Here is a 57,184-nt window from a genome sequence, read left to right on the forward strand (position 1 = left end):
GAAGGTGTTCCTGCTGTCTCCTGCTAACGTCGATGTCACGGCGGAGGACAAGGCCCGCATCGCAGAGGGTGGGTTCTTCAACCAGAGCTGAGACGCAACACCGGGCAATCCGGACAACGGCCGGTCAGGCCGAGTACGAGCAAGGGGAGAGGGAAGCGCGAGATGGGCATCGCACAGCAGGTGATCTACATCGCGCTGTACTGCTTCCTGATCGTGCTGATCTTCCGACTGGTGATGGATTACGTCTTCCAGTTCGCCCGCTCATGGCAACCCGGTAAGGCGATGGTGGTCCTCCTGGAGGCCACCTACACTGTCACCGATCCGCCACTCAAGCTTCTGCGGCGGGTCATCCCGCCGCTGCGTCTCGGGGGCGTAGCGCTCGACCTGTCCTTCTTCGTACTGATGATCATCGTCTACATCCTGATCACCGTCGTGAGCCGGCTGTGAACGCGGCTGTGAACGATACGGTCTTGCCGATTGCCGACGACTACGTTGAGGTGAAGAAGAGATGCCGCTGAGCCCCGAGGACGTGCGGAACAAGCAGTTCACGACCGTCCGCCTCCGAGAAGGCTATGACGAGGACGAGGTCGATGCCTTCCTCGACGAGGTCGAGGCCGAACTGACCCGCCTGCTCCGGGAGAACGAGGACCTGCGCGCCAAGCTGGCCGCCGCCACGCGTGCCGCCGCGCAGAACCAGCAGCAGGCCATGCGCAAGCCCGAGCCGCAGGACCAGCGACCCGGCGCTCCGGTGCCCGCCGCCATATCGGGCCCGCAGCCGGTGCCGCCGAACCAGCAGCAGATGGGCGGCCCGCCGCAGCTTCCGGGCGGTGCCCCGCAGCTGCCGGCCGGCCCCGGCGGCCACGGCCACGGTCCCCAGGGCCCCCACGGACCCGGCCCGATGGGACAGAACGGTCCGATGGGCGGCCCCATGGGCGGACCTATGGGACAGAACGGACCCATGGGGCAGAACCCCATGCAGCAGAACGGTCCGATGGGGCAGAACCCCATGCAGCAGAACGGCCCCATGGGCGGCGCCCCGCAGCTGCCGCAGCCGGGCCAGGGCGGTCCGGGCGGCGACAGTGCGGCCCGTGTCCTCTCGCTCGCGCAGCAGACGGCCGACCAGGCGATCGCGGAGGCCCGTTCCGAGGCCAACAAGATCGTCGGCGAGGCTCGCAGCCGCGCCGAGGGCCTGGAGCGGGACGCCCGTGCCAAGGCGGACGCCCTGGAGCGGGACGCGCAGGAGAAGCACCGCGTCGCGATGGGCTCCCTGGAGTCCGCCCGCGCCACGCTGGAGCGCAAGGTCGAGGACCTGCGCGGCTTCGAGCGCGAGTACCGCACGCGCCTGAAGTCCTACCTGGAGAGCCAGCTGCGTCAGCTGGAGAACCAGGCGGACGACTCGCTGGCCCCGCCGCGCACCCCCGCGGCGGCGTCGCTGCCGCCGGCCCCCTCCATGAGCGGGTCGATGGCCTCGGCCGGTGCGGGCATGGGCGGCCACTCCATGGGTGGCAACCAGACCATGGGCGGTCACGGCGGTCCGTCGACGGGTGCCCCGTCGTACGGCGGCCAGCAGCAGATGTCGCCGGCGATGACCCAGCCGATGGCACCCGTGCGACCGCAGGGTCCGCAGCCGATGCAGGCACCGTCGCCGATGCGCGGCTTCCTGATCGACGAGGACGACAACTGACGGCCGCGTAGTCGTCGGCATCAATGGGCCGGGCCCCTGGGTGATCCCAGGGGCCCGGCCCATTTGTGCGCCCATGTCCCGGATGCACGGAACCCGCGAGGCATCCCCGTGCAGGGGAAAGCCCCCCGGCGCCTCGGCGCCGGGGGGCTTCACCCGTCTGCTTACGCCTTACGGAGGCGGAACGTCAGTCCGAGGCCCTCGTCGGCGAACGGCTCACCGTAGGAGTCGTCCGCGTCGCCGGACGCGAAGTCCGTGGCGAGGACCTCGTCCGAGATGAGGCCGGTGTGCTCGGTCAGAGCGGTCACCGTCTCCTCGTCGGCGGAGCTCCACCGCAGGGCGATCCGGTCGGCCACGTCCAGGCCGCTGTTCTTGCGGGCCTCCTGGATCAGGCGGATCGCGTCACGGGCCAGGCCCGCGCGCCGCAGCTCCGGGGTGATCTCCAGGTCGAGCGCCACGGTGGCACCCGAGTCGGAGGCCACCGACCAGCCCTCGCGCGGCGTCTCGGTGATGATCACCTCGTCCGGGGCGAGGGCGACCGTCTCGCCGTCGACCTCGACGGAGGCGTTCCCCTCGCGCAGCGCCAGCGACAGCGCGGCCGCGTCGGCCGCGGCGACGGCCTTGGCCACCGCCTGGACGCCCTTGCCGAACCGCTTGCCCAGGGCACGGAAGTTCGCCTTGGCCGTGGTGTCGACCAGCGAGCCGCCGCCCGCTGCACCAGCGGAGGAATCAGCGAGGGAGGCGAGCGAGGAGACGTTCAGCTCCTCGGCGATCTGCGCGCGCAGCTCCTCGCCGAGCGCCTCGAAGCCGGCCGCCGCGACCAGCGCGCGGGAGAGCGGCTGGCGCGTCTTGACGCCGGACTCGGCGCGCGTGGCGCGGCCCAGCTCGACCAGGCGGCGGACCAGCAGCATCTGCTGGGACAGCGTGGGGTCGATCAGCGCGGTGTCGGCCTTCGGCCAGGTGGAGAGGTGGACCGACTCCGGGGCCTGCGGGTCGACCGGGACGATCAGGTCCTGCCACACCCGCTCGGTGATGAACGGCACCAGCGGCGCCATCAGCCGCGTGACGGTCTCGACGACCTCGTGCAGCGTCCGCAGCGCGGCCGCGTCGCCCTGCCAGAACCGGCGGCGCGAGCGGCGCACGTACCAGTTGGACAGGTCGTCCACGAAGGCCGACAGCAGCTTGCCCGCGCGCTGGGTGTCGTAGGCCTCCATGGCCTGGGTGACCTGGTCGGTCAGCGCGTTCAGCTCGCTGAGCAGCCAGCGGTCGATCAGCGGCCGGTCGGCCGGCGCCGGGTCGGACGCGGACGGCGCCCAGCCGGACGTACGGGCGTACAGGGCCTGGAAGGCGACCGTGTTCCAGTAGGTGAGGAGCGTCTTGCGGACGACCTCCTGGATCGTGCCGTGACCGACGCGGCGCGCGGCCCAGGGGGAGCCGCCGGCGGCCATGAACCAGCGGACGGCGTCGGCGCCGTGCTGGTCCATCAGGGGGATCGGCTGGAGGATGTTGCCCAGGTGCTTGGACATCTTCCGGCCGTCCTCGGCGAGGATGTGGCCCAGGCAGACGACGTTCTCGTACGACGACTTGTCGAAGACGAGCGTGCCGACGGCCATCAGGGTGTAGAACCAGCCACGGGTCTGGTCGATGGCCTCGGAGATGAACTGCGCGGGGTAGCGCTGCTCGAAGAGCTCCTTGTTCTTGTACGGGTAGCCCCACTGGGCGAACGGCATCGAGCCCGAGTCGTACCAGGCGTCGATGACCTCCGGCACCCGGACGGCCGTGTGCGAGCAGCCCTCGGTGGTGCAGGTGAAGGTGACGTCGTCGATGTACGGGCGGTGCGGGTCGAGGCCGCTCTGGTCGGTGCCGGTCAGCTCGGTGAGCTCGGCCAGCGAGCCGACGCAGGTGAGGTGGTTCTCCTCGCAGCGCCAGATGGGCAGCGGGGTGCCCCAGTAGCGGTTGCGGGAGAGCGCCCAGTCGATGTTGTTGTTCAGCCAGTCGCCGAAGCGGCCGTGCTTGACCGACTCGGGGAACCAGTTGGTCTTCTCGTTCTCCTCGAGCAGCCGGTCCTTGACCGCGGTGGTGCGGATGTACCAGGACGGCTGGGCGTAGTAGAGGAGCGCGGTGTGGCAGCGCCAGCAGTGGGGGTAGCTGTGCTCGTAGGCCACGTGCTTGAAGAGCAGGCCGCGCTCGGAGAGGTCGGCGACGAGCTTCTCGTCGGCCTTCTTGAAGAACTGGCCGCCGACCAGACCGACACCCTCCTCGAAGGTGCCGTCCGGGCGGACCGGGTTGATCACGGGCAGGCCGTAGGCGCGGCAGGTCTTGAGGTCGTCCTCACCGAAGGCCGGGGCCTGGTGGACCAGACCGGTGCCGTCCTCGGTGGTGACGTACTCGGCGTTGACGACGTAGTTGGCGTTCTCCAGCTCGACCAGGTCGAACGGGCGGCGGTAGGCCCAGCGCTCCATCTCGCGGCCGGTGAAGGACCGGCCGGTGGCGGTCCAGCCCTCGCCGAGCGCCTTCTCCAGCAGCGGCTCGGCGACGACCAGCTTCTCGGTGCCGTCGGTGGCCACGACGTAGGTGACGTCGGGGTGCGCGGCGGCGGCCACGTTGGAGACCAGCGTCCACGGGGTGGTCGTCCACACCAGCAGCGAGGCCTCGCCGGCCAGCGGGCCGGAGGTCAGCGGGAAGCGGACGAAGACGGACGGGTCGACGACCGTCTCGTAGCCCTGCGCCAGCTCGTGGTCGGAGAGGCCGGTGCCGCAGCGGGGGCACCAGGGGGCCACGCGGTGGTCCTGGACCAGCAGGCCCTTGTTGAAGATCTCCTTCAGCGACCACCAGACGGACTGGACGTACTCCGGATCCATGGTCCGGTAGGCGTCGTCCAGGTCGACCCAATAGCCCATGCGGGTGGTGAGCTCGGCGAACGCGTCCGTGTGGCGGGTGACGGACTCGCGGCACTTCGCGTTGAACTCGGCGATGCCGTACTTCTCGATGTCCTGCTTGCCGGAGAAGCCGAGCTCCTTCTCGACGGCCAGCTCGACCGGCAGACCGTGGCAGTCCCAGCCGGCCTTCCGGCCCACGTGGTAGCCCTGCATGGTGCGGAAGCGGGGGAAGACGTCCTTGAAGACGCGGGCCTCGATGTGGTGGGCGCCCGGCATGCCGTTGGCGGTCGGCGGGCCCTCGTAGAACACCCACTCGGGGCGGCCCTCGGACTGGTCGAGGGTGCGGGCGAAGGTCTTGCTCTCGCGCCAGAACTCGAGCACGGCGTGCTCGAGGGCGGGCAGGTCGACCTGTGCGGGTACCTGGCGGTACTGCGTCATCGGCTTCCTCCGGCGGAACGTCATTGCGCTGTCCGTCGGAGGGACGAGAGCGCGCCGTGCCGGGCGCTTCCCGCGGTACCACCCTCCTTGGCCGTAGACGCCGCTCGCGCCTCCGGCCCCCTCATTAGGGCCGCGATGCCGGTTCTACTGACCCCTGTCCGGGGTGTTCTTCCGGCGGCTCCGGGCTGATCTTCGCTGCCGCGCACGCCACCGGGCTCGCACCGTCCCCGGATCGCTCATGGCTGCGTGCGGCGCTACTGGTCCCATCCACGCCTCTCGCTCCGCCCAGTGTAAGGGGCCCGACGACGCACGGCAGACCGATTTTGAGGGCCGGAGGCGGGGCACACGGCGGGAGACCGGCGAGCCCCGTTGCCGCGTGCGCTCGGCCGATTTATCGTTCCCGCACGATTCGCGCGCAAGATCATAAAATGTGAAGGGATCGCGGCGATGGCGCAGAAGCCGAATTCCGCTGGCGCGGGGAAAGCCGGGAAGACGGCCTCGGCCAAGGGGACTGCGTCCGGCAGGACCGCGAAGACGTCGTCCGCCAAGAAGACGTCGTCCGCCAAGAAGGCCGCGCCGGCGAAGAAGGCAGCCGCCTCGGCGAAGAAGGCCACCGCCTCGGCGAACAAGGCCGTGGCCGAGGAGACGTCCTCCGCCAGGAAGCCCGCGTCCGCCAAGAAGGCCACCGCGCCGGCCACCAAGGCCGCCGTGGCCAAGGAGGCGTCGTCCGCGAAGAAGGCATCGTCGGCGAAGAAGGCCACCGCCTCGGCCGCGTCGGCGGCCGGGAAGGCGGCATCCGCCGGCACGGCGGCGTCGGCGAAGAAGGCCGGGGCCAAGAAGACGCAGGTGGCGGGCGGCTCCGCGCCCGCCCGGGCGGCGTCGGCGAAGAAGCCGGCAGCCGCCGGCGCGGCGGCGGTGGACGCCGCCGCGCCGCCCGGGAAGGGCGCATCCGCCGGCAAGGCGAAAGGCGCGTCGGCCAAAAAGTCCGTACCGGCGAAAAAGACCGCCGCGGCGGGGAAGACTGCCACGGTGACGAAGCCCGCGGCCGCCGGTAAGGGGGCCATGGCGAAGCGGAAGCATGCGCCCGCCAGTGGGGTCGCTCCGGCCGGTGCGGAGGAATCCGCGCCGGGGAAGAAGGCCGTGGCCCGAGGGGCCGCGGCGTCGCACACGGCCGTCACGGCCGAGGGGTCCGCACCGGCCGCGACGGCGGTGCCCGCTGAGGAGACGGGAGCCAGCACGGTGGCTGCGAAGAAGACCATGGGTCAGGCGCGGGGCGCGAAGAAGGTTCCGGGGGCCCGTACGGCCGCCGCCGGGGCCGGTGAGCTCGCCGTACGGCCGGGGGAGGAGCCCTGGTCGCCGGCCGAGGTGAGCGAGGCGCGCGACGAGCTGCAGAGCGACGTGCTGCGGCTGCGCGGCGAGATCGCCCACTCCGAGGAGGCGATCAGCGGCCTGATGCGCGACTCGGGGGACGGCGCCGGGGACGACCAGGCGGACACCGGCACCAAGAACATCACCCGCGAGCACGAGCTGGCGCTCGCCGCGAACGCCCGGGAGATGCTGCTGCAGGCCGAGCGGGCGCTGGAGCGGCTGGACGCCGGTACGTACGGCCTCTGCGAGAACTGCGGCAAAGCGATCGGCAAGGCCCGTATGCAGGCATTTCCCCGGGCCACGCTGTGCGTGGAGTGCAAGCAGCGGCAGGAACGGCGCTGACCCGCCCGCCATCGCGTGCCGTACCCTCGTCCTCAGTCAGCAGGGACGACATCAGGGACTCACGTGACTGAGGCGGAACAGGCCGGACGGCCCACCGGAACGACCGGGACCACCGGCCCGGCCGGGGCGAACGGGGCGACGGCGGTGGGCGAGAAGAACGAGCCCAGGGGCAGGCGACGCATCGCGGTGCTGCTCGCGGTGGCCGCCTTCGCCTACCTCCTCGACCTCGGCAGCAAGCTGTTCGTCGTGGCCCAGCTGGAGCACCACGACCCGGTCCAGGTGATCGGCACGTTGCTGCAGCTCGACGTGATCCGCAACCGTGGTGCCGCCTTCGGTATCGGCGAGGCGATGACGATCGTCTTCACGGTGATCGCCAGCGCGGTCATCGTGGTGATCGCCCGGATCGCCCGCAAGCTCTACAGCCTGCCCTGGGCGATCGCCCTGGGTCTGCTGCTGGGCGGGGCGCTCGGCAACCTCACCGACCGGCTCTTCCGCTCGCCCGGCGGCCTCGAGGGCGGGGTCGTGGACTTCATCGCCACCCCGCACTTCGCGGTCTTCAATCTGGCCGACTCCGCGATCGTCTGCGGCGGCTTCCTGATCGTGATCCTCTCCTTCCGGGGCCTGGACCCGGACGGCACCGTCCACAAGGACTGAAGGCCCGGCCGGACGGCTGCGGCGGGCCCGCGCGTACGGGCCCGTCGCGGCCGTCCGTCATACTCGACGGGTGAGCACCATTCCCGAGATCCGCGCCCTTCCCGTTCCCGACGGCCTGGAGGGCGAGCGCGTCGACGCCGCGATCGCCCGTATGTTCGGTTTTTCCCGCACCAAGGCCGCCGAGCTCGCGGCCTCGGGCAAGGTCCAGCTCGACGGGGCCGAGGCCGGGAAGTCCGACCGGGTCACCGGCGGGGCCTGGCTCGAGGTCGAGCTCCCCGCGCCGCCCGCGCCGGTGCAGATCGTCGCCGAGCCCGTCGAGGGCATGGAGATCGTCCATGACGACGACGACATCGTCGTGATCGTCAAGCCCGTCGGCGTGGCCGCCCACCCCAGCCCCGGCTGGACGGGCCCCACCGTGATCGGCGGGCTCGCCGCCGCGGGCTACCGCATCTCCACCTCGGGCGCCGCCGAGCGTCAGGGCATCGTGCACCGCCTGGACGTCGGCACCTCCGGCCTGATGGTCGTCGCCAAGTCCGAGCGCGCCTACACCCTGCTCAAGCAGCAGTTCCGCGAGCGCACGGTCGACAAGCGCTACCACGCGCTGGTCCAGGGCCACCCGGACCCGATGAGCGGCACGATCGACGCCCCCATCGGCCGCCACCCCAACCACGACTACAAGTGGGCGGTCGTCGCCGAGGGCAAGCCGTCGGTGACCCACTACGACCTCATCGAGGCGTTCCGGGCCGCGAGCCTGCTGGACATCAAGCTGGAGACCGGCCGCACGCACCAGATCCGCGTGCACATGTCCGCCCACCGTCACCCGTGCGTCGGCGACCTCACCTACGGCGCCGACCCCACGCTCGCCAAGCGGCTGAAGCTCACCCGCCAGTGGCTGCACGCGATGCGGCTCGGCTTCGAGCACCCCGAGGACGGGCGCTGGGTGGAGTTCGAGAGCGCCTACCCCGAGGACCTGCAGCACGCCCTGGACACGGTGCGCGCCGAGAGCTCGTAAGGCGGCCTCCGGGCCGGTGCGGCAGGCTTGAAAGCCAGTTCCACCGCACCGACCCGGCCCGGGGGTAATCCGTGGACCAGCTCGCCCTGCTGTTCGTCCTGCTGCTGGGGGCGCTGGTCACGGTTCCGCTGGGGGACCGGCTGGGGGTGCCCTCCCCGGTCCTGATGACGATCGGCGGGATCGTCCTCGCCCTGCTGCCGTTCGTGCCCAACGTGGACATCCCGCCGGAGTTCATCCTCCCGCTGGTGCTGCCGCCCCTGCTCTACGCCACCGCCCAGCGCACCTCGTGGCGGCAGTTCGCGGCCAACAAGCGGCCGATCTTCCTGCTGGCGGTCGCGCTCGTCTTCGTCACCACCGCCGCCGTCGCGGCCGTCGCCGACGCGATCGTGCCCGGGCTCTCGCTGCCCGCCGCCGTGGCGCTGGGCGCGCTCGTGGCCCCGCCGGACCCGGTCGCCGCCACCGCCGTCGCGGGCTCCCTCGGACTGCCGCGCCGCCTGGTCTCCATCCTGGAGGGCGAGGGGCTCTTCAACGACGTCACGGCCATCGTGCTCTACCACGTGGCCATCGCGGCCGCCGTCAGCGGCCACTTCTCGCTGCCGAGCGCGCTCGCCGAGCTGGTGCTGTCCGCCGTGGTGGCCGTCGCCGTCGGCCTCGGGCTCGGCTGGCTGGCCAAACGGCTGATGGACGTCCTCGGGGACGCCACCCTCCAGATCGGCCTCACCCTGCTGGTGCCGTTCGTCTCCTACGTCCTGGCCGAGGAGCTCAAGGGCTCCGGCGTCCTCGCGGTCCTCACCACCGCCCTCTTCCTGGCCGAGTACGCCCACGACCCCGACGACGTCCTCGGCCGGCTGGCCGGCCACACCTTCTGGGAGGTCGTCGACACCCTCGTCACCGGCGCGGCCTTCGGCCTCGTCGGCCTGGAGCTGCACAACGCCATCAGCACCGCCTCCGGCCGCTGGGGCGAGATGCTGGGCATCGGCGGCGCCATCGTGGCCGTGGTGGTGGGCGTACGGCTGCTGTGGCTGCTGCCCGCCGCGTGGCTGACCAAGAAGCTGCACAAGCGCCGGGACACCGAGGAGGAGGTTCTGCTGAGCTGGCGCGAGACGGTGGTGACGTGGTGGTCGGGGATGCGCGGCGTGGCCACCGTGGCGCTGGCCCTGGCCATCCCCCTCACCATGGCGGACAAGAGCCCCTTCCCGGCCCGTGACGAGATCCTCTTCATCGCGTTCGCCGTCATCATCGCCACCCTCGTCGTCCAGGGCCTGACCCTGCCCTGGCTGGTCCGGCTGCTGGGGGTGCGCGCGGACACCGACGTGAGCCGGGAACTGGAGCGGCAGCTGGCCGCCCGGGCGGCGAAGGCGGCCCGGCACCGCCTGCTGGAGATCGTCGAGGACGAGGACCTCCCCGAGGACATGATGGAGATGCTCGGCCGGCGCGCCTACGACATGGGCGCCCGCATCAGCCCCGACATGGTCGACGAGGAGCGCCGCGACGCCCACGAGCAGCGCGTGGAGCGGCTGCGGACGCTCCACCGGGTGCAGGGGCAGCTGCTGTCGGCGGCCCGGCACGAGGTGCTGGCGGCACGCAGCGAGCCGGGAATGGACCCCGAAGTGGTCGACAGGGTGCTGCGGCACCTGGACGACCGCACGCTGCGCGGCATCTGAGCGGCGGACCCCCGGCCGAGGCCCTTACGCCGTCCTTCTCACGCCGTCCCTCCTACGCCGTCCCTCTCACGTCGTCCCCGGGCCCGGCCCCATGTCGCCGGAGGACGGCGGGGCCTGCTCGCGGGCGGGCGCCCGGGCCGGGCCGGGCGCGGGCGCGGTGGCGATCCGCGGCAGCGCGTAGGGGTGCTCGCGGCGCAGCCAGGAGATCAGCTCCTCGCGCACCACACAGCGCAGGGCCCAGATGTCGTCGGCGTTGCGGGCCGTCAGCAGCGCCCGGACCTCGATCGAGGTGGGCGTGGTGTCCGTGACCACCAGGTTCCAGGCCCGCTCGTCCCACTCGAGGGACGCCTTGAGCACGTCGTGCAGGTGTTCGCGCATCAGGTCGACGGGGGCGGCGTGGTCGAGGTGGAAGAAGACGGTGCCCGTCATCCGGGGGTCGCCGCGCGACCAGTTCTCGAACGGTTTGCTGGTGAAGTACGACACCGGCATGGTCAGGCGGCGCTCGTCCCAGGTGCGCACCACCAGATAGGTGAGCGTGATCTCCTCGACGGTGCCCCACTGCCCTTCGACGACGACCGTGTCGCCGATGCGCACCATGTCGCCGAAGGCGATCTGCAGGCCGGCGAAGAGATTGCCCAGCGTCGACTGGGCGGCGATACCGGCGACGATGCCGATGACCCCGGCCGAGGCCAGCAGGGACGCCCCCGCCGTCCGCATGGCCGGGAAGGTCAGCAGCATGGCGCCCACCGCGACGACCGTCACCGCGGCCGTCACCACCCGCTGGATCAGCGTGACCTGTGTCCGCACCCGCCGCACCCGCGCCGGGTCCTGGGCGCCGGCGGCGTAGCGCGCGTAGGTGGATTCGACCACCGCCGTGGCCACCCGGACGGTCAGCCAGGCGCAGGCCCCGATGAGTATCAGGGTCAGCACCTGCCCCACGGCCGCCGCGTACCAGGGGGACAGATCCGCCCAGGGGTAGCCGGCCCGCAGCAGCGCCGCGCACAGCACCAGCCGCACCGGCACCCGGCAGCGGCCCAGCAGCCCCCACAGCGGCGTCTCCGGATGGCGCGCCCCGATCCGCCGGACCACCTGGTCCGCGACCCAGCCCGCCAGCAGCGTGATCAGCACCGCCGCGCCGACGACCGCCAGGGGGCGCAGTATGTGCTCCATGGGCACCTCCGCTCCTTCCGAACCTAGCTGGCACGATGGGAGGACGCTCCCCCAGCTGACGCTGGGCGGTGCTCCCACAGCTGTAAGGAAGTGACCTCCAGTGGCGTCCCCTACCACGATCGTCCTGTTTCATTCGGCCTACGGGCTGCGGCCCGCGGTCCACGCCGCCGCCGACCGCCTGCGCGCCGCCGGGCACGAGGTGCACGTGCCCGACCTCTACGAGGGCCGGACGGCGGAGACCGTCGAGGACGGCATGGCCGTCAAGGACGAGATCGGCCACGAGGAGCTGCTGCGCCGCGCCGTGGTCGCCGCCGCGCCGCTGTCGGAGCGGGGCGTGGTCTACGCCGGGTTCTCGCTCGGCGGCTCGATCGCGCAGAACCTGGCGCTGAACGACGACAAGGCGCGCGGCCTGCTGCTCCTGCACGGCACCTCGGACATCGCCGAGGACACGGCCGTGGACGAGCTGCCCGTGCAGCTGCACGTCGCCGACCCCGACCCGTTCGAGCCGCACGACTGGCTCAACGCCTGGTACCTGCGGATGGGCCGGGCCGGTGCGGACGTGGAGGTGCACCGCTACCACGGTGCGGGCCACCTGTTCACCGATCCGGAGCTGCCGGACTACGACGCCGAGGCCGCCGAGGCCACCTGGCGGGTGGCGCTCGGCTTCCTCGAGGACATCGGCGCCGGCCGTTCCGAGCGCGTGTCCTAGCTAGCGCACGGGTGCGTCGGCCCGCTCCACGCGCTGGGTCTTGGAACGGGTCCGGTAGGAGCGGGCCCAGGAGGCCGTGGCCGCCGGGTCCGCCTTGTCGGAGAGCACGTAGTAGTCCATCTGCGCCTGCTCGGCGGTCACGTCGAGGACGCCGTAGCCGTGCGAGTCCATGTCGAGCCACTTCACGTGCCGGTTGGCGGCCTTGAGGGCCGTGGCCGCGGCCAGGGAGACCGTGTGCGGCGCCACGTGCAGGAGGTCGTCGAGGTTGTCCGAGGACACCGAGGTCACCACGAACTCCGTGGCGGCCGAGGAGGACAGCGGGTAGGTCGCGGCCTTCGTCGGCACGTCGTTGGCCCACGCCATGTGGATGTCGCCGGTCAGGAAGACGGTGTTGGAGATGCCGCGGTCGTTCAGGTGGGCTATCAGCTCCCGCCGGTCGTCGGTGTAGCCGTCCCACTGGTCGGAGTTGATGGTCACGCCGCCCGAGGGCAGCCCCAGAAGCTTCGCCAGCGGCTCCAGGAGGTGGGCGGGCAGGGCGCCGAAGGCGACCGGGGAGATCATCACCGGGTTGCCGACGAGGCGCCAGGCGGTGTCCGAGGACGCCAGCCCCTCCTTGAGCCAGTCCAGCTGGGCACGGCCGGTGATGGTGCGCTCGGGGTCGTCGACCTTGCCGCTGCCGGGCTTGACCTGCTGCGAGCGGAAGGATCTCAGGTCCAGCAGGTGGAGGTCGGCGAGCTTGCCGAAGCGCAGCCGCCGGTAGGTGGTGCCCTCGACGGAGGGGCGTACGGGCATCCACTCGAAGTACGCCTTCTTGGCGGCCGCGACGCGCGCGGCCCAGTCGCCCTCGGTGCCCGGGGTGTGGTTCTCCGCGCCGCCCGTCCAGGCGTCGTTGGCGAACTCGTGGTCGTCCCAGATGGCCACGACCGGGTGCGCGTGGTGGAGCGCCTGCAGGTCGGGGTCGGTCTTGTAACGCCCGTGCCGGGTGCGGTAGTCGGCGAGGGTGACGATCTCGTGGGCGGGCGCGTGCGGCCGGACGACGTACTTGGGCGCCGGGTACTGCCCGGTGCCGTACTCGTAGATGTAGTCGCCGAGGTGGAAGATCGCGTCCAGGTCGCGGCGGGCGGCGAGGTGACGGTAGGCCGAGAAGTGGCCGGACTCCCAGTTGGCGCAGGAGACCACGCCGAAGCGGATGCCGGGTACGGCCGCGTCGTGGGCGGGGGCCGTGCGGGTGCGGGCGGTGGGGGAGCTGACGCCGCCGCAGGTGAAGCGGAAGAAGTAGCCGGTGGCCGGGCGCAGTCCGCGCACGTCCGCCTTGACGGTGTGGTCGGTGGCGGCGGTCGCGGAGACCGTGCCCTGCGCGACGACGCGGGTGAACCCGTCGTCCTCGGCGACCTGCCAGGCGACGTCGACGGCCGGGCCGCGGCCGGAGCCGGGGACGGCGTCGGGCTCGGGGGTGACCCGGGTCCACAGCAGGACGCCGTCGGGCAGCGGGTCGCCGGAGGCCACGCCGTGCGCGAAGGCGGGGGCGGTGGAGGTTCCCGCGGGGGAGTCGGTGGCGGCGACGGCCGCCCGGGCGGAGGCCGCCGGGAGCAGGGCGGCGGTCGCGGTGGCGGCGACGGCCGTGACGGCAGTGCGCCGTGATATGTCGTGGGATGTCACGGGCCGTCACCTTACCGGCCGGTCACAACCGCCGGTAAGGCCTCGGGTGGGCGCGTTACCAAGAGTTCGCCCACCCGTCGCTCATTGTTACTTCTTCAGGTTCTGCTCCACCAGGGTCTTGAACATGTCCGGCGCCTGCGGGGCCTGACCCCGCTCGTCGCCCAGCACCTTGCCGTTGAGCTTCAGGCCCGGGGTGCCCTTGATCTCCTTGTCCGGGCCGACGAACGTGTCGAAGGAGTCGGAGACGGCCAGCGCCCACTTGTCGTAGGTGCCGTCCTTGACGTCCTTCTCGAAGGCGGCGTTGCCCTTGAGCGCCGGGACCTGCGCGGCGACGTCGAGCAGCTTGCCGTCGTCGGAGAAGGCGTCGTCCCGCTCGTCGGGGTGGTTCTTCTGCGCGAACAGCGCCTTCTTGTACTCCAGGAAGGCCTCCGGGCTGACGTTCAGCGCGGCGCCCAGCGCGCTGAGCGCGTTCTTCGAGCCCGAACCCTTGATCATCGGGTTGCGGTCCAGGAAGGTGCCGATCCGGTACTGCGCCTTGTACTTGCCGTCCTTGACGTCCTTGAGGACCACCTCGCCGACGTTCTGCTCGAAGCCGGAGCAGATCGGGCAGCGCATGTCCTCGAAGACCTCGAGGGTGTTCTTGGCGTCCTGCTTGCCGATGACGACCGTGGTGCCCTTGTCCCCGGAGGTGTTGGCGGGCGCCTTGAACTCCGCCTTCTTGGCCGCGGAGACCCAGTCCTCGCTGGTGACCTTGTTGTTCTTGCCGCCGCTGGTGGCGTTGGTGACGACCACGCCGACGCCGGCGGCGATCGCCAGGACGGCGACGACGCCCACCCCCACCAGGATCTTCCGGCGCGCCTTGTCCTTCTTGGCCTGGCGCTCGCGCTCGGCGCGCAGCCGCTCGCGGGCGGCGGCCTTGTTCTGCGGGTTGTTGCGGGTGCTCATGACGTGAACCCTCCGTGGGCGTACGGGTGATGGGACCGAAGGTGGTGCGGTGCCGTGCTCAGGCGGATGCCGGGCACAGCGGCGGTCCCCGCCGTACGACGGAGTGCACGAGGAGGGGGAGGGTGCGCGCGGCGAGCGTGTCGCGCACGGGCCGCGGGCGGGCGCCGGCCGGGGCGGACGGCGTGAGCGCGGCCAGGGCCGGCAGCAGTGGCCGGAAGGCGACGGCGGCCACCGCGCGCACCAGCCGGGCCAGCGCCACCTCGCCGCGGCGCAGCCAGGCGGCGGCCAGCAGCCCGACGGCGACGTGCGCGGCGAGCAGCAGCCAGGGGGTGGCGGAGTTCGCGGCGGCCTGGCCCGCCGCCAGCGGGGTGCCGAACTCGCCGCCGCGGCAGACCAGGTCGACGCCCATCGAGTGCAGCGGGCCCGCCACCGGGCCACCGGCCTGGCCGTAGCAGGCGTGCTGGCCGGTGGTGAACACGGTGTCCGCCGCCAGCTCCAGCGGGACCAGCAGCGCGGCTATCGATCCGTAGCCGCGCTCGCGGCCGGCCAGCGCGTAGGCGATCGTGAAGAACGCCGCTGACAGCCCGGCGACCGTGGCCGCCGGCAGCGGCGCGTGGGAGAGCAGGACGTGGGAGGTGGCGGACAGGGTGACGCACAACGCCGTGAACAGCGCGGCGCGTACCGCCCTGAACCGAACTCCCGTCCCCTCCATGACGCCGAGTGTGCCACGGCCCCTGTCGGGTGTCGTGTCAAGATTCGGCATCGGTCGAGGGGACGGCCGCCCGTCCCTCCAGGGCTACTTCAGCTGCTCGCCGACGGCCGAGCCGAACTGCTCGGGGGTCATCGGAACGCCCTTGCCCTGCTCGCTCTCGTAGGTGACCTTCTTGCCGTCGAGCTTGAGCGTCGGCGTGCCGGTGACGTCCTTGACCTTGTCGAAGGAGTCGGACATCTCCAGCGCCCACTTGTCGAAGGTGCCGTCCTTGACGTCCTTCTCGAAGGCGGCGTTGCCCTTGAGCGCCGGCACCTGCTGGGCGACCTTCAGCAGGACCGCGTCGTCGGCGAAGTCGTCCTTGGTCTCCTCGGGGTGGTTCGCCTTGGAGTAGAGCGCCTTGTTGTACGCGCTGAACGCCTCGGGGCTGACGTTGAGCGCCGCGCCCAGCGCGCTGAGGGCGTTCTTCGAACCGGTGCCGGCGATCGCGGGGTTGCGGTCGAGGAAGGTGCCGACGTGGTACGAGACCTTGTACTTGCCGTCCTTGATGTCCTTGTCGATCGTGTCGCCGACGTTCTGCTCGAAGACCGAGCAGACCGGGCAGCGCATGTCCTGGAAGACGTCCAGGGTGTGCTTGGCGTCCTTCTTGCCGATCACGATCTCGGTGCCCTTGTCGCCGCCGGTGTTGGCGGGCTTGACCAGGGTCTGGTCGGCGGCGGCCTTCCAGGCGGCGTTGGTGCTCTTGGAGCTGGCGCCGCCCAGCTGGGTCGCGGCGTAGCCGATGCCGCCGGCTATCGCGAGCACGCCGACGATGGCGCCGCCGACGATCAGCTGGCGGCGGGTCTTGTCCCGCTTCGCCTGCTGCTCGCGCTCGGCGCGCAGCCGCTCGCGGGCGCTCTGCTTGTTCTCCCAGGTGTTGCGCTTGCTCATGGTGGTGATGTCTCCGTGGTGCGTCCGTACGGTGCTGTCGGTGTCCGGGGCCCTCAGGCGGCGAGGGCGTGCCCGGCCGGCGGACCGCGGCGCACGACGGAGTGGACGAGCAGCGGCAGGAGCCGGGCCGGCCGGCCGTCGCGCGCGGGGCGCGGCAGGGGGCGGCGCCGCGGCCGCACGCCCGCGGCGGTGGTGGTGGCCATCCGCAGCGGCCGGAAGGCGGCCGCGGCCGCCGCGCGCAGCAGCCGGCCGAGGGCCGCCTCGCCGCGCCGCAGCCAGGCGGCGGCCAGCAGGCCGAGGGCGACGTGCCCGGCGAGCAGCAGCCAGGGGGCGGCGCCCGGGTCGGCCCAGCGGGCCAGCGGGGTGCCCATGCTGCCGTTGCACAGCCAGGTCAGCGCGCCGGGGGCGGGGTGGCCGGGGCGGCCGTAGCAGGTGTCCTGGCCGGCGGCGAAGAGCGCGCCGACCGCCAGCTGCAGCGGGACGAGGAGGGCGGCGATGCGCCCGTAGCCGCGCTCGCGGCCGGCCAGGGCGTAGGCCAGCGCGAAGACGCCCGCCCCCGCCCCGGTGACGGCCGCCACGGGCAGCGCCCGGCCGGACAGCAGCACGTGGGAGGCCGCGGACAGCAGCACGCACAGCGCTGTGAACAGCGCCGCGCGCAGTGCCCGCAACCGTGCCGCCGATATGTCCATGAGGGCCGAGTGTGCCATGCCGTGCGTAAAGCCGTGGCTAAAGCCCGGGGATCCTGCCGTTGCGGAAGAGGTCCACGAAGATCTGGTGGTCCGCGCGGGCCCGGGCGCCGTAGGTGTGGGCGAAGTCGACCAGCAGCTCGGCGAAGCCCTCCTCGTCGGCGGCGATGACGGCGTCGATGGCGCGCTCGGTGGAGAACGGCACCAGCGAGTGGCCGCTCTGGTCGTCGGCGGCGGCGTGCATGGTGGCGGTGGCGCGGCCCAGGTCGGCGACGACGGTGGCGATCTCCGCCGGGTCGTCGATGTCGGACCAGTCCAGGTCGACGGCGTACGGCGAGATCTCGGCGACCAGCTGCCCGTAGCGCCTGCCCCCCTCCTGGATCTCCGTCCAGCCCAGCCACGGGTCGGCGTGGGCCTGCAGGGCGCGCTGGGAGATCACCGTGCGGTGGCCCTCGTGCTGGAAGTAGCCGCGCACCTCGGGGTCGGTGATGTGCCGGGAGACCGCGGGGGTCTGCGCCTGCTTCATGTAGATGACGACGTCGTTCTCCAGGGCGTCGCTGTTGCCCTCGAGGAGGATGTTGTACGAGGGCAGGCCGGCGCTGCCGATGCCGACGCCCCGGCGGCCGACGACGTCCTTGACGCGGTAGGAGTCGGGACGGGCCAGGCTGGAGCCGGGGAGGGTCTCCAGGTAGCCGTCGAAGGCGGCGAGGATCTTGTAGCGGGTGGCGGCGTCGAGCTCGATCGCGCCGTCGTCGGCCAGGAAGCGCCGGTCGAAGTCCCTGATCTCCGTCATCGAGGCCAGCAGCCCGAAGCGGGTCATCGAGCGGGCCTCGCGCAGGGCGTCCAGCAGCGGGCCGTCGGCGGTGTCGAGCGTGAACGGCGGCAGCTCGTGATCCTTGGCGCCGGTGGCCAGGGCGTGGACGCGCTCGCGGTAGGCGGCGGCGTAGATCCGCACCAGCTCGGAGATCTTCTCGTCGCTGAGCGCCTTGGTGTACCCCAGCAGGGCCAGGGAGGCGGCGAAGCGCTTGAGGTCCCAGGTGAAGGGGCCGACGTAGGCCTCGTCGAAGTCGTTGACGTTGAAGACCAGGCGGCCGTTGGCGTCCATGTACGTGCCGAAGTTCTCGGCGTGCAGGTCGCCGTGGATCCACACCCGGCTGGTGCGGTCGTCCAGGTACGGGCCGGCGTCGCGCTCGTGGTCCAGGTCGGAGTAGAAGAGGCAGGCCGTGCCGCGGTAGAAGGCGAAGGCCGAGGCGGCCATCTTCCGGAACTTGACCCGGAAGGCGGCCGGGTCGGCCGCGAGCAGCTCACCGAAGGCGGTGTCGAAAACGGCGAGGATCTCCTCGCCGCGCTGCGTGGCCCGGTCGTGCTCGGTCGCCATCGGTGGGTCCTCCTGGTGAAGGTCATGGGGCGGACAGATGTGCTGTCGTCCTCAACGGCCGAGGCTACCGGCGTGTGCCCGCGACTGTCGGTGGGGGCCGGTAACCTTCAAAACTGCCCCGTTCCGTCCCGCTGCCCCCCGGAGGTCCTCCACCGTGGCCAAGACGCCGTTCACGCACCTGCACGTCCACACCCAGTACTCGCTGCTGGACGGTGCCGCGCGGCTGAAGGACATGTTCAATGCCTGCAATGAGATGGGCATGACACACATCGCCATGTCCGACCACGGCAACCTCCACGGCGCGTACGACTTCTTCCACTCCGCCCAGAAGGCCGGGATCACTCCGATCATCGGCATCGAGGCGTACGTCGCCCCCGAGTCCCGGCGCAACAAGCGCAGGATCCAGTGGGGCCAGCCGCACCAGAAGCGCGACGACGTCTCCGGCTCCGGTGGTTACACCCACAAGACGATCTGGGCGGCCAACGCCACCGGTCTGCACAACCTCTTCCGGCTGTCCTCCGACGCCTACGCCGAGGGCTGGCTGACCAAGTGGCCCCGGATGGACAAGGAGACCATCAGCCAGTGGTCCGAGGGGCTCATCGCCTCCACCGGCTGCCCCTCCGGCGAGCTGCAGACCCGGCTGCGCCTCGGCCAGTTCGACGAGGCCCTGAAGTCCGCCTCCGAGTACCAGGACATCTTCGGCAAGGACCGGTACTTCCTCGAGCTGATGGACCACGGCATCGAGATCGAGCGCCGGGTCCGCGACGGACTCCTGGAGATCGGCAAGAAGCTCGGCATCCCGCCGCTGGTCACCAACGACTCGCACTACACCTACGCGCACGAGGCCACCGCCCACGACGCGCTGCTGTGCATCCAGACCGGCAAGAACCTCTCCGACCCCGACCGCTTCCGCTTCGACGGCTCCGGCTACTACCTCAAGTCCACGGACGAGATGTACGCCATCGACTCCTCGGACGCCTGGCAGCAGGGATGCGCCAACACCCAGCTGGTCGCCGACCAGGTCGACACCGAGGGCATGTTCCAGTTCCGGAACCTGATGCCCAAGTTCGACATCCCCGACGGCTACACCGAGGTCACCTGGTTCCGCGAGGAGACCATGCGGGGCATGCACCGCCGCTTCCCCGGCGGCATCCCCGAGGACCGCATGAAGCAGGTCGAGTACGAGATGGACACCATCATCTCGATGGGCTTCCCGGGCTACTTCCTCGTGGTCGCCGACTTCATCATGTGGGCCAAGAACCAGGGCATCGCCGTCGGCCCCGGCCGTGGCTCCGCGGCCGGCTCGATCGTCGCGTACGCCATGGGCATCACCGACCTCGACCCGATCCCGCACGGCCTGATCTTCGAGCGGTTCCTGAACCCCGAGCGCATCTCCATGCCCGATGTCGACATCGACTTCGACGAGCGCCGGCGCGCCGAGGTGATCCGGTACGTCACCGAGAAGTACGGCGCCGACAAGGTCGCCATGATCGGCACCTACGGCACCATCAAGGCCAAGAACGCCATCAAGGACTCCGCTCGCGTCCTGGGCTACCCCTACGCGATGGGCGACCGCCTCACCAAGGCGATGCCCGCCGACGTCCTCGGCAAGGGCATCCCGCTCTCCGGCATCACCGACCCCAAGCACCCGCGCTACAGCGAGGCCGGCGAGATCCGGGGGATGTACGAGAACGAGCCGGACGTGAAGAAGGTCATCGACACCGCGATGGGTGTCGAGGGCCTGGTCCGGCAGATGGGTGTGCACGCGGCCGGCGTGATCATGTCCAGCGAGACGATCACCGACCACGTCCCCGTCTGGGTGCGCCACTCCGACGGTGTGACCATCACACAGTGGGACTATCCGAGCTGTGAGTCGCTCGGCCTGCTGAAGATGGACTTCCTCGGCCTGCGCAACCTCACGATCATGGACGACGCCGTCAAGATGGTGAAGGCCAACAAGGGGATCGACATCGACCTCCTGGCCCTCCCGCTCGACGACCCCACGACCTTCGAGCTGCTCCAGCGCGGCGACACCCTCGGCGTCTTCCAGTTCGACGGCGGGCCCATGCGGTCCCTGCTGCGCCTGATGAAGCCCGACAACTTCGAAGACATCTCCGCCGTGTCCGCCCTGTACCGGCCGGGCCCGATGGGCATGAACTCGCACACGAACTACGCCCTGCGCAAGAACAAGCAGCAGGAGATCACCCCGATCCACCCGGAGCTGGAGAAGCCCCTCGAGGAGGTCCTGGCCGTCACCTACGGCCTGATCGTCTACCAGGAGCAGGTCCAGAAGGCCGCCCAGATCATCGCCGGGTACTCGCTCGGCGAGGCCGACATCCTCCGCCGCGTCATGGGCAAGAAGAAGCCCGAGGAGCTGGCGAAGAACTTCACGATCTTCCAGAGCGGCGCCCGGAAGAACAACTACAGCGACGAGGCCATCCAGGCCCTGTGGGACGTCCTGGTCCCCTTCGCCGGCTACGCCTTCAACAAGGCCCACTCCGCCGCGTACGGCCTGGTCTCGTACTGGACCGCCTACCTCAAGGCCAACCACCCCGCCGAGTACATGGCCGCCCTGCTGACGTCCGTCAAGGACGACAAGGACAAGTCGGCGACCTACCTCAACGAGTGCCGTCGCATGGGCATCAAGGTGCTCCCGCCGAACGTCAACGAGTCCGAGGCCAACTTCGCCGCCCAGGGCGACGACGTGATCCTCTTCGGCCTGACCGCCGTGCGCAACGTCGGCGCCAACGTCGTGGACTCGATCATCCGCTGCCGCAAGTCCAAGGGGAAGTACACCTCCTTCCCCGACTTCCTCGACAAGGTCGAGGCCGTCGTCTGCAACAAGCGCACCGTCGAATCGCTGATCAAGGCCGGCGCCTTCGACACCATGGGGCACACCCGCAAGGGCCTCACCGCGCACTACGAACCGATGATCGACAACGTGGTGCAGGTCAAGCGCAAGGAGGCCGAGGGACAGTTCGACCTCTTCGGCGGCATGGGCGACGAGAGCGCCGACGAGGGCCCCGGCTTCGGGCTGGACGTGGAGTTCTCCGACCTCGAGTGGGAGAAGTCCTACCTGCTCGCCCAGGAGCGCGAGATGCTCGGCCTCTACGTCTCCGACCACCCGCTCTTCGGCATCGAGCACGTCCTCAACGACAAGGCCGACGCCTCGATCTCCCAGCTCACCGGCGGTGAGCACGCCGACGGCGCGATCGTGACCATCGGCGGCATCATCTCCGGCCTGCAGCGCAAGATGACCAAGCAGGGCAACGCCTGGGCCATCGCCACCGTCGAGGACCTGGCCGGCTCCATCGACTGCATGTTCTTCCCCGCCACCTACCAGCTGGTCTCCACCCAGCTCGTCGAGGACGCCGTCGTCTTCGTCAAGGGGCGCCTGGACAAGCGCGAGGACATCCCGCGCCTGGTCGCCATGGAGCTGATGGTCCCCGACCTGTCCAACGCCGGCACCAACGCACCGGTGATCATCTCCATTCCCACGGTGAAGGTCACCCCGCCGCTGGTCGAGCGGCTCGGCCAGGTCCTCAGCCACCACCGGGGCTCGACCGAGGTGCGGATCAAGCTCCAGGGGGCCCGCAAGACCACCGTGCTCCGCCTGGACCGGCACCGCGTGACGCCCGACCCGGCGCTCTTCGGTGACCTGAAGCAGCTGCTCGGGCCGTCCTGCCTGGCGGGCTGAGCCCGCCCGGGAGACCGCTGATCATGCGCGAGGGGCGCACCCGCTGTGAGCGGGTGCGCCCCTCAAGCGCATCCAAGCGCCGGTCAGTTGTGGCCGAAGCGCTTCTGGCGGCCCTTGTGCGCGACGTCCGCGGGGGTGACCCGAGTGGCTCGCTCCTGTCCCTGGGACTCCATGGACGAGCTCTTGGCCTGCTGAGTGCCGCGCTCGGCCGCGCTCGACTTCTGCTGGCTCCGGTCCTGCTTCTTGTTCTTCGCCATGCTGCTGCGCCTCCGCATCGGGGTGACTCCCCCCGGCGACCACCCTCGCACGCACCGGCCAAACGTGCATTTCGGGTAATTACCGTAGGTGACAGGGGTACTTATCGGCCGCAGCCCGTATCCGCCACGCCGAAGATCCAGTTCGGACTGATAACCCCCGCCCGGTCGGGCAGACTCCTTGGAAAGCCAACGGAACCGGGGCACGCCTGTGCCGGGGGGCGACCGCACTTCTGGAATCAGGGGAAACCCGGGAAAAGAGGGTGGAACGTGGACCGCTGCGTCGTCCTGGTGGACGCCGGGTATTTGCTGGGCGCCGCCGCGAGCCTGCTGGCCGGGGAACCCGCCCGGTCCCGTATCACCGTCGACCACGCAACCCTCATCCAGGGACTGCGCGAACGCGCCGAAGCCGACACCCAGCGCCCGTTGCTGCGCATCTACTGGTTCGACGGCGCCCCCGACCGCGTCCCCCAGCCCGAGCACCGGCGGCTGCGGGTGATGTCCCGCGTCACCGTCCGGCTGGGCGCCCTCACCCGCAGCGACGGCCGCTGGGCGCAGAAGGGCGTCGACGCCGCCATGCACGCCGAGCTCACCGAGCTCGCCCGCAACCGCGCCTGCTCCGACATCGTCCTGGTCACCGGCGACGGCGACCTGCTGCCGGGGCTGATGTCCGCCAAGGAACACGGCGTCGCCGTCCACCTGTGGGCCGTGCAGGCCGCCGACGGCGACTACAACCAGTCCGAGGACCTCGTCGCCGAGGCCGACGAGCGGCGCGTCCTGGACCGCACATGGATCACCCGCGCGGTACGGGCCAAGGAGCTCACCGGCGTGTGCGCCCCGCCCCCCGCGCCCCGGCCCGAGATCGCCGCCATCCTCGCCGCCCCGCTGCCGGAGACGGCCGCGGCCGCCGCCGCGGCCGCCGGTCACACGGCGGAGGCCCGGACCGAGGCCGGGCACAACGGCACCGCACGGCCCGCCCCGGCCCCCGTGCCGTGCGTGAACGGCGACGGCGCCGACACCGCGCCCGCCGTCCGCGGCGTGCCCACCCCCAAGGACCTCGCCGGACTGGGCCGGGGACCGGGCCCCGACCGGCCCACCCCGGCCACCGCCGCCGCGCAGAACGGCGGCACGCCCCCCGGCACGCCGAACGCGACCCTGCGCTGGTCCTCGGACAAGGGCTGGGTCGAACGCGGCGCCGGCAACGGCCTCGGGGAGCCTCCCGAAACCGCCTCCCTGCCGATGCTGGCCCAGCTCACCAGCGCCGAGCAGCGCTGGGCCGACCGCGAGGAGGACATCACCACCGTCGGCGGCGACCCCTTCGAGGTCGGCCAGGTCTTCGCCCGCCGCTGGGCCGAGCGCCTCACCGACGCCGTCCACCTCCAGCACCTCTCCACCGAGTACCCCCGCATCCCCCACCGCATCGACGGCGAGCTCCTGCGCTACGCGGCCCGCTTCGGCCTCCTCGCCCACAAGGACGACCAGATCGACGAGCACGACCGGTACGCGATCCGGGCGGGCTTCTGGCGCGAGATCGACACCCGTACGGCGGCCGAGCACGCGCCGGCCGCGGACTGACCCGCCGCGCGCACGGTGTCCCCGTCGTTCTCGCCCGGTTGTTCCTGCCGCGCCGAATCCCGCCCCCGAGGCGAGCAGCGGGGGGCGGGGCGCGTACCCTCATAGCTCGTGAGAACGGGCACGAAAACGGCGGAGCGGGGCGGCTCCTCGCGGCATACCGCGGGCGAGACGGTGTGTACCGTGCGCGGGCTCGTCAAGACCTATCCCCCCGCGCGCTCCCGGCGCGGGGAACCCGCCGCGGCCCCTGTGCGGGCCAGCGACGGCATCGACCTCGACGTCCGGCGCGGCGAGATCTTCGGCCTGCTCGGCCCCAACGGCGCCGGCAAGACCACGCTCGTACGCCAGCTCACCGGCCTGCTGCGCCCCGACGAGGGCCGCGTCGAGCTTCTCGGCCACGACTTGGTCCGCCATCCCGAGCGCGCCTCCCGCCTCGTCGGCTACCTGGGCCAGGAGTCCACCGCGCTCGACGAGCTGACCGTCGCCCTCGCCGCCGAGACCACCGGCCGGCTGCGCGGCCTGGACCTGCGCACGGCCCGCGCCGAGCGCGACGCCGTCCTCGACGAGCTGGGCCTGACCCCGCTCGCCGGACGGCCGCTGAAGAAGCTCTCCGGCGGCCAGCGCCGCCTCGCCTGCTTCGCCGCCGCCCTGGTCGGCGACCGCCCGCTGCTGGTGCTGGACGAGCCGACCACCGGCATGGACCCGGTGGCCCGCCGCGCCGTGTGGGCCGCCGTCGACCGGCGGCGCGCCGAGCGCGGGGCCACGGTGCTGCTGGTCACCCACAACGTCATCGAGGCCGAGACCGTGCTGGACCGCGTCGCGGTGCTCGAGCGCGGCCGGATCATCGCCTGCGACACCCCGGCCGGCCTCAAGGAGCTCGTCGGCGACGACGTACGGGTCGACCTCGTCTGGCGGGACGCCCCGCCGCTCGACGTTCCCGAGGTCGCCGCCCTGCGCGAGTCCGCCCAGGAGACCGGCCGCCGCTGGTCGCTGCGGCTCGGCCCCGCCGAGGCGCGCGCCGCCGTCGCCGCCGTGACCGGCGGCCCCGCCTTCGCCGCGCTCGACGACTTCACGCTCGCCACGCCCAGCCTGGAGGACGTCTACCTCGCCCTGGGCGGCCGCGAGAAGGGGCTGATGAAGGGGTGAGGGCCGTCCCGACCGGACCGAACAGGAGCTGTGCCGCGTGACTGCTGTATCCGCCGAAGCGGTGTCGGGGAAGGCGCCCGCCGCGTCCGCCCCCCGGCCGTGGTCCGAGGACGGCGGCGCCGCCCCGCTCGCGCCCAGGGCACGGCTGCTGCCCGCGCTGGCGGCGGTCTACCGCGCGCAGCTCTCGCGCGCCCGCGTGGCGCGGATCCCGCTGCTGTTCGTGGCCACGTTCCAGTCCGTCGGCATCATGATCCTGATGCGCGGCGTCGTCGACGGCGGGGCCGAGGCGCGTGCCGTGGTGGCCGGGTCCAGCGTCCTGGTGGTGGCGTTCGTCGCGCTGAACCTCCTGGCCCAGTACTTCGGCCAGCTGCGGGCCAGCGGCGGCCTGGACCACTACGCCACGCTGCCGGTGCCGCCGGCGGCCGTCGTGCTGGGGGCGGCCGGGGCGTACGCGTCGTTCACCGCGCCCGGCACGGCCGTCACGGCGGTGGTGGGCAGCGTGCTGTTCGGGCTGCCGATGACGCACCTGTGGGTGCTGGTCGCGGTGATCCCGCTGGCCGGCGCGGCCCTCGCCGGGCTCGGCGCCGCCCTCGGCCTGCTCGCCCCGCGCCAGGAGCTGGCGACGCTGTGCGGCCAGCTGGGCATGTCGGCGGCGCTGCTGCTGGGCGTGCTGCCGGCCCAGCACATGCCGGCGCCGGTCGCCTACGCGCGCGACCTGCTGCCCTCCACCTACGGCGTGGAGGCGCTGGCGCGGAGCTTCGACGCGCACCCCGACTGGCTGCGGACGGCGGCCGACCTCGGGGTGTGCGCGGCCGTCGGCGTGGTGTCGCTGGCGGCGGCGACGTGGGCCTACCGCCGGGCGGCCGTGCGGTGACGCGCCGCAGCGACCGTCCTGGCTCCGGGGCGTCCGCGTCCACCTGGCACGATGGCGGGGTGACCGCACCGCTGACGCCGCACGGCAACTCCCCCTCCGAGCCCGGACCCGGCTCCGGCCCGGATCTTCCGCAGCAGACCGGGGACGAGGCCGCGGACAGCGCGCCCGGCCTGTCCGAGGAGACCCGTACGGAGCTGCGGCAGGGCGCGGTGATCCTGGCGTTCGTGACGCTCTGCGGCGTACTGCTGGGGCTGCTGTGGCTGTGGCTGGCGCCGAGGGTGCCCCTGATCTCCGACGGCAAGGCCGTCTACCTCAGCAACACCGAGGGCGAGCAGGCCGTCGGCGCGGACGGCTGGTTCGGCCTGCTGGGCCTGGTGTTCGGCGCGGTCGGCGCGGCCGTGGTCTTCCTCTGCTACCGCAAGGGCGGCATCGCGATCGTGGCGGGCCTCGCGGCGGGTTCGCTGCTGGCCTCGCTGATCGGCTGGCGGCTGGGCGTCTGGCTCGGCCCGACGGCCGACGTGGCCGGGCACGCCCGCGCCGTGGGCCAGGGCGTGGTCTTCGACGCGCCGATCAAGCTCGCCGCCAAGGGCATGCTGCTGGCCTGGCCGCTGGCGGCCATGGCCGTCCACCTGGGCCTGACGGCCCTCTTCGGCCCCCGCGACCCCGAGCCCGAGGCCGGGCCGGAACTCCACTGGTCCCGGCCCGGAACCCCGCCCGCGCAGGACGCGGAGGAGCAGAACTGACCCGGCGCTAGGGGGTGTCCGATGGGTCAGCACGGGCCCTGCGGCGCCCGGCACGGCACCTCGCTGCGTTGTCGCATCAGCCAAGGACGCCCAGTCCGAGGCAGATACTCCGCCTTGCGATGCTCCCCCAGCTACCGCTGGGAGGTGCCCCCAGCACCGGACACCGCAGGGCCCGCACCGACCCATCGGACACCCCCTAGGGCGTGCCCTAGGCCGGCCGGCGGCCGTGGTTGGCGCGGCCCTTCTTCAGGCGCCAGCGGCGTTTGCGGGTGCGCTTCGACATGGGCGTCCCTCCCTGTGCGCGGCCGCCCACGCGGCGGCCCGCCCCTCGGTCGTAGCGGAGGGCGCCCTCGCCGTCCAGACCCCGCACGGGCCACGGCTCAGCCGCGGGCGATCGGGGCGATCACCGCGCCCGTCAGAAGCGCCAGGTCGGCGGGGGAGAGCTCGACCTCCAGGCCCCGTCGGCCCGCCGAGACACAGATCGTGGCGTGGGAGCGCGCGGAGGCGTCCAGCGCGGTCCGCAGGCGCCTGCGCTGACCCAGCGGGGAGATCCCGCCCCGGACGTACCCCGTCACGCGCTCGGCGGCCGCCGGGTCGGCCATCGCCGCCCGCTTGCCGCCGACCGCCGCCGCCAGCGCCTTGAGGTCCAGCGAGCCGGACACCGGCACGACGGCCACGGTCAGCGCGCCGTCCACGTCGGCCACGAGCGTCTTGAAGACCCGGCCCGGTTCCACGCCCAGGGCCCGCGCCGCCTCCTCGCCGAAGGAGGCGACGGCCGGGTCGTGCTCGTAGGAGTGCACGGAGAAGGCCGTGCCCGCCCGCTCGAGGGCGACGATCGCGGGCGTCGCGCCCGCACCCGCCTTCGTCCCGTTCCCGCTGGACTTCCTTGCCACGACGATCGTCCTCCGTCCAGTTGGGGCTGATGCCTAGTTGGGGCTGGTCGGGCGCCGGGTCAGATCGACGGCCGGCAGCGACGGCAGCTTGCTTATCACCGCGGTCTCGGCCCGCAGCAGCCGCAGCTCCTCCGTCAGCCGGGACGCCGTGTCGGGCGCCTGCAGCAGGCGCTGCTTGGCCGGGGTGTCCAGCACCGCGGCCGCGGCCACGAGGTAGGACAGCACCCGCGGCTCGCCGGGCAGCTCCGCCTGCCGGGCCAGCGACGTCTCGCTCGCCCCGGCCAGCCGCTTCTGGTACGCCCGGAACGCCCGGACGACGCCGGCGGCGAGGGCGCCGGCCTCGTCGCCCTGCCGCTCCTCGATCTCCTCCACCTCACCCGTCAGATACGGGCCCGAGGCGTCCACCGACAGCAGCCGGAAGCGCGTGGTGCCGGTGGCCAGGACCTCGTACGTGCCGTTCTCGCGCCGCCGGATCGTGGCCGCGTCGGCGACGCAGCCCACGGTGTGGAACGACCGCAGCGGGTCGGGGCCGAAACCGGAGGCCGGGCCGGGCTCCGGGCGGGCGTCGTCGGGCAGGCCCGGGGCGCTGGGCGCCACCTCGTGCCCGTCGCGGATGGCGACCACGCCGAAGCGGCGCGGCGCGTCCTCGGGGAGCTGCGCCAGTTCGCGCATCATCGTGCGGTACCGCTGCTCGAAGACGTTCAGCGGCAGCACGAGGCCGGGGAACAGCACCGAGTTCAGCGGGAAGATCGGAAGGCGCGCGGTGGTCACGGCGGGTAAGCCTAATGGCCGTGCGGACGGACGGGCCGGGGATTTCACTGCCGGCGCAGCAGGCGGGAGGCTCCCGCCGCCACCGTCGTGGCGAGGATCCAGCCGAGGAGGGTGAGGACGGCCACCGCCCACTGCTGGCCGCCGGTGGGGCGCCAGGCGGCGCCCTGGCCCAGGTCGATGACGGGCAGCAGCAGGTCCAGGGTGTACAGCTCGGGGTTCCAGGCGGGGCCCTCGCCCTCCTTGAGGGGCGGCACCGGGCGGTAGGAGAAGTAGAAGCCTCCCAGCGCCCACAGCACCGCCATCCACACCGCCGCCCGCCCCGGACGGTAGCCGTAGGCCACCGTCCAGTCCTGCAGATAGCCCCACGCCTTCCCGGCCGGCGGCAGCGTCTCGCGCCGGCGGCGCTGCTTGGCGAGCAGCACCGCCCGGGCGTCGGCGTCCTCGCCGCTGGAGCGCAGGGCGCCCGCCAGCCGCTCGTAGGGCTCCGGGGCGTACTCGGGCGTGGCCGCGGCCACCCAGTCCAGGCGGCGGGCCAGCGGGAAGGAGCCCAGCGGTATCAGGTTCTCGTAGGTGAAGCCGGCCATCACCAGGCCTCCCGGGCCCGGCCAGCTGTCGTAGCGGTCGACCAGGTTGACCACCCGCGCCCCCGACAGCACCACCCGCCCGCGCTCCTGCCGCTCGCCGAGGAAGCGCAGCTCGGGCGTCTGGACGCGGCGCAGCGACAGCTCCTGGTCCGCCTCCATCACGAACCGGGCCTGACTGAGGTCCACCGCGTCCCCGAACCGCCCGTCGTCCAGCCGGGCCCCGCCCAGGCACTCGAAGCGCCGCAGCCGGGGGCCGCGGTCGGGGGCGGGGGTGGTGGAGATGCCGTACGGGGGAGTGGCGCCGCCCGCGAAGCGGGAGCCGCCCAGGCCCGCGGAGGTGAGGTAGAGGGTGCGTTCGACGGTCAGCTGGGGGGCGTTGAGGGCGCGGCGCCCGTAGGGGTTGTTGAGGGTGGAGCCGCGCAGGCTCAGCGAGGCCCCGATGGTGGCGCCGCGCATGCTCAGCTCGCCGTGCGAGCGCATCATCTCGGCCTGCAGGTCCTGCCCGACCGTCATCCCGTCCGCGGCTATGGACACCCCTCGCCGGTCGCGCCGCACCACCAGCTGGTTGAGCAGCAGGTCCGTGCCGATGTGGGCGTCGGTCAGCCGTATGCCGTGCTGGACGACGCAGCGCGGCAGGTGGAGGTCGCCGTCGGTGCGGATGCGCGCGGCCTCGACCCGGGGGATGGCGCAGCCGACCAGGCGCAGGGTGGTGAAGGTGCTCTCGGGCAGGAGCAGCTGCTGCTCGAAGCGGCAGTTGTGCAGCTCGACGTAGGGCACGACGGTGCCGCCGGACAGGTCGAGGGTGCCGGTGATCTGCACGCCGTTGAGCTTGAGCGCGGCCACCCGGCCGGGGCGGGCGGAGGGGCCGTTCAGGAGCAGCAGGGCGACCACGCGGGCGCGCACGCTGCGGTCGGCGCCCCAGGTGTAGGGGGCGGAGGGATCGTTCTGCTCGGGGCTGGAGGTGCGTAAGTCGTGCGTGGTGCCGTTGCGGAACGCCTCCCACATGTCCCGCTCGACGGCGGTCAGCTCGAGGTCCGCGGGCGGCCCGCCGTCGTGTGGATCGGTCACGCTGGTCCCTCCCTTCCCCTGTGACGCCCCGTCAGGGGCCCCATTCCCCTCGGGTGACTGTTCGAACACCCCTGGTGAGGGCCGATTGTCCGGCCTCGGTCAGAAAAAGATCAACACTTTGGCCCCGTATCACTGAGTGGTACGGGGAGCCGTGTGCCGGGACGGGTCTGAGACAATTGGCCATGTGATCTCCCGAATCGATCTGCGCGGCGACGCCTTCCCTGCGAACGGCATCGACCGCGATCTGCTGCCCCGTGCCGAGCTCGACGTCGAGGCCGCCCTGGAGAAGGTGCGGCCCATCTGCGACGACGTGCATCATCGCGGCACCGCGGCCCTGATCGACTACGCGGAACGCTTCGACGGTGTGCGCATCGAGCGGGTGCGGGTGCCCGCCGAGGCGCTCACTCGCGCCCTCGAGGAGCTCGACCCCGCCGTGCGCGCGGCCCTGGAGGAGTCCATCCGGCGCGCCCGCCTCGTCCACCGCGAGCAGCGCCGCACCGACACGACCGTCCAGGTCGTCCCCGGCGGCACGGTCACCGAGCGCTGGGTGCCCGTCGAGCGCGTCGGGCTGTACGTGCCGGGCGGCCGGTCCGTCTACCCCTCGTCCGTGATCATGAACGTCGTCCCGGCCCAGGAGGCCGGCGTGGGCTCCATGGCCGTCGCCTCCCCGCCCCAGGCGGACTTCGACGGCCTGCCGCACCCCACGATCCTGGCCGCCTGCGCGCTGCTGGGCGTCGACGAGGTGTACGCGGCCGGCGGCGCCCAGGCCGTCGCCATGTTCGCCTACGGCACCGACGAGTGCCGCGCCGCCAACATGGTCACCGGCCCCGGCAACATCTGGGTCGCCGCGGCCAAGCGCCTGCTCAAGGGCCGCATCGGGATCGACGCCGAGGCCGGCCCGACCGAGATCGCCGTCCTCGCCGACCACACCGCCGACCCGGTGCACGTCGCCGCCGACCTGATCAGCCAGGCCGAGCACGACCCGCTGGCCGCCTCGGTGCTCGTCACCGACTCCGAGGAGCTCGCCGACGCCGTCGAGAAGGAACTCGAGGCGCAGGTGGCGGCCACCAAGCACGTCGAGGACCGGATCGTGCCCGCCCTCGGCGGCCGCCAGTCCGGCATCGTGCTGGTCGACGGCATCGAGCAGGGCCTCGCGGTCGTCGACGCCTACGCCGCCGAGCACCTGGAGATCCAGACCGAGAACGCCGCCCAGGTCGCCGCCCGGGTGCGCAACGCCGGCGCGATCTTCGTCGGCCCGTACGCCCCCGTCTCGCTCGGCGACTACGCCGCCGGCTCCAACCACGTGCTGCCCACCGGCGGCTGCGCCTGCCACTCCTCCGGGCTGTCGGTGCAGTCCTTCCTGCGCGGCATCCACGTCGTGGACTACACCCGCGAGGCGCTGGCCGAGGTCGCCGGGCACGTGGTGACGCTGGCCGAGGCCGAAGACCTGCCCGCCCACGGCGCGGCGGTCAAGGCGAGGTTCGACTGGAAGGTTCCGGACGGCAAGTGACGGACAACACCCCCTCGTCCCCCTGGGACGACCTCCCCATCCGGGACGAACTGCGCGGCCAGTCCCCGTACGGCGCCCCCCAGCTCGACGTGCCCGTACGCCTGAACACCAACGAGAACCCCTACCCCCTGCCCGACGCCCTCGTCGCCCGCATCGCCGAGCGCGTCGCCGAGGCCGCCCGGCACCTCAACCGCTACCCCGACCGGGACGCGGTCGAGCTGCGCACCGCACTCGCCGCCTACCTCACCCGCACCACGGGCCACGAGGTCACCGCGGCCGGGGTCTGGGCCGCCAACGGCTCCAACGAGGTCCTCCAGCAGCTGCTGCAGACCTTCGGCGGGCCCGGCCGCACCGCGATCGGCTTCGAGCCCTCGTACTCGATGCACGCGCTGATCTCGCGCGGCACCGGCACCGGCTGGATCTCCGGCCCGCGCCGCGAGGACTTCACCATCGACGTCGACGCGGCCGTGGCCGCCATCGCCGAGCACCGCCCCGACGTCGTCTTCGTCTGCTCGCCCAACAACCCCACGGGCACGGCGGTCGACGAGGAGACGGTCCTGCGGCTGTACGAGGCCGCGCAGGCGGCGAAGCCCTCGATGCTCGTCGTCGACGAGGCCTACGGCGAGTTCAGCCACCGCCCCTCGCTGCTGCCGCTCATCGAGGGCCGGCCCCACCTCGTCGTCTCCCGCACCATGTCCAAGGCGTTCGGCGCCGCCGGGCTGCGCCTGGGCTACCTGGCCGCCGCCCCGGCCGTGGTCGACGCCGTCCAGCTCGTCCGGCTGCCGTACCACCTGTCGGCCGTCACCCAGGCCACCGCGCTCGCGGCCCTGGAGCACACCGACACGCTGCTCGGCTACGTCGAGCAGCTCAAGGCCGAGCGCGACCGCATCGTCACCGAGCTGCGCGCCATGGGCTGCGAGGTGACCGACTCGGACGCCAACTTCGTGCAGTTCGGCCGCTTCGAGGACAGCCACGCCGCCTGGCAGGCCATCCTCGACCAGGGCGTCCTGGTACGGGACAACGGCGTGCCGGGGTGGCTGCGGGTCACCGCGGGCACCCCGCAGGAGAACGACGCGTTCCTGGACGCGGTACGTGCCATTCGCAAGGAGAACCACTCATGAGCCGCGTCGGGCGCGTCGAGCGCACCACGAAGGAGACATCCGTCCTGGTCGAGATAGACCTCGACGGCACCGGGCAGGTCGACGTGTCGACGGGGGTCGGTTTCTACGACCACATGCTCGACCAGCTCGGCCGCCACGGCCTCTTCGACCTCACCGTCAAGACCGACGGCGACCTGCACATCGACACCCACCACACCATCGAGGACACCGCGCTCGCGCTCGGCGCCGCCTTCCGGCAGGCCCTCGGCGACAAGGTGGGCATCTACCGCTTCGGCAACTGCACCGTGCCCCTGGACGAGTCCCTCGCCCAGGTCACCGTGGACCTCTCCGGCCGGCCGTACCTGGTGCACACCGAGCCCGAGAACATGGCACCGATGATCGGCGCGTACGACACGACGATGACCCGGCACATCCTGGAGTCCTTCGTCGCGCAGGCGCAGATCGCGCTGCACGTCCACGTCCCGTACGGGCGCAACGCCCACCACATCGTCGAGTGCCAGTTCAAGGCCCTCGCCCGGGCCCTGCGCTACGCCAGCGAGCGCGACCCGCGCGCCGAGGGAATCATCCCGTCCACGAAGGGTGCGCTGTGAGCGACGCACGCGCGGCCGCCGGCCCGCAGACAACCGTGATACCCGCGCCTGTGCGCCGCGCGGGCGGAGAAGCGAACGGAAAGATGCTGTGACAGGCCTGTCGACTGTTCTGATCGTTGTCGGGCTGTTCCTGATCGGCGGCGTCGTCTCCTTCCTCAAGCAGGGCATGCCCAAGAGCGTGATCACACTGCTGGGGATCGGTGCGGCGATGTGCCTGACCGCCGGTGTGATGCGTATCGAAGGGCTGTGGTCATGAGTTCCCCCGCCAAGAAGGTCGTCGTCTTCGACTACGGCTTCGGCAACGTCCGTTCCGCCGAGCGGGCCCTGGCCCACGTCGGCGCGGACGTCGAGATCACTCGCGACTACGACAAGGCCATGAACGCCGACGGGCTGCTCGTCCCCGGCGTCGGCGCCTTCGACGCCTGCATGCGGGGGCTGCGCGCCGCGCGCGGCGACTGGGTCATCGGGCGCCGGCTCTCCGGCGGCCGTCCCGTCATGGGCATCTGCGTCGGCATGCAGATCCTCTTCGAACGCGGCATCGAGCACGGCGTGGAGACCGAGGGCCTCGACGAGTGGCCCGGCGTGGTCGAGCCGCTCAAGGCCGACGTCGTGCCGCACATGGGCTGGAACACCGTCGCCCCGGCCGAGGACTCCCAGCTCTTCGCGGGCCTGGACGCGGACACCCGCTACTACTTCGTGCACTCCTACGCGGTGCGCGAGTGGACGCTGGAGGTCGGCAACGCCAACATCCGCGCCCCCAAGGTCACCTGGGCCCGGCACGGCGAGCCGTTCGTGGCCGCCGTGGAGAACGGGCCGCTGTGGGCCACCCAGTTCCACCCCGAGAAGTCCGGCGACGCCGGAGCCCGGCTGCTGACCAACTGGATCGAGACGCTGTGATGCCGAAGCTTGAACTCCTGCCCGCCGTCGACGTCCGGGACGGTCAGGCCGTCCGTCTCGTCCACGGCGAGTCCGGCTCCGAGACCTCCTACGGCGACCCGATGACCGCCGCCCAGGCCTGGCAGCGCTCCGGCGCCGAGTGGCTGCACCTGGTCGACCTGGACGCCGCCTTCGGCACCGGCGACAACCGCGCCCAGGTCGCCGAGGTCGTCCGTTCGATGGACATCAAGGTCGAGCTGTCCGGCGGCATCCGCGACGACGCCTCGCTGGCCGCCGCCCTCGCCACCGGCTGCACCCGCGTCAACCTCGGCACCGCCGCCCTGGAGACCCCCGAATGGGTCGCCAAGGTCATCGCCGAGCACGGCGACCGCATCGCCGTCGGCCTGGACGTGCGGGGCACCACCCTGAGCGGCCGCGGCTGGACCCGCGACGGCGGCGACCTCTACGAGACCCTCGCCCGCCTCGACTCCGAGGGCTGCGCCCGCTACGTCGTCACCGACATCGCCAAGGACGGCACCCTCCAGGGCCCCAACCTGGAGCTGCTGAAGAACGTCTGCGCGGCCACCGACAAGCCGGTCGTCGCCTCCGGCGGCGTCTCCTCCCTTGACGATCTGCGTGCGCTCGCCACCCTGGTACCTCAGGGGGTCGAAGGCGCCATCATCGGCAAGGCCCTCTACGCCAAGGCGTTCACCTTGGAAGAGGCTCTGGAGGCAGTGTCCGTATGAGTCAGACCCCGGCCCCGCAGCGCGTGCAGACTGACAGCCCCTGGGAAGAGTCGATCGGATTCGCACGTGCCGTGGCGGCCGGGGACCGGGTCCTCGTGGCCGGGACGATGCCCCTGGTCAGGGGAGTCCTCCACGGCGAGGGAGACCCGTACGAGCAGACGCTGGTGGCGTTCGGCAACGCGCTCGAGGCGCTGAAGAGCTTCGGCCTCGGCGCCGAGTCCGTCGTCCGCACCCGCATGTATCTCACCCACGCGCGCGACGTCGACGCCGTCGGCCGGGCCCACAAGGAGCTCTTCGAGGGCGTCCGGCCGGCCGCCACCCTGGTGGTGGTCTCCGGCTTCGTCGACTCGCGCGTCCTGGTCGAAGTAGAAGTAGAAGCTTTCAGAGGAGAACCGGCGTGACCCTCGCCGTGCGAGTCATCCCCTGCCTGGACGTGGACAACGGCCGGGTCGTCAAGGGCGTCAACTTCCAGAACCTGCGCGACGCGGGCGACCCCGTCGAAATGGCCCGCGTCTACGGACGGGAGGGCGCCGACGAGCTCACGTTCCTCGACATCACCGCCTCCTCCGGCAACCGCGAGACGACGTACGACGTGGTGCGCCGCACGGCCGAGGAGGTCTTCATCCCCCTCACCGTCGGCGGCGGCGTGCGCACCGCCGAGGACGTCGACAAGCTGCTGCGGGCCGGCGCCGACAAGGTCGGCGTCAACACCGCCGCGATCGAGCGGCCCGAGCTGATCCGCGAGATCGCCGAGCGCTTCGGCCGGCAGGTCCTGGTCCTGTCGGTCGACGCGCGGCGCACCCCCTCCGGCTCCTTCGAGGTCACCACCCACGGCGGCCGCCGGGGCACCGGCCTCGACGCCGTCGAGTGGGCGCACCGGGCCGCCGAGCTCGGCGCCGGGGAGATCCTGCTGAACTCCATGGACGCGGACGGCACCAAGGACGGCTACGACACCGAGATGATCCGGGCCGTGCGCAAGCACGTCGTGGTCCCGGTCATCGCCAGCGGCGGCGCCGGCCGCCTGGAGCACTTCGCCCCGGCGGTCGAGGCCGGCGCGGACGCGGTGCTGGCCGCCTCGGTCTTCCACTTCGGCGACCTGCGGATCGCGGACGTCAAGGGCGCGCTGGGGGACGCGGGGCACCCGGTCCGCTGAGTCGGTCCGCTGAGTCCGGCCGAGGGCCGGAGGCGCCGCGTCACGCGGCCCCTCCGGCCCCTCCGGCTGCGGCTCCTCAGTCCCGGATCAGCAGGAACACGGCTCCCAACACCACCGCCAGCGCGATCGCGGCCACCCCGTACGCCAGCCGGTTCGTCCGCAGCACCGGCAGGAAGCGGTCCACCGCGTAGTCCCCGGGCCCGGTCAGGGCCAGCGCCGTGGCCCCGACGGCGATCAGAAGGGTGAATTCCACGCCCTGGGGCAGGAAGAAGGCCCCCCACGTCACGCCCAGCGCGTTGATCATGGTGCCCAGGACCGCCGCCGCGGCGAGCGGTGTGAGGAGCCCCAGGAACAGCCCCGCCCCGCCCAGCGTCTCGCTGAGCCCGGCCACCACGGCCATGGCTTTACCCGCCGGGTAGCCCGACAGGGTGAAGAATTTCGCCGTCCCGTCGAGCCCGGGCCCGCCGAACCAGCCGAAGAGCTTCTGCGTGCCGTGGCCCATCATGATGAGCCCGAGCATCAGGCGCAGCAGCAGGAGCCCCAGGGAGACGCCGGTCCGTGCCGAGGACGCGTACGAGGAGCCGTACGAGGGCCCGTGCGGCCCTCCGTACGAGGACCCGTACGAGGAGTCGCCGTAGCCGGATCTGTTAGGGAAAGCCATGGTCGGAGCCTTCTTCCATGCGTCGGGTGTGAGTGTCCGATGCGGCCCCCGAGCCCATTAGATACCCAGTTTCGCCTCCCGTAGCTTCGCGAGCGCGTCCTCGTCGCCCTCCGTCTTGACCCGGGCCACGCCCTGGCGGCCGAAGCCGAAGAGGACCAGCTCGCCGGGCTCCCCGGTGACGGTGACGACCGGCGCGCCCCGGTGGGCGACGGCCGTGCGCCCGTCGGGGCGTCTGAGCACCAGCCCCACGGGCGAGCGGCGGCCGAGGAGCCGGGCCGTGCGCTCCAGCCGGCTCCACAGCGCGTCCGCGAAGACGGAGTCCGGCTCGCGCGGCGTCCACTCCGGCTGGGCGCGGCGCAGGTCCTCGGTGTGGACGTAGAACTCGACGGTGTTCGCCGCCTCGTCCACCGGCTTGAGGGCGTACGGCGACAGGCGCGGCGGCCCGGTGCGGATGAGCTGGACGAGCTCCGAGAAGGGCTTGGCGGCGAACTCCGCCTGCACCCGCTCCAGGCGGGCGGCCAGCGGCTTGAACACGATGCCGGCGGCCGCGTCGGAGCGCCGCTCGCGCACCACCACGTGCGCGGCGAGATCACGGGCGCGCCAGCCGCCGCAGAGCGTCGGGGCCTCGGGGCCCACCATCTCCAACAGGTCGGCGAGGAGCAGACGTTCGCGTTGGGCATGAGTTGACATGGCGTCACCCTACGACCGGCCCTCCCGCCCGGCCATGCCGCCGCGCCCCGCCCGGCACGGCCGACGGCGAACGCCTCGCCGCGGCGCGGGCACAATGGAGCACATGACCGGCAACGCCCGCCCCTCCTCCGCCCTCGACCCCGCCGTCGCCGCCCGCCTCAAGCGCGACGCCGACGGCCTGGTCCCCGCCATCGCCCAGCAGTACGACACCGGCGAGGTGCTCATGCTGGGCTGGATGGACGACGAGGCGCTCCACCGCACCCTGACCACCGGACGCTGCACCTACTGGAGCCGCAGCCGCCAGGAGTACTGGGTCAAGGGCGACACCTCCGGCCACGTCCAGCACGTGAAGTCGGTGGCCCTGGACTGCGACGCGGACACCATCCTGGTGAAGGTCGACCAGACCGGCCCGGCCTGCCACACCGGCACGCGCACCTGTTTCGACGCCGACTCGCTCCCGCTCGCCCAGTAGGCTCCGCTGCCATGGCTGCCACCACCGCAACTGTCTCCCCCGGGGACGTCACCCCCGACGCGGACACCTTCCGCACGCTGGCCCAGGACCGCCGGGTCATCCCCGTCACCCGGCGCTTCCTCGCCGACGGCGACACGCCCGTGGGCCTCTACCGCAAGCTGGCGGCCGAGCGCCCCGGCACCTTCCTGCTGGAGTCCGCGGAGAACGGCCGCACCTGGTCGCGCTACTCCTTCGTCGGCGTGCGCAGCGCCGCCACCCTCACCGTGCGCGACGGGCGCACCCACTGGCTCGGCACCCCGCCCGTCGGCGTCCCCACCGACGGCGACCCCCTCGCCGCCCTGCGGGCCACCGTGGAGGCCCTGCACACCCCGCGCGACCTCATAGAGGGTGCCGGAATGCCGCCCTTCACCGGCGGCATGGTGGGCTATCTGGGCTACGACATCGTCCGCCGCCTGGAGCGGATCGGCAAGCACCCCGGCGGCCCCGGCCCGCACGCCCTGGACCTGCCCGAGCTCACCATGCTGCTCACCTCGGACCTCGCCGTCCTCGACCACTGGAACGGCACGGTCCTGCTGATCGCCAACGCGATCAACCACAACGACCTGGCGACCGGGGTCGACGAGGCCTACGCCGACGCCGTCGCCCGGCTCGACGCGATGGCCGCCGACCTGCGCCGCCCGGTCCCCTCCGACCCCACCGTCCTGCCGCCCTCCGAGCTGCCGGAGTACACCGCCCGCTGGGGCGGCGCCGACTACATGGCGGCCGTCGAGGAGGTCAAGGAGCGCATCCGCGCCGGCGAGGCCTTCCAGGTGGTGCCCTCGCAGCGGTTCGAGACGCCCTGCACGGCCTCCGCGCTGGACGTCTACCGCGTGCTGCGGGCGACGAACCCGAGCCCGTACATGTACCTCTTCCGCTTCGACGGCTTCGACGTCGTCGGCTCCAGCCCCGAGGCGCTGGTCAAGGTCGAGGACGGGCACGCGATGGTGCACCCCATCGCCGGCACCCGCCCGCGCGGCGCCACACCGCAGGCCGACGCGGCCCTCGCCGAGGAACTGCTGGCCGACCCCAAGGAACGCGCCGAGCACCTGATGCTCGTCGACCTCGGCCGCAACGACCTCGGCCGGGTCTGCGAGCCCGGCAGCGTCGAGGTCGTCGACTTCATGTCGATCGAGCGCTACAGCCATGTGATGCACATCGTCTCGACGGTGACCGGCCGGCTCGCCGAGGGCCGCACCGCCTTCGACGTGCTCACCGCCTGCTTCCCCGCCGGCACCCTGTCCGGCGCGCCCAAGCCGCGCGCCATGCAGATCATCGAGGAGCTCGAGCCCACGCCGCGCGGCCTGTACGGCGGCTGCGTCGGCTACCTCGACTTCGCCGGGGACTCCGACACCGCCATCGCCATCCGCACCGCGCTGCTGCGCGACGGCACCGCCTACGTCCAGGCCGGCGCGGGCGTCGTCGCCGACTCCGACCCGGCGGCCGAGGACGCCGAGTGCCGCAACAAGGCCGCGGCCGTCCTACGGGCCGTCCACACGGCGAACCGGCTGTAGCGGGCCGCACCCCGCTCCCGCACCACCCGCAAGGACCAGCGATAGTAGAAACCGTGACCGTAGCCGCATCCCACCCCACCACCGCCCCTGACGCGCCGCGCGGCGGACGGCGCAGCGTGGGCGCCGCCCTCCTCCTCGGCGCCGCCGGCGCCGCGCTCGTCCTGCTGTCGGGCGGCCGCACCTGGTCCGAGGGCAGCGCCCCCGCCGCCCAGGGCACCCTGGCCGAGCAGGCCAGCGGCCAGGACGTCACCGCCCTGCCGGGCGCGCTGGCCGTGGTGGGCCTGGCCGCGCTCGTCGCCGTCTTCGCGGTGCGCGGCGCGGGACGTCTGGTGGTGGCGGTGCTGCTCGCCCTCAGCGGCGCCGGCACCGTGGCGGCCGCGCTCGTGGGCGCGGACGACACCGGCGCGCTGGAGGAGAAGGCCGCCAAGGTCGCCGGCAACACCCAGGCCACCATCGGCGACGTCACCCACACCGCCTGGCCGTGGGTGGCCGTCGCCGGCGGCGCGCTGCTGTTCCTCGCCGGACTGCTCGCCGTGCGCTACGGACGCCGCTGGCCCACCATGTCCGGCCGCTACGAGCGCGACGGCACCCCCCGCCCGCGCCGTCCGCGTGCCGCCGTCGACCCCGACCGCCCCGAGGAGCTGTGGAAGGCCCTCGACCGCGGCGAGGACCCCACCGGCGAAGCCGGCCGCTGAAGGCGGCGGCGTGACACGCCAACCCCGGCGCACGGCGGCCCGGGGCGTCGGGGACAATGTCCCCGAGCGATCTCTGCGCCCGCGGGCGCGATACAGCAACGAGGAGTCAACTCATGTCGGCTAGCGACCACGGCCACACCCCTGCGGCCTGGACCGGTGTCACCATCGCCTTCATCGGCTTCTGCATCTCCGGTGCGTTCGTCGTGGCGGCCAAGCCCGTCGGCTTCTGGGCCGGCATGGTCGTGGTGGCCCTCGGCGGCGTCGTCGGCGGCATCATGCGCTCCATGGGCATGGGCATGGTTCCCAAGGGCGGCGTGAAGGCCCAGGGACAGAAGGCCTGACCTCCCGCCTGCCTCGCCATGGCGCGGCCCGGGCCCGTACGGACGCCAGAAGACGGGCCCTGAGCTGCGCCTTCGCGTTTTCCGGCGGACACTCGGCAGGGTGAGCGCCTCCGCACGCGGGCCCCTGGCCCACCGCCTGGCCGCGCCCCTGGGCGTGGCCGCAGGCATCGGCGCGGCCGTCGCCGGGGTCGCCGCCGTGGACCCCAACCGGCCCGGCCACTACCCCGCCTGCCCCCTGCTGCGCTGGACGGGGCTGTACTGCCCGGCCTGCGGCGGCCTGCGTGGCCTGCACGCGCTGGCTCACGGGGACCTGGCGGGCGCGCTCGGTGCCAACGCCCTGGCCGTCGTCGGCTACGCGGCCTTCGCCGTGCTGTGGGCGCTGTGGCTCGCCAGGGCCATCGGCCCGGGCGGGGGCATGCCGCTCGCCCCGAGGGCCCGGCACTGGTGGGCGCTGGGCGGCGTCGTGCTCGTCTTCACGCTCCTGCGGAACCTGCCGTTCGGGTCGGCGCTCGCGCCCTGAGCGGCGCCGGAGGCTCCCGCCGGGCGTCCATTCGGGGGTCCGCCCGGCGAGACCGGCGTCAACCGGATGCGAAACCTTCGCCCTCCGGCAAGTACCATCGCAGATGCCTGGTGAGGTGATATCGCACCGCACCAGCCCAGACCATCCGAGTCCGGAAGGGGGCCGCTCGCGTGAGTGTGCTCGACGAGATCATCGACGGAGTCCGTGCCGACCTCGCGGAGCGGCAGGCGCGCGTCAGCCTCGACGAGCTCAAGGAGCGCGCGGCGAAGGCCCCGCAGGCCAGGGACGGGGCGGCCGCCCTGCGCGGCGAGAACGTCAGCGTGATCTGCGAGGTCAAGCGCTCCAGCCCGTCCAAGGGCGCGCTCGCCGCGATCGCCGACCCCGCCGGGCTCGCCGCCGACTACGAGGCGGGCGGCGCGGCCGTCATCAGCGTGCTGACCGAGCAGCGCCGCTTCGGCGGCTCGCTCGCCGACCTCGAGGCCGTCCGCGCCAAGGTCGACATCCCGATCCTGCGCAAGGACTTCATCGTCACCGCCTACCAGCTGTGGGAGGCCCGCGCCTACGGCGCCGACCTGGTGCTGCTGATCGTGGCCGCGCTGGAGCAGGAGGCCCTGGTCTCCCTCATCGAGCGGGCCGAGTCCATCGGGCTGACCCCGCTGGTCGAGGTGCACGACGAGGAGGAGGTCCAGCGCGCGGTGGCCGCCGGCGCCCGCATCATCGGCGTCAACGCCCGCAACCTCAAGACCCTCGAGGTGGACCGGGACACCTTCGCCCGTGTGGCCCCCGAGATCCCGGACGGCATCATCAAGATCGCCGAGTCCGGCGTGCGCGGCCCGCACGACCTGATCGCCTACGCCAACGACGGCGCCGACGCCGTCCTGGTCGGCGAGTCCCTGGTCACCGGCCGCGACCCGAAGGGCGCCGTGGCCGACCTGGTCGCCGCGGGCGCCCACCCGGCCCTGCGGCACGGACGGGGCTGACACCCCCGATGGCCGCCGGCCGCACCCGCCGCACGGGACCGGGCCGCCGCCCGGCCCCCGTCGGCGTGCCCGCGGCCGGGAACGCCTACGCGCGCCTGGCCCGGGGCTGCCGCCCCCGGGGCTGCCGCGCGCCCGCGCGCCGCGTCCGCGGCCGCCGGGTGAGGTACCACATCGGCTGTGAGCCGGGGCAGGTCAACGGGCGCCGATGGCGTAGCTGAGCCGATCGCTCGCTCAGTCACACCGTCATCCCACTTTTCTCCTTGAGGAGATCAGGCATGCCCAGCGAATTCTTCGTGCCCGACCCCGAAGGCCAGGTGCCGAACGCCTCCGGCTACTTCGGCGCGTTCGGCGGCAAGTTCATCCCCGAGGCCCTCGTCGCCGCCGTCGACGAGGTCGCCGCCGAGTACGAGAAGGCCAAGGCCGACCCCGCCTTCGCCGCCGAGCTCAACGACCTGATGGTCAACTACACCGGGCGCCCCAGCGCCCTCACCGAGGTGCGGCGCTTCGCCGAACACGCGGGCGGCGCCCGGGTGTTCCTCAAGCGCGAGGACCTCAACCACACCGGCTCCCACAAGATCAACAACGTGCTGGGCCAGGCCCTGCTCACCAAGCGCATGGGCAAGACCCGCGTCATCGCCGAGACCGGCGCTGGCCAGCACGGCGTGGCGACCGCGACGGCCTGCGCCCTCTTCGGCCTCGAGTGCACCATCTACATGGGCGAGGTCGACACCCAGCGGCAGGCCCTCAACGTCGCCCGGATGAGGATGCTCGGCGCCGAGGTCGTCGCCGTGAAGTCCGGCAGCCGCACCCTCAAGGACGCCATCAACGAGGCCTTCCGCGACTGGGTCGCCAACGTCGACCGCACCCACTACCTCTTCGGCACGGTCGCCGGCCCCCACCCCTTCCCGGCCCTGGTCCGCGACTTCCACCGGGTCATCGGCGTCGAGGCCCGCCGCCAGATCCTCGAGCGCGCCGGCCGCCTGCCGGACGCCGCCGTGGCCTGCGTCGGCGGCGGCTCCAACGCCATCGGCCTCTTCCACGCCTTCCTCCCCGACGAGGGCGTGCGCCTGATCGGCTGCGAGCCGGGCGGCCACGGCGTCGAGACCGGCGAGCACGCCGCGACCCTCACCCAGGGCACCCCCGGCATCCTGCACGGCTCCCGTAGCTACGTCCTGCAGGACGAGGACGGCCAGATCACCGAGCCGTACTCCATCTCCGCCGGCCTGGACTACCCCGGCATCGGCCCCGAGCACTCCTATCTCAAGGACACCGGCCGTGCCGAGTACCGCGCCGTCACCGACGACGACGCCATGCAGGCGCTGCGCCTGCTCTCGCGCACCGAGGGCATCATCCCGGCCATCGAGAGCGCCCACGCGCTGGCCGGCGCCCTGGAGCTCGGCCGCGAGCTCGGCCCGGACGGGCTGATCCTGGTCAACCTCTCCGGGCGCGGCGACAAGGACATGGACACGGCGGCGCGTTACTTCGGGCTGTACGACAACGACACGGCGGGGGCGAAGTGATGGCGGGCAACATCGAACTCCTGAGCTCCGTCCTGGCCGCGGCCAAGGCCGAGAACCGCGCCGCGCTCGTGGGCTACCTCCCGGCCGGCTTCCCGACCGTGGCGGACGGCGTGCGGGCGGTCACCGCCATGCTCGACGGCGGCTGCGACGTCGTCGAGATCGGCCTGCCGCACAGCGACCCGGTCCTGGACGGGCCGGTCATCCAGACCGCCGACGACATCGCCCTGCGCGGCGGCATCAGGATCGCCGACGTCATCCGCACGGTGAAGGAAGCGCACGAGATCACCGGCGCGCCCGTGCTGTGCATGACCTACTGGAACCCCGTCGACCGCTACGGCGCCGAGCGGTTCGCCGCCGACCTCGCGGCCGCCGGGGGAGCGGGCTGCATCCTGCCCGACCTGCCGGTCGAGGAGTCCGAGGTCTGGCGCAAGGCCGCCGAACAGCACGGCCTGGCCACGGTGTTCGTCGTCGCGCCCAGCAGCCGCGACGAGCGCCTGGCCAAGATCACCGCGGCGGGCAGCGGCTTCGTCTACGCCGCGTCCCTGATGGGCGTCACCGGCACCCGGGAGTCCGTCGGCCAGGAGGCCCAGGAACTGGTCCGCCGCACCCGGGCCGTCACCGACCTGCCCGTCTGCGTCGGCCTCGGCGTCTCCAACCCCGAACAGGCGGCCGAGGTGGCCCAGTTCGCGGACGGCGTGATCGTCGGCTCCGCCTTCGTCAAACGGCTGCTGGACGCCCCCGACCTGGAGTCGGGCCTGGCGGCGGTCCGTACCCTCGCGGGTGAACTGGCGGAGGGCGTACGCAAGCGCGCGTAACCCTTTGGGAGGAAACGACGGCCGGGGGCGCGCACGGCGCGCCCCCGGTTCGTTGTAGGGGGATGTGAGCCAGAAGAACAGCGACGGAAAGCGCAGCGCCCGCGAGCGGCTGCAGGAACAGCGCGAGCGGGAGCAGTCCCGCGTCAAACGCAAGAGGGCCCTGATCGCGGGTGTCGCGGTGATCGTCGTCCTCGGCGCGGGCGCCGGGGTCGCCGCCCTGGTGGCCTCTTCCGGCGGCGGCAAGGACAACAAGCAGCAGACCTCCGGCCCGCTGGTCGCCCCCCAGGGCGCCATGGGCAAGGACAACCTGGCCATCCCCGTGGGCAAGCCCGAGGCCAAGGCCACCCTCGCCGTCTACGAGGACTTCCGCTGCCCCGCCTGCGCCCTGTTCGAGAACGGCTACCGCGACACGGTCCACGACCTGGAGGCGAAGGGCCAGTTGAAGTCCGAGTACCACCTGGTCACGCTGATCGACAAGAACATCCCCGGCACCGGCTCGCTGCACGCCGCCAACGCGGCGGCGTGCGCCCAGGACGCCGGGAAGTTCACCGCGTACCACGACGAGCTGTACAAGAACCAGCCGCCGGAGACCGACGACGCCTTCGGCAAGAAGGACCGCCTGCTGGAGCTGGCGGACAAGGTCGGCCTGAACAGCCCGGCGTTCAAGCGGTGCGTCGAGGACGGCACCCACAACAGCTGGGTCCAGAAGTCCCAGAACACCTTCAGCACCTCGGGCCTCCAGGGCACCCCCACCGTCCTGCTGAACGGCAAGAGCATCTACGGCCCGACCACTCCGCTCACCCCGCAGAAGTTCCGCGAGATGGTCGCGGAGGCGCAGAAGGGCTGAGCCGGGGCCCCGAGGCCGTCGACGGGGGCACCGCGGCCCCCGTCGTCGACGCCGAGGCCCCCGCCTCCGCCCGCCCGTCCGTGAGGCGGGGGCTACCGCGGGTCACGGGCCGAAAAGGCCGCCCTGGGACTTGGCGCCGCCACGAGGTAGGTTCTTACCTGCCATGGAACTCGCATACATTCCCAGCCCCTCGACCGGCGTGATCCACCTCGGGCCGGTCCCGCTGCGCGGCTACGCCTTCTGCATCATCATCGGTGTCTTCGCCGCCGTCTGGCTCGGCAACCGACGCTGGATCGCGCGGGGCGGCCGGGCCGGGACGGTGGCCGACATCGCCGTGTGGGCGGTGCCCTTCGGCCTGGTCGGCGGGCGTCTCTACCACGTGATCACCGACTACGAGCTGTACTTCGGCCCGGGCCGGAACTGGGTGAACGCCTTCAAGGTCTGGGAGGGCGGCCTCGGCATCTGGGGCGCCATCGCGCTGGGCGCGGTCGGCGCGTGGATCGGCTGCCGCCGGCGGGGGATCCCGCTGCCGGCGTACGCGGACGCCATCGCGCCCGGCATCGCCGTCGCCCAGGCCATCGGGCGCTGGGGCAACTGGTTCAACCAGGAGCTGTACGGCAAGCCCACGGACCTGCCCTGGGCGCTGAAGATCGACGCCGACCCGGCCATCGGGCGCGTCGCGGGCACGTACCACCCGACGTTCCTCTACGAGTCCCTGTGGTGCCTGGCCGTCGCGGCGCTGGTGATCTTCGCGGACCGGCGGTTCAAGCTCGGGCACGGCCGGGCCTTCGCCCTGTACGTGGCCGCCTACACCGTCGGGCGCTTCTGGACCGAGTACCTGCGTGTCGACGAGGCCCACCACGTGCTGGGCCTGCGCCTGAACGGCTGGACGTCGATCCTGGTCTTCCTCGCGGCGGTGGCCTACATGGTGATCTCGGCGAAGAAGGTGCCGGGCCGCGAGACGGTCGTGGAGCCGGGCGCCGCCGAGGACGCGGCCGCCGTCGACGGCGGAGCGAAGGACGGCAAGGGGTCCGTCAAGGAGCCCGCCAGGAAGCCGGTCAAGGGCGCCAAGGACGTCAAGGAGCCCGCCAAGGACGCCAAGGGTTCCCCGGACGCCGCCGCCCCCAAGCCCGCCGGTCCGAAGAAGCCCTGACGCGCGCGGCGCGTCGCCCCAGCCCCCACGGCCTGTGCCGTGGGGGCTTTTCGTCGTCTCGCCGCTAAAAATCCGCAGGTCAGCGAGGTTAGTACGGCCTGCCTTGCTAGCGGATCATCCTCGAACGCGCGTACCTTCGACCCGTAAGCGACACAAGAGGGGCGGGGGCCGTGGGCCCGTGCCCCTGGGGAAGGGAGCACCCGGAGCAATGGCTGTCCTCGACACGGCCGCGGAGACGCATATCGCCCACCGTGACAACCACACGCACCGCGATGTGAACGGCGGCTGGCTGCGACCCGCCGTGTTCGGCGCCATGGACGGGCTGGTGTCCAACGTGGCCCTGATGACGGGTGTCGCCGGCGGGTCGGCGTCCTCCGACGCGATCGTGATCGCCGGCCTGGCGGGCCTGGCGGCGGGCGCGTTCTCGATGGCCGCCGGCGAGTACACCTCGGTGGCCTCCCAGCGCGAGCTGGTGCAGGCCGAGCTGGACGTGGAGCGGCGCGAGCTGCGCAAGCACCCGGCCGACGAGCTGGAGGAGCTCGCCGCGCTCTACGAGTCGCGCGGCGTCGAGCCGAAGCTGGCCCGCGAGGTCGCGCGGCAGCTGTCGAAGGACCCCGAGCAGGCGCTGGAGATCCACGCCCGCGAGGAGCTCGGCATCGACCCTTCCGACCTGCCCTCGCCGACGGTCGCCGCCGCGTCCTCGTTCGGCTCCTTCGCGCTGGGCGCGCTGCTGCCCCTGCTGCCCTACCTGCTGGGCGCCACCCAGCTGTGGCCCGCCGTGCTGCTGGCGCTGCTCGGCCTCTTCGCCTGCGGCGCCGTCGTGGCGCGGGTGACGGCCCGGTCGTGGTGGTTCAGCGGGCTGCGTCAGCTGCTGCTCGGCGGGTCGGCGGCGGGTGTGACTTACCTCCTCGGTATTGCCTTCGGCACCGCTGTCGGGTGATGCTTATGCGGGCAACCGCATAACGTGCAGATTTCTTCGCGGTTTCAGCTCCTCGCCCACAGGGCACAATCCGGTAGCGCAGCGGGCAACGCCGCCCCCTTGCGCAATTCTTCGGCGCGACCGGGCCTGGTGATCCCAAGGCCTCCAGGCGCTCCGCTCCGCATCCGGGTGTCCAGATGATGGACCGAGGCTTCCACTTTTCGAGAAGCCACCCATCATGTAATCTGCACGAACTTTTCAGCGGAGGGCCAGCGTCGTCCCTCGGCACATGCCTCTGACATGACTGCCAAACGACGACGGGAGCGCCGATGCGCCACGCATCCCACCCCGCCCCGCAGGGGATGTACGACCCGCGCAACGAGCATGACGCCTGTGGCGTCGGCTTTGTCGCGACTCTCACCGGCGAGGCGAGCCACGAGCTCGTGGAACAGGCGCTCACCGTCCTGCGCAACATGGAGCACCGGGGCGCCACCGGCTCGGACCCCGACTCCGGCGACGGCGCGGGCATCCTGCTGCAGATCCCCGACGCCTTCCTGCGCGAGAGCGTCGGCTTCGCCCTCCCCGAGGCCGGCGCGTACGCCGTCGGCATCGGCTTCCTCCCGGCGGACGACCAGGAGGCGGCCGCCGCCGTCTCGCGGATCGAGACGATCGCCGCGGCGGAGGGCCTCGCCGTCCTCGGCTGGCGCGACGTCCCCGTCGCCCCCGACCTGCTGGGCGCCGGCGCCCGCGCCACCATGCCCGTCTTCCGGCAGCTGTTCGTCGCGGACGCCGCCGGCGAGGCCTCGGGGCTCGCCCTCGACCGCAAGGCGTTCGTCCTGCGCAAGCGCGCCGAGCGCGAGGCGGACACGTACTTCCCCTCCCTGTCCGCCCGCACCATCGTCTACAAGGGCATGCTCACCACCGGGCAGCTCGAGCCGTTCTTCCCGGACCTCTCCGACCGCCGCTGCGCCACCGCCATCGCGCTGGTCCACTCGCGGTTCTCCACCAACACGTTCCCGAGCTGGCCGCTCGCCCACCCGTACCGCTTCGTCGCCCACAACGGCGAGATCAACACGGTCAAGGGCAACCGCAACTGGATGCGCGCCCGCGAATCCCAGCTGGCGAGCGAGCTGTTCGGCGCCGGCGGGAACGCCGACGGGAACATCGACCGCCTCTTCCCGGTCTGCACCCCCGACGCCTCCGACTCCGCCTCCTTCGACGAGGTCCTCGAGCTCCTCCACCTCGGCGGGCGCTCGCTGCCGCACAGCGTGCTGATGATGATTCCCGAGGCCTGGGAGAACCACGCCTCCATGGACCCGGCCCGGCGCGCCTTCTACCAGTACCACTCCACCCTGATGGAGCCCTGGGACGGCCCGGCCTGCGTCACCTTCACCGACGGCACCCTCGTCGGCGCCGTCCTCGACCGCAACGGCCTGCGCCCCGGCCGCTACTGGGTCACCGACGACGGCCTGGTCGTGCTCTCCTCCGAGGTCGGCGTCCTGGACATCGACCCCGCCAAGGTCGTCCGCAAGGGCCGCCTGCAGCCCGGCCGGATGTTCCTCGTCGACACCGAGGGCCACCGCATCATCGAGGACGACGAGATCAAGGCCGCCCTCGCCGCCGAACAGCCCTACCAGGAGTGGCTGGAGGCCGGTCTGATCGACCTCGCCGACCTCCCCGAGCGCGAGCACATCGTGCACACCCACGCCTCGGTCACCCGCCGCCAGCAGACCTTCGGCTACACCGAGGAGGAGCTGCGCGTCATCCTGGCGCCCATGGCCGCCTCCGGCGCCGAGCCGATCGGTTCCATGGGCACCGACTCGCCGATCGCCGCGCTGTCCGAGCGGCCGCGGCTGCTGTTCGACTACTTCACCCAGCTCTTCGCGCAGGTCACCAACCCGCCGCTGGACGCCATCCGCGAGGAGCTCGTCACCTCGCTGATCTCCTCCCTCGGTCCGCAGCGCAACCTGCTCGACCCCACCGCCGCGTCCTGCCGCAGCGTCACCCTGCCGTTCCCCGTCATCGACAACGACGAGCTCGCCAAGCTCATCCACATCAACGCCGACGGCGACCTGCCCGGCCTGAAGGCCGCCACCCTCTCCGGCCTCTACCGCGTCTCCGGCGGCGGCGAGGCGCTCGCCGCCCGCCTGAAGGCGATGTGCGCCGAGGCCGACGCCGCCATCGCCGACGGCGCCCGCCTCATCGTGCTCTCCGACCGGCACTCCGACGCCGAGCACGCCCCCGTCCCGTCGCTGCTGCTGACCTCCGCGATCCACCACCACCTCATCCGCACCAAGCAGCGCACCCAGGTGGGCCTGCTGGTCGAGGCCGGCGACGTCCGCGAGGTCCACCACGTCGCGCTGCTCATCGGTTACGGCGCGGCGGCGGTGAACCCGTACCTGGCCATGGAGTCCGTCGAGGACCTGGTCCGCGCGGGCACGTTCCTGCCGGACACCGCCCCCGAGGACGCCATCCGCAACCTCATCAAGGCGCTCGGCAAGGGCGTGCTCAAGGTGATGTCCAAGATGGGCATCTCCACCGTCGCCTCCTACCGCGGCGCCCAGGTCTTCGAGGCCGTCGGCCTGGACGAGGGCTTCGTCGACACCTACTTCCACGGCACCGCCACCAAGATCGGCGGCGCCGGCCTGGACGTCGTCGCCAAGGAGGTCGCCGCCCGCCACGCCAAGGCCTACCCCGCCACCGGCATCGCGGCCACCCACCGCCGCCTCGACATCGGCGGCGAGTACCAGTGGCGGCGCGAGGGCGAGCCGCACCTCTTCGACCCCGACACCGTCTTCCGGCTCCAGCACTCCACCCGTGCCCGCCGCTACGACATCTTCAAGCAGTACACGCAGCGCGTGAACGAGCAGTCCGAGCGGCTGATGACGCTGCGCGGCCTGTTCTCCTTCAAGAGCGACCGCCCCTCCGTCCCGCTCGAGGAGGTCGAGCCGGTCGCCGCCATCGTCAAGCGCTTCTCCACCGGCGCCATGTCCTACGGGTCCATCTCCCAGGAGGCCCACGAGACCCTCGCCATCGCCATGAACCGGCTGGGCGCCAAGTCCAACACCGGTGAGGGCGGCGAGGACCCCGAGCGCCTCTACGACCCCGCGCGCCGCTCCAGCATCAAGCAGGTGGCCTCCGGCCGCTTCGGCGTCACCAGCGAATACCTCGTCAACTCCGACGACATCCAGATCAAGATGGCCCAGGGCGCCAAGCCCGGCGAGGGCGGCCAGCTGCCGGGCCACAAGGTCTACCCCTGGGTCGCGAAGACCCGGCACTCCACCCCCGGCGTCGGCCTGATCTCGCCGCCCCCGCACCACGACATCTACTCCATCGAGGACCTCGCCCAGCTCATCCACGACCTCAAGAACGCCAACCCCGCGGCCCGCATCCATGTGAAGCTGGTCTCCGAGGTCGGCGTCGGCACGGTCGCGGCGGGCGTCTCCAAGGCCCACGCCGACGTCGTCCTGATCTCCGGCCACGACGGCGGCACCGGCGCCTCCCCGCTGACGAGCCTCAAGCACGCGGGCGGCCCCTGGGAGCTCGGCCTCGCCGAGACCCAGCAGACCCTGCTGCTCAACGGGCTGCGCGACCGCATCGTCGTGCAGACCGACGGCCAGCTCAAGACCGGCCGCGACGTGATCATCGCCGCCCTCCTCGGCGCCGAGGAGTTCGGCTTCGCCACCGCCCCTCTCGTCGTCTCCGGCTGCGTCATGATGCGCGTCTGCCACCTCGACACCTGCCCCGTGGGCATCGCCACCCAGAACCCCGTCCTGCGCGAGCGGTTCTCCGGCAAGGCCGAATTCGTCGTCAACTTCTTCGAGTTCATCGCCGAGGAGGTCCGCGAGATCCTCGCCGAGCTGGGCTTCCGCACCCTCGAGGAGGCCGTCGGCCAGGCCGAACTCCTCGACACCGGCCGGGCCGTCGGCCACTGGAAGGCCCAGGGCCTGGACCTCGAGCCCCTGCTGCACGTGCCGGACCTGCCCGCGGGCGCCGTCCGCCACCGCACCACCGCACAGGACCACGGCCTGGCCAAGGCGCTCGACAACCAGCTGATCAAGCTCGCCGCCGACGCCCTCGACACCGTCGGCGACGAGGCCCCCCAGCCCGTCCGCGCCCAGCTGCCCATCCGCAACATCAACCGCACCGTCGGCACCATGCTGGGCCACGAGGTGACCAAGCGGTACGGCGGCGCCGGCCTGCCCGACGACACCATCGACATCACCTTCACCGGCTCCGCCGGCCAGTCCTTCGGCGCCTTCCTGCCGCGCGGCGTCACCCTGCGCCTGGAGGGCGACGCCAACGACTACGTCGGCAAGGGCCTCTCCGGCGGCCGGATCGTCGTCCGCCCCGACCGCGGCGCCGACCACCTCGCCGAGTACTCCACCATCGCCGGCAACACCCTCGCCTACGGCGCCACCGGCGGCGAGCTCTACCTGCGCGGCATCGTCGGCGAACGCTTCTGCGTCCGCAACTCCGGCGCCACCGTCGTCTCCGAGGGCGTCGGCGACCACGGCTGCGAGTACATGACCGGCGGCCGGGCCGTCGTCCTCGGCCCCACCGGCCGCAACTTCGCGGCCGGCATGTCCGGCGGCGTCGCCTACGTCGTCGACCTCGACCCCGACAACGTCAACAAGGAGCTGGCCGCCGCCGTCGACACCCTCGACGACGCCGACCGGCAGTGGCTGCACGACGTGGTGCGCCGCCACCACGAGGAGACCGCCTCCACCGTCGCGGCGGCCCTCCTCGCCGACTGGGACACGGCCGTGACCCGCTTCCGCAAGGTCATGCCCGCCACGTACAAGGCAGTGCTCGCCGCCAAGGACGCCGCCGAGCGAGCCGGTCTCACCGAGACCGAGACCCACGAGAAGATGATGGAGGCGGCGACCCATGGCTGACCCGAAGGGCTTTCTGACCACCGACCGCGAGGTCGCCCGCACCCGTCCCGTCGAGGAGCGCGTCCGCGACTGGAACGAGGTCTACGTCCCCGGCTCCCTCCTGCCGGTCATCAGCAAGCAGGCGAGCCGCTGCATGGACTGCGGCATCCCGTTCTGCCACAACGGCTGTCCGCTCGGGAACCTCATCCCCGAGTGGAACGACTACGCCTATCGCGAGGACTGGAGCGCCGCGTCCGAGCGGCTGCACGCCACCAACAACTTCCCCGAGTTCACCGGCCGCCTGTGCCCCGCGCCCTGCGAGTCCGCGTGCGTGCTCGGCATCAACCAGCAGCCCGTCACCATCAAGAACGTCGAAGTCACCATCATCGACAAGGCCTGGGACACCGGCGACGTCACCCCGCAGCCGCCCGAGCGGCTCTCCGGCAAGACCGTCGCCGTCATCGGCTCCGGCCCCGCCGGCCTCGCCGCCGCCCAGCAGCTGACCCGGGCCGGCCACACGGTCGCCGTCTACGAGCGCGCCGACCGCATCGGCGGACTGCTGCGCTACGGCATCCCCGAGTTCAAGATGGAGAAGCGGCACATCAACCGCCGCATCGAGCAGATGCGCGCGGAGGGCACCAAGTTCCGCACCGAGGTGGAGATCGGCCGCGACATCGACGCCGCCAAGCTGCGCAAGCGCTACGACGCCGTCGTCATCGCCGCCGGCGCCACCACCTCCCGCGACCTGCCCGTCCCCGGCCGCGACCTGGCGGGCATCCACTTCGCCATGGAGTACCTGCCGCTGGCCAACAAGGTGCAGGAGGGCGACCTGACGGTCTCCCCGATCACCGCCGAGGGCAAGCACGTCGTCGTCATCGGCGGTGGCGACACCGGCGCCGACTGCGTCGGCACCGCCCACCGCCAGGGCGCGGCCTCCGTCACCCAGCTGGAGATCATGCCCAGGCCGGGGGAGCAGCGGAACGCGGGCCAGCCCTGGCCCACCTTCCCCATGCTCTACAAGGTCACCTCGGCCCACGAGGAGGGCGGCGAGCGGGTCTACTCCGTCTCCACCACCCACTTCGAGGGCGACGAGGACGGCAACGTCCAGTGGCTGCACCTGGTCGAGGTCGAGTTCGTCGAGGGCAAGCTGACGCAGAAGCCGGGCACCGAGCGTCGCATCCCGGCCCAGCTCGTCACCCTCGCGATGGGTTTCACCGGCACCGACCGGCAGAACGGTCTCGTCGAGCAGTTCGGCCTCGAGCTGGACGAGCGCGGCAACATCGCCCGCGACGCCGACTACGCCACCAACGTCCCCGGCGTGTTCGTCGCCGGCGACGCCGGCCGCGGCCAGTCCCTCATCGTGTGGGCCATCGCCGAGGGCCGCTCCGCCGCCCGCGGCGTGGACCGCCACCTCACCGGGACCAGCACCCTGCCGGCCCCGGTCCGGCCGACGGACCGGGCGCTCACCGTCTGACGGTCCGACGCCCCCTAAACACGGCGCCCGCCTCAACCCCGACCCGAGGCGGGCGCCGCCACGCGCCGCCCGCCACTCCGGCCGTCCGTCACTCCGCCCGTCACTCCAGCGGACGGGCCGAGACGTCGCTGAACACCACCCGCGCGTCCTCCGAGTACACCCCCACGTTCCCCTTGAGGTACGGGCGCTCCCGGTCCTCGTAGGCCACCAGCCCCCGGCCGTCGACGCTCACCTCCACTTTGGCGCCCCACTGGACGACCCGGACGTCCGACGACTTGCCGAGCGGGAAGTGCTGGGCCCCGGTCGCCAGGAACCGCTGGCCACCGGGATAGGCGGGATCGCGCTTGCCCAGCTCCCAGCCGTTCGGCTTGAGGGTGATGTAGTAGAAGTGCTCCGGGTCGGTGTACGCCCACACCAGCCACGGCACCTCCCAGGGATTGGGCTTGGGGGTGCGCAGCTGGGCGATCGTGCGCATCCGGGCGTGGAAGTCCACGTCCCCGTACTGCCGGGTGGAGACGATCAGGCCGGCGTGGGTCTCCTCCGCCCGCGTGGCGGGCTTGGGGGAGAGGGCCAGGCCGTCATGGCGGCCGACGTTCTCGCCGTGCCCGTCGAACACCGACCGCCACGGCCCGTGGACCGATCCCTCGGCCCACGGGCGCTCCGGCTCCCCGCTGTCCTCCCAGATGGCGCTCACCGCGAAGACCAGTCCCGCCACCACGGCGGCCGCGAGCAGTGCGAGGGCGAGGAGCCGGTGAACTCTCGTCATGCCGTCGAGTATGACCCCGGACCGTCGGGCTGGGTCACGACCAGCGGGCGGGGTGCGGGCGTCGCGTCGGCGTCGGCGCCGAAGTCCTCGGCGAGCTGCGCCACGATGCGGTCCGTGGCGTGCCCGTCGCCGAAGGGGTTGCCGGCCTTCGCCATCCGCTCGTACGCCGCGGCGTCGTCCAGCAGGTGCATGGCCGCGTCGAGGATGACCTGCGGCTCGGTGCCCACCAGCCGTGCCGCGCCCGCCTCGACGGCCTCGGGCCGCTCGGTGGTCGTCCGCAGCACCAGGGCCGGCTTGCCCAGGCTCGGCGCCTCCTCCTGGATGCCGCCCGAATCGGTCATCACCAGGTCGCAGCCGGCGAGGGTGGCGGAGAAGTCCACGTAGTCCAGCGGCTCGACGACGTGGATGTGGGCGTGGCCGGTCAGTTCGGGCAGCAGGGCCTCGCGCACGGCCGGGCTCTTGTGGAGCGGCAGCACGATCTCCACGTCGCCGCGGTCCGCCAGGCGGCGCAGCGCTGTGCCCATGGCGCGCATCTTGTCGCCCTGGTTCTCCCGGCGGTGCAGGGTGACCAGGACGCGCCGCAGACCGGTGCGGAAGTGGTCGCGGCCGGTGCCCTCCTGGAGGACCCACAGCAGGTTGTCGATGACGGTGTTGCCGGTGACGAAGACCTCGGCGTCCGGCACGCCCTCGGCCTTCAGGTGCCCGGCGGCGCGCGAGGTGGGGGCGAAGTGCCAGCGTGCCGTGCGGCCGATGAGGCGGCGGTTGAGCTCCTCGGGGAAGGGGTTGTCCAGGACTCCGGTGCGCAGCCCGGCCTCGACGTGGGCGACGGGGATGTGCTCGTAGAACGCGGCGAGGGCGCCGGTGAGGGCGGTGGTGGTGTCGCCCTGGACGATGACGACGTCGGGGCGCTCGGCGCGGACGACGTCGCCGAGCCCGTCCACCAGCCGGGCCGTCAGCTTGGACAGCTCCTGGCGGTCGCGCATCACGTCGAGCTCGACGCTCGCGGGGACCCGCAGGAGTTCCAGCATCTGCTGGAGCATCTCGCGGTGCTGGCCGGTGCTGACGACGATGGGTTCGAAGAGCGGAGAGGCGGCCATCGCGCGGGCCACGGGCGCGAGTTTGATGGCCTCGGGGCGGGTGCCCAGGACGAGCATGGCGCGTACGGGCGTGGTGATGACGTTCGGGGACATGGGTCTCCCTCGGGGAATGTCGTGCCGTTGCGTGAAGGTGGCGGAGCGGCCGGGTCTCAGGTGCGCGCGGTCTTGAGCCAGGTCTGCTTGCCCGTGAGCATCCGCCACAGCCCCCACCATCCGGCGGCGAACCAGATGTAGCCGTAGAAGACGAAGACGTGCGAGAGCAGAACCGACCGCACGAGCCCGAGCCCTCGCTCGCGCCGGGAGTAGACCCAGCCGTAGGCGTACGCCGCGGTGAACGACAGGACGTACGGGCCGATGATCCACATCGGTGAGAACAGCGGGTGTCCCGCCTGCACCGAGCCGACGACGGTGCCGCCGGTGGCCACGAGGAAGGACAGCGGCAGCAGTGAGGTGAGCAGGATCAGGACCGGGCTGGAGAGGTGGTAGAGCAGGTCCACCGCGGCCCGGGTGGGCACCTCGCGCAGGATCAGCGGGACCAGTCCGGCCGACTGCAGATGGCCCTGGAACCAGCGCGAGCGCTGGCGCACCAGGCGCTTGACGTCGAGGACGGCCTGCTGGGAGACGGCGGCGGTGGTGCAGTGGTGGTTGGTCCAGCCGCGGGCGATCAGGCGCACCCCGAGGTCGAGGTCCTCCGTCAGGGAGTCGCTCCAGGGGCCCCTGCCGCTCTCGTCCATGAGGCTGTCCAGGGCGGACAGGCGCATGAACTGGCCGTTGCCGCCCATGCCGACGCTGCCGAAGTAGCGCCGGGCGGACTGGAAGATGTCGCCGTAGATGACGAACTCCATGTCCTGGAGCCGGGCGAGCATCCCCTTGTGCCGGTTGTACATCCGCACGCCGATCTGGGTGGCGCCGGTGCGCGGGTCGTCGAAGTAGGGGTCGACCGCCTGCACCACGTGGGGGTCGAGGCGGCCGTCGGCGTCCACGACACAGACGATGACGTCGGCGGGGTCGTGCTCCCGCAGGAGGCCGGATTCGCGGAGGTGACGGATGCCGGCGTTGAGGGCGGCGCCCTTGCCCTTGCGGGCGTTCGGCAGGTGCCGCTGGAGCAGCCGCACCCTGTTCGACGAGGAATGGGCGGCGAACCGCGCGATCTCGGCCGTACGGTCGTCGGACGCGTCGTCGATGACCAGGGCCATGAAGTTGCCGGCCGGCAGTGAGGTGATGCGGGCCAGGCTTTCCGCGAGCACCTTCTCCTCGTTCAGGCAGGCGAGGAGAAAGACGTAGAGACGTTCGGCGCGCGGCCCCCGGGCGTGGCGTATCCGTCGTCTCGACAGGACGAAGAGAGTGGAGTTGTAGCAGCCGGCCATCACGATGATGGCGATGCTCGACCACAGCATCGCTTCGGTGATCATGGACGGCCGCCGGAGTTCCGCAGTGCGAACCAGAATTTCACCGAAAGAAGTGCGGCGGCTATCGCGCAGTAGAGCAGAAAACCTGCTCCGGCCGCTTCCTGCAGTCCCCTGGCAAAGGGTATGCCCGGCAGAACTTCTGGGGCAGCCGTCAGCCCTGCCAAGGGCAGGACTGTCCCCAGAGCGGGTTTTCCGTACATGAGTTCCCCCCGGATTCCGCCTCGGCTTGAGGCGTGCGCAGGGAAAGTATCAGACCGTGGAGGGGGTTTAGGGGTCTGTGGTGAGAGTTGTTGAAACGGAACACTTACTTCTGTCTGCCTGTCGATTGTTGTGCCTGTTCACGACGGGTGTGTGACGCGTGTGATTTCTGGTCTGCACCAATTCGATTGTTCGTAATTGCCCGGACGGGACCGTAGTTGTCTATTGACACCCTTCTCGGGGGCCACAAGAATCAGCCAACTGTCGGGCTCTGACGCCTTTGGGTCAGGGCCCGGTGGCAGATCGCCAATCAGGGGGAAACACAATGAAACATTTGCGCGGGAGAACGGGTGCGTCCCGGATTTCCGTCGTCCTCGC

53 protein-coding genes (2 of these 53 only partly in view) are annotated in these 57,184 nt (G+C 72.1%); 36 read left to right on the forward strand and 17 right to left on the reverse strand.

Annotation, left to right across the window (positions count from 1 at the left end; all coding sequences use genetic code 11):
* The 3 genes from AB4K12_RS08935 to AB4K12_RS08945 form a co-directional block, all read left to right on the forward strand.
* Positions 1–91, forward strand: the 3' end of a protein-coding gene (locus AB4K12_RS08935) for a cell division protein SepF (RefSeq protein WP_086567467.1). The gene continues 518 nt to the left of window position 1, outside the view; the window shows 91 of its 609 coding nt (coding positions 519–609); the start codon falls outside the window, past its left edge; its stop codon occupies positions 89–91.
* Between the two features lie 71 nt (positions 92–162).
* Positions 163–447: a YggT family protein gene (locus AB4K12_RS08940; protein WP_086567466.1), complete on the forward strand. Its 285-nt coding sequence runs from the start codon at positions 163–165 to the stop codon at positions 445–447.
* Between the two features lie 61 nt (positions 448–508).
* Positions 509–1,684 (forward strand): DivIVA domain-containing protein, encoded by a 1,176-nt coding sequence (locus tag AB4K12_RS08945; RefSeq protein WP_368433658.1) that lies wholly within the window; start codon positions 509–511, stop codon positions 1,682–1,684.
* A gap of 161 nt (positions 1,685–1,845) precedes the next feature.
* Here AB4K12_RS08945 and ileS read toward each other — a convergent pair whose 3' ends face one another.
* A complete protein-coding gene (gene ileS / locus AB4K12_RS08950; RefSeq protein ID WP_368433659.1) occupies positions 1,846–4,998 on the reverse strand; it encodes an isoleucine--tRNA ligase in 3,153 nt (1,050 codons plus the stop codon).
* Positions 4,999–5,445: 447 nt separating this feature from the next.
* Here ileS and AB4K12_RS08955 point away from each other — a divergent pair, with 447 nt between their 5' ends.
* From AB4K12_RS08955 to AB4K12_RS08970, 4 genes are all read left to right on the forward strand, one after another.
* Positions 5,446–6,708, forward strand: a complete 1,263-nt coding sequence (locus tag AB4K12_RS08955; RefSeq protein WP_368433660.1) for a TraR/DksA C4-type zinc finger protein — start codon at positions 5,446–5,448, stop codon at positions 6,706–6,708.
* Between the two features lie 63 nt (positions 6,709–6,771).
* Positions 6,772–7,362 (forward strand): signal peptidase II, encoded by a 591-nt coding sequence (gene lspA / locus AB4K12_RS08960; protein WP_368433661.1) that lies wholly within the window; start codon positions 6,772–6,774, stop codon positions 7,360–7,362.
* Positions 7,363–7,432: 70 nt separating this feature from the next.
* Positions 7,433–8,374: an RluA family pseudouridine synthase gene (locus AB4K12_RS08965; RefSeq protein WP_086567458.1), complete on the forward strand. Its 942-nt coding sequence runs from the start codon at positions 7,433–7,435 to the stop codon at positions 8,372–8,374.
* Positions 8,375–8,445: 71 nt separating this feature from the next.
* Positions 8,446–10,038, forward strand: a complete 1,593-nt coding sequence (locus tag AB4K12_RS08970) for a Na+/H+ antiporter (protein WP_368433662.1) — start codon at positions 8,446–8,448, stop codon at positions 10,036–10,038.
* A 66-nt stretch (positions 10,039–10,104) separates the two neighbouring features.
* On the opposite strand, the gene AB4K12_RS08975 is transcribed toward AB4K12_RS08970, so the two are convergent.
* Positions 10,105–11,208 carry a mechanosensitive ion channel family protein gene (locus AB4K12_RS08975; protein ID WP_368433663.1) on the reverse strand — a complete coding sequence of 368 codons (1,104 nt, stop codon included), beginning with the start codon at positions 11,206–11,208 and terminating at the stop codon, positions 10,105–10,107.
* A 100-nt stretch (positions 11,209–11,308) separates the two neighbouring features.
* Between AB4K12_RS08975 and AB4K12_RS08980 the strand changes: the two genes are divergently transcribed.
* A complete protein-coding gene (locus AB4K12_RS08980; RefSeq protein WP_368433664.1) occupies positions 11,309–11,917 on the forward strand; it encodes a dienelactone hydrolase family protein in 609 nt (202 codons plus the stop codon).
* Here AB4K12_RS08980 and AB4K12_RS08985 read toward each other — a convergent pair whose 3' ends face one another.
* From AB4K12_RS08985 to AB4K12_RS09010, 6 genes are all read right to left on the reverse strand, one after another.
* Positions 11,918–13,576: an alkaline phosphatase gene (locus tag AB4K12_RS08985; protein ID WP_368433665.1), complete on the reverse strand. Its 1,659-nt coding sequence runs from the start codon at positions 13,574–13,576 to the stop codon at positions 11,918–11,920.
* An 87-nt stretch (positions 13,577–13,663) separates the two neighbouring features.
* Positions 13,664–14,521: a thioredoxin domain-containing protein gene (locus tag AB4K12_RS08990; RefSeq protein ID WP_086567452.1), complete on the reverse strand. Its 858-nt coding sequence runs from the start codon at positions 14,519–14,521 to the stop codon at positions 13,664–13,666.
* A gap of 58 nt (positions 14,522–14,579) precedes the next feature.
* On the reverse strand, positions 14,580–15,233 hold the full coding sequence (locus AB4K12_RS08995; RefSeq protein ID WP_086567451.1) for a hypothetical protein: 654 nt from the start codon (positions 15,231–15,233) through the stop codon (positions 14,580–14,582).
* Between the two features lie 84 nt (positions 15,234–15,317).
* Complete coding sequence (locus AB4K12_RS09000; RefSeq protein WP_368433666.1) at positions 15,318–16,160, reverse strand: thioredoxin domain-containing protein; 843 nt, start codon at positions 16,158–16,160, stop codon at positions 15,318–15,320.
* 53 nt (positions 16,161–16,213) lie between these two features.
* A complete protein-coding gene (locus AB4K12_RS09005; RefSeq protein ID WP_368433667.1) occupies positions 16,214–16,849 on the reverse strand; it encodes a hypothetical protein in 636 nt (211 codons plus the stop codon).
* Between the two features lie 37 nt (positions 16,850–16,886).
* Positions 16,887–18,224 (reverse strand): DUF2252 domain-containing protein, encoded by a 1,338-nt coding sequence (locus tag AB4K12_RS09010; protein WP_086567447.1) that lies wholly within the window; start codon positions 18,222–18,224, stop codon positions 16,887–16,889.
* A 154-nt stretch (positions 18,225–18,378) separates the two neighbouring features.
* On the opposite strand from AB4K12_RS09010, the gene dnaE reads away from it, so the two are divergent.
* The gene (dnaE, locus tag AB4K12_RS09015) at positions 18,379–21,921 is read left to right on the forward strand and encodes a DNA polymerase III subunit alpha (RefSeq protein ID WP_368433668.1); all 3,543 of its coding nucleotides are present in this window, start codon (positions 18,379–18,381) and stop codon (positions 21,919–21,921) included.
* Positions 21,922–22,004: 83 nt separating this feature from the next.
* On the opposite strand, the gene AB4K12_RS09020 is transcribed toward dnaE, so the two are convergent.
* A complete protein-coding gene (locus AB4K12_RS09020) occupies positions 22,005–22,178 on the reverse strand; it encodes a hypothetical protein (protein WP_179198794.1) in 174 nt (57 codons plus the stop codon).
* A gap of 267 nt (positions 22,179–22,445) precedes the next feature.
* Between AB4K12_RS09020 and AB4K12_RS09025 the strand changes: the two genes are divergently transcribed.
* From AB4K12_RS09025 to AB4K12_RS09040, 4 genes are all read left to right on the forward strand, one after another.
* The gene (locus AB4K12_RS09025) at positions 22,446–23,750 is read left to right on the forward strand and encodes an NYN domain-containing protein (RefSeq protein WP_368433669.1); all 1,305 of its coding nucleotides are present in this window, start codon (positions 22,446–22,448) and stop codon (positions 23,748–23,750) included.
* 171 nt (positions 23,751–23,921) lie between these two features.
* The gene (locus tag AB4K12_RS09030; RefSeq protein ID WP_086567442.1) at positions 23,922–24,893 is read left to right on the forward strand and encodes an ABC transporter ATP-binding protein; all 972 of its coding nucleotides are present in this window, start codon (positions 23,922–23,924) and stop codon (positions 24,891–24,893) included.
* A gap of 37 nt (positions 24,894–24,930) precedes the next feature.
* Positions 24,931–25,767, forward strand: a complete 837-nt coding sequence (locus AB4K12_RS09035; protein ID WP_368433670.1) for an ABC transporter permease — start codon at positions 24,931–24,933, stop codon at positions 25,765–25,767.
* A 170-nt stretch (positions 25,768–25,937) separates the two neighbouring features.
* Positions 25,938–26,510 (forward strand): DUF2567 domain-containing protein, encoded by a 573-nt coding sequence (locus AB4K12_RS09040; protein ID WP_368433855.1) that lies wholly within the window; start codon positions 25,938–25,940, stop codon positions 26,508–26,510.
* A 380-nt stretch (positions 26,511–26,890) separates the two neighbouring features.
* On the opposite strand, the gene ybaK is transcribed toward AB4K12_RS09040, so the two are convergent.
* Genes ybaK through AB4K12_RS09055 form a run of 3 tightly spaced genes read right to left on the reverse strand, consistent with a single transcriptional unit; the run spans position 26,891 to position 29,826 of the window.
* Positions 26,891–27,403, reverse strand: a complete 513-nt coding sequence (gene ybaK / locus AB4K12_RS09045) for a Cys-tRNA(Pro) deacylase (protein ID WP_368433671.1) — start codon at positions 27,401–27,403, stop codon at positions 26,891–26,893.
* A gap of 33 nt (positions 27,404–27,436) precedes the next feature.
* On the reverse strand, positions 27,437–28,174 hold the full coding sequence (locus AB4K12_RS09050) for an LON peptidase substrate-binding domain-containing protein (protein WP_207248534.1): 738 nt from the start codon (positions 28,172–28,174) through the stop codon (positions 27,437–27,439).
* Between the two features lie 44 nt (positions 28,175–28,218).
* The gene (locus AB4K12_RS09055; protein WP_368433672.1) at positions 28,219–29,826 is read right to left on the reverse strand and encodes an oxidoreductase; all 1,608 of its coding nucleotides are present in this window, start codon (positions 29,824–29,826) and stop codon (positions 28,219–28,221) included.
* Between the two features lie 184 nt (positions 29,827–30,010).
* Between AB4K12_RS09055 and hisD the strand changes: the two genes are divergently transcribed.
* The 8 genes from hisD to hisF all read left to right on the forward strand — a co-directional run bounded on the left by hisD (position 30,011) and on the right by hisF (position 35,822).
* Positions 30,011–31,336 (forward strand): histidinol dehydrogenase, encoded by a 1,326-nt coding sequence (gene hisD / locus AB4K12_RS09060; protein WP_368433673.1) that lies wholly within the window; start codon positions 30,011–30,013, stop codon positions 31,334–31,336.
* Positions 31,333–32,457 carry a histidinol-phosphate transaminase gene (locus tag AB4K12_RS09065; RefSeq protein ID WP_368433674.1) on the forward strand — a complete coding sequence of 375 codons (1,125 nt, stop codon included), beginning with the start codon at positions 31,333–31,335 and terminating at the stop codon, positions 32,455–32,457. Before hisD ends, AB4K12_RS09065 begins: the two co-directional genes overlap by 4 nt.
* Positions 32,454–33,047, forward strand: coding sequence for an imidazoleglycerol-phosphate dehydratase HisB (hisB, locus tag AB4K12_RS09070; RefSeq protein ID WP_362257490.1), 594 nt, complete (start codon positions 32,454–32,456; stop codon positions 33,045–33,047). The genes AB4K12_RS09065 and hisB overlap by 4 nt, the downstream gene beginning before the upstream one ends.
* Positions 33,048–33,135: 88 nt before the next feature.
* Positions 33,136–33,303: a hypothetical protein gene (locus tag AB4K12_RS09075; protein WP_368433675.1), complete on the forward strand. Its 168-nt coding sequence runs from the start codon at positions 33,136–33,138 to the stop codon at positions 33,301–33,303.
* Positions 33,300–33,944: an imidazole glycerol phosphate synthase subunit HisH gene (gene hisH / locus AB4K12_RS09080; protein ID WP_362257487.1), complete on the forward strand. Its 645-nt coding sequence runs from the start codon at positions 33,300–33,302 to the stop codon at positions 33,942–33,944. The genes AB4K12_RS09075 and hisH overlap by 4 nt, the downstream gene beginning before the upstream one ends.
* Complete coding sequence (gene priA, locus AB4K12_RS09085) at positions 33,944–34,669, forward strand: bifunctional 1-(5-phosphoribosyl)-5-((5-phosphoribosylamino)methylideneamino)imidazole-4-carboxamide isomerase/phosphoribosylanthranilate isomerase PriA (protein ID WP_362257484.1); 726 nt, start codon at positions 33,944–33,946, stop codon at positions 34,667–34,669. The genes hisH and priA overlap by 1 nt, the downstream gene beginning before the upstream one ends.
* Positions 34,666–35,070 carry a RidA family protein gene (locus AB4K12_RS09090; protein ID WP_368433676.1) on the forward strand — a complete coding sequence of 135 codons (405 nt, stop codon included), beginning with the start codon at positions 34,666–34,668 and terminating at the stop codon, positions 35,068–35,070. The genes priA and AB4K12_RS09090 overlap by 4 nt, the downstream gene beginning before the upstream one ends.
* The gene (gene hisF, locus AB4K12_RS09095) at positions 35,067–35,822 is read left to right on the forward strand and encodes an imidazole glycerol phosphate synthase subunit HisF (protein WP_368433677.1); all 756 of its coding nucleotides are present in this window, start codon (positions 35,067–35,069) and stop codon (positions 35,820–35,822) included. Before AB4K12_RS09090 ends, hisF begins: the two co-directional genes overlap by 4 nt.
* Positions 35,823–35,898: 76 nt before the next feature.
* On the opposite strand, the gene AB4K12_RS09100 is transcribed toward hisF, so the two are convergent.
* Both AB4K12_RS09100 and AB4K12_RS09105 read right to left on the reverse strand, forming a co-directional pair.
* On the reverse strand, positions 35,899–36,483 hold the full coding sequence (locus AB4K12_RS09100) for a DoxX family protein (protein WP_368433678.1): 585 nt from the start codon (positions 36,481–36,483) through the stop codon (positions 35,899–35,901).
* A gap of 57 nt (positions 36,484–36,540) precedes the next feature.
* The gene (locus AB4K12_RS09105) at positions 36,541–37,173 is read right to left on the reverse strand and encodes a TIGR03085 family metal-binding protein (RefSeq protein ID WP_368433679.1); all 633 of its coding nucleotides are present in this window, start codon (positions 37,171–37,173) and stop codon (positions 36,541–36,543) included.
* 103 nt (positions 37,174–37,276) lie between these two features.
* Here AB4K12_RS09105 and hisI point away from each other — a divergent pair, with 103 nt between their 5' ends.
* From hisI to AB4K12_RS09175, 14 genes are all read left to right on the forward strand, one after another.
* Positions 37,277–37,645, forward strand: a complete 369-nt coding sequence (gene hisI / locus AB4K12_RS09110) for a phosphoribosyl-AMP cyclohydrolase (RefSeq protein WP_368433680.1) — start codon at positions 37,277–37,279, stop codon at positions 37,643–37,645.
* Between the two features lie 11 nt (positions 37,646–37,656).
* Positions 37,657–39,195, forward strand: a complete 1,539-nt coding sequence (locus AB4K12_RS09115; RefSeq protein WP_368433681.1) for an anthranilate synthase component I — start codon at positions 37,657–37,659, stop codon at positions 39,193–39,195.
* A 53-nt stretch (positions 39,196–39,248) separates the two neighbouring features.
* The gene (locus AB4K12_RS09120) at positions 39,249–39,890 is read left to right on the forward strand and encodes a TIGR02234 family membrane protein (protein WP_368433682.1); all 642 of its coding nucleotides are present in this window, start codon (positions 39,249–39,251) and stop codon (positions 39,888–39,890) included.
* A gap of 113 nt (positions 39,891–40,003) precedes the next feature.
* A complete protein-coding gene (locus tag AB4K12_RS09125) occupies positions 40,004–40,231 on the forward strand; it encodes an HGxxPAAW family protein (RefSeq protein ID WP_362257468.1) in 228 nt (75 codons plus the stop codon).
* 100 nt (positions 40,232–40,331) lie between these two features.
* Entirely contained in the window at positions 40,332–40,751 is a 420-nt protein-coding gene (locus AB4K12_RS09130; protein WP_368433683.1) for a DUF2752 domain-containing protein, read from the forward strand.
* 170 nt (positions 40,752–40,921) lie between these two features.
* Positions 40,922–41,731, forward strand: a complete 810-nt coding sequence (gene trpC / locus AB4K12_RS09135; protein WP_362257464.1) for an indole-3-glycerol phosphate synthase TrpC — start codon at positions 40,922–40,924, stop codon at positions 41,729–41,731.
* Between the two features lie 8 nt (positions 41,732–41,739).
* Positions 41,740–41,949 carry a tryptophan biosynthesis modulator TrpM gene (gene trpM / locus AB4K12_RS09140; RefSeq protein WP_362257461.1) on the forward strand — a complete coding sequence of 70 codons (210 nt, stop codon included), beginning with the start codon at positions 41,740–41,742 and terminating at the stop codon, positions 41,947–41,949.
* A 57-nt stretch (positions 41,950–42,006) separates the two neighbouring features.
* Positions 42,007–43,251: a tryptophan synthase subunit beta gene (gene trpB / locus AB4K12_RS09145; RefSeq protein ID WP_368433684.1), complete on the forward strand. Its 1,245-nt coding sequence runs from the start codon at positions 42,007–42,009 to the stop codon at positions 43,249–43,251.
* Complete coding sequence (gene trpA, locus AB4K12_RS09150) at positions 43,251–44,066, forward strand: tryptophan synthase subunit alpha (RefSeq protein WP_368433685.1); 816 nt, start codon at positions 43,251–43,253, stop codon at positions 44,064–44,066. The genes trpB and trpA overlap by 1 nt, the downstream gene beginning before the upstream one ends.
* 64 nt (positions 44,067–44,130) lie before the next feature.
* Positions 44,131–44,913 carry a DsbA family protein gene (locus AB4K12_RS09155; protein ID WP_368433686.1) on the forward strand — a complete coding sequence of 261 codons (783 nt, stop codon included), beginning with the start codon at positions 44,131–44,133 and terminating at the stop codon, positions 44,911–44,913.
* Positions 44,914–45,076: 163 nt separating this feature from the next.
* Positions 45,077–46,066, forward strand: coding sequence for a prolipoprotein diacylglyceryl transferase (lgt, locus tag AB4K12_RS09160; RefSeq protein WP_368433687.1), 990 nt, complete (start codon positions 45,077–45,079; stop codon positions 46,064–46,066).
* Between the two features lie 208 nt (positions 46,067–46,274).
* Entirely contained in the window at positions 46,275–47,006 is a 732-nt protein-coding gene (locus AB4K12_RS09165; protein WP_368433688.1) for a VIT1/CCC1 transporter family protein, read from the forward strand.
* Between the two features lie 308 nt (positions 47,007–47,314).
* On the forward strand, positions 47,315–51,883 hold the full coding sequence (gene gltB, locus AB4K12_RS09170; RefSeq protein WP_368433689.1) for a glutamate synthase large subunit: 4,569 nt from the start codon (positions 47,315–47,317) through the stop codon (positions 51,881–51,883).
* Positions 51,876–53,336: a glutamate synthase subunit beta gene (locus AB4K12_RS09175; RefSeq protein WP_086570961.1), complete on the forward strand. Its 1,461-nt coding sequence runs from the start codon at positions 51,876–51,878 to the stop codon at positions 53,334–53,336. The genes gltB and AB4K12_RS09175 overlap by 8 nt, the downstream gene beginning before the upstream one ends.
* 100 nt (positions 53,337–53,436) lie before the next feature.
* On the opposite strand, the gene AB4K12_RS09180 is transcribed toward AB4K12_RS09175, so the two are convergent.
* The 3 genes from AB4K12_RS09180 to AB4K12_RS09190 are packed head-to-tail and all read right to left on the reverse strand — an operon-like array spanning position 53,437 to position 56,611.
* On the reverse strand, positions 53,437–54,102 hold the full coding sequence (locus tag AB4K12_RS09180; protein WP_368433690.1) for a calcium-binding protein: 666 nt from the start codon (positions 54,100–54,102) through the stop codon (positions 53,437–53,439).
* A complete protein-coding gene (gene wecB, locus AB4K12_RS09185; RefSeq protein WP_362257435.1) occupies positions 54,099–55,292 on the reverse strand; it encodes a non-hydrolyzing UDP-N-acetylglucosamine 2-epimerase in 1,194 nt (397 codons plus the stop codon). The genes AB4K12_RS09180 and wecB overlap by 4 nt, the downstream gene beginning before the upstream one ends.
* Positions 55,293–55,348: 56 nt before the next feature.
* Positions 55,349–56,611, reverse strand: coding sequence for a glycosyltransferase (locus AB4K12_RS09190; RefSeq protein WP_368433691.1), 1,263 nt, complete (start codon positions 56,609–56,611; stop codon positions 55,349–55,351).
* A gap of 529 nt (positions 56,612–57,140) precedes the next feature.
* On the opposite strand from AB4K12_RS09190, the gene AB4K12_RS09195 reads away from it, so the two are divergent.
* A protein-coding gene (locus AB4K12_RS09195; RefSeq protein WP_368433692.1) for a DUF2334 domain-containing protein crosses the window boundary here: on the forward strand, positions 57,141–57,184 show its 5' portion. 1,789 nt of this gene lie beyond the right edge of the window; 44 of the gene's 1,833 nt are visible here — the first part of the coding sequence; the start codon lies at positions 57,141–57,143; the stop codon falls past the right edge of the window.

The organism is Streptomyces sp. C36 (assembly GCF_040932295.1).
Taxonomy (GTDB): domain Bacteria; phylum Actinomycetota; class Actinomycetes; order Streptomycetales; family Streptomycetaceae; genus Streptomyces; species Streptomyces triculaminicus.

Excerpts from the sequence above, each read along its gene's own strand:
- AB4K12_RS09010 (WP_086567447.1), bottom strand. The coding sequence starts at position 18,224 with ATGGCGACCGAGCACGACCGGGCCACGCAGCGCGGCGAGGAGATCCTC.
- AB4K12_RS09105 (WP_368433679.1), bottom strand. The coding sequence starts at position 37,173 with ATGTCAACTCATGCCCAACGCGAACGTCTGCTCCTCGCCGACCTGTTG.
- AB4K12_RS09180 (WP_368433690.1), bottom strand. The coding sequence starts at position 54,102 with ATGACGAGAGTTCACCGGCTCCTCGCCCTCGCACTGCTCGCGGCCGCC.
- AB4K12_RS08995 (WP_086567451.1), bottom strand. The coding sequence starts at position 15,233 with ATGGAGGGGACGGGAGTTCGGTTCAGGGCGGTACGCGCCGCGCTGTTC.
- trpB (WP_368433684.1), top strand. The coding sequence starts at position 42,007 with ATGCCCAGCGAATTCTTCGTGCCCGACCCCGAAGGCCAGGTGCCGAAC.
- hisI (WP_368433680.1), top strand. The coding sequence starts at position 37,277 with ATGACCGGCAACGCCCGCCCCTCCTCCGCCCTCGACCCCGCCGTCGCC.
- ileS (WP_368433659.1), bottom strand. The coding sequence starts at position 4,998 with ATGACGCAGTACCGCCAGGTACCCGCACAGGTCGACCTGCCCGCCCTC.
- hisH (WP_362257487.1), top strand. The coding sequence starts at position 33,300 with ATGAGTTCCCCCGCCAAGAAGGTCGTCGTCTTCGACTACGGCTTCGGC.
- gltB (WP_368433689.1), top strand. The coding sequence starts at position 47,315 with ATGCGCCACGCATCCCACCCCGCCCCGCAGGGGATGTACGACCCGCGC.
- trpM (WP_362257461.1), top strand. The coding sequence starts at position 41,740 with ATGGCCGCCGGCCGCACCCGCCGCACGGGACCGGGCCGCCGCCCGGCC.
- AB4K12_RS09000 (WP_368433666.1), bottom strand. The coding sequence starts at position 16,160 with ATGAGCAAGCGCAACACCTGGGAGAACAAGCAGAGCGCCCGCGAGCGG.
- AB4K12_RS08975 (WP_368433663.1), bottom strand. The coding sequence starts at position 11,208 with ATGGAGCACATACTGCGCCCCCTGGCGGTCGTCGGCGCGGCGGTGCTG.
- priA (WP_362257484.1), top strand. The coding sequence starts at position 33,944 with ATGCCGAAGCTTGAACTCCTGCCCGCCGTCGACGTCCGGGACGGTCAG.
- AB4K12_RS09020 (WP_179198794.1), bottom strand. The coding sequence starts at position 22,178 with ATGGCGAAGAACAAGAAGCAGGACCGGAGCCAGCAGAAGTCGAGCGCG.
- AB4K12_RS08940 (WP_086567466.1), top strand. The coding sequence starts at position 163 with ATGGGCATCGCACAGCAGGTGATCTACATCGCGCTGTACTGCTTCCTG.
- AB4K12_RS09175 (WP_086570961.1), top strand. The coding sequence starts at position 51,876 with ATGGCTGACCCGAAGGGCTTTCTGACCACCGACCGCGAGGTCGCCCGC.
- hisB (WP_362257490.1), top strand. The coding sequence starts at position 32,454 with ATGAGCCGCGTCGGGCGCGTCGAGCGCACCACGAAGGAGACATCCGTC.
- AB4K12_RS09005 (WP_368433667.1), bottom strand. The coding sequence starts at position 16,849 with ATGGACATATCGGCGGCACGGTTGCGGGCACTGCGCGCGGCGCTGTTC.
- AB4K12_RS08945 (WP_368433658.1), top strand. The coding sequence starts at position 509 with ATGCCGCTGAGCCCCGAGGACGTGCGGAACAAGCAGTTCACGACCGTC.
- AB4K12_RS09165 (WP_368433688.1), top strand. The coding sequence starts at position 46,275 with ATGGCTGTCCTCGACACGGCCGCGGAGACGCATATCGCCCACCGTGAC.
- AB4K12_RS09100 (WP_368433678.1), bottom strand. The coding sequence starts at position 36,483 with ATGGCTTTCCCTAACAGATCCGGCTACGGCGACTCCTCGTACGGGTCC.
- wecB (WP_362257435.1), bottom strand. The coding sequence starts at position 55,292 with ATGTCCCCGAACGTCATCACCACGCCCGTACGCGCCATGCTCGTCCTG.
- AB4K12_RS08990 (WP_086567452.1), bottom strand. The coding sequence starts at position 14,521 with ATGAGCACCCGCAACAACCCGCAGAACAAGGCCGCCGCCCGCGAGCGG.
- AB4K12_RS09090 (WP_368433676.1), top strand. The coding sequence starts at position 34,666 with ATGAGTCAGACCCCGGCCCCGCAGCGCGTGCAGACTGACAGCCCCTGG.
- AB4K12_RS09125 (WP_362257468.1), top strand. The coding sequence starts at position 40,004 with ATGTCGGCTAGCGACCACGGCCACACCCCTGCGGCCTGGACCGGTGTC.
- AB4K12_RS09190 (WP_368433691.1), bottom strand. The coding sequence starts at position 56,611 with ATGATCACCGAAGCGATGCTGTGGTCGAGCATCGCCATCATCGTGATG.
- trpA (WP_368433685.1), top strand. The coding sequence starts at position 43,251 with ATGGCGGGCAACATCGAACTCCTGAGCTCCGTCCTGGCCGCGGCCAAG.
- lgt (WP_368433687.1), top strand. The coding sequence starts at position 45,077 with ATGGAACTCGCATACATTCCCAGCCCCTCGACCGGCGTGATCCACCTC.
- AB4K12_RS09115 (WP_368433681.1), top strand. The coding sequence starts at position 37,657 with ATGGCTGCCACCACCGCAACTGTCTCCCCCGGGGACGTCACCCCCGAC.
- AB4K12_RS08955 (WP_368433660.1), top strand. The coding sequence starts at position 5,446 with ATGGCGCAGAAGCCGAATTCCGCTGGCGCGGGGAAAGCCGGGAAGACG.